Genomic DNA, 55,889 nt, shown 5'->3' with positions numbered 1-55,889 from the left:
CGCCTTGGGCAATGGCAGCGTCCGGGTCCTTCAAGCCGTGCCCCGTCAAGGTGCAGACCACCGTTGCCCCGGCCTCGATCTTGCCCGCCCGCGCGGCCGCCACCACGCCTGCAACAGAGGTTGCCGAGGCCGGCTCGCAGAAGACGCCCTCGTACTGCGCGAGCCAACGCTGCGCCTCGAGGATCTCCGCGTCGCTGTGCGCGGCAAACCAGCCACCGCTCTCCTTTTGTACTTGATGCGCCTGCTCCCAGGACATCGGGCGACCGATGCGGATGGCGGTGGCGATGGTTTCCGGCTCGCGCACGAAGTCGCCCGCGATAAAAGGTGCGCTGCCTGCCGCCTGAAAGCCCAGCATCTTGGGCCGTTTGCTGCTGCCCGTTTGCTGCCCATAGGGGCACTGTCCCGCGCAGAACTTGCACGCCCCGGTCAGCACATCCCCGACGTCACAACGTGAATCGGTGGACTCGCAATAGCCCATCCAGTGCGCCGTGATGTTGCCGGCATTGCCAACGGGCAGGGCATGGTAGTCGGGGGCCTCACCCAGCGCCTCGATGATCTCGAAGGCCGCCGTCTTCTGCCCTTGCAGACGATAGGGATTGACCGAGTTGACCAGGGTGATGGGGGCATTGGCCGCCACGTCCTGGACGATCTGCATACCGGCATCGAAGTTGCCGCGAATCTGCAGGACCAAGGCGCCGTGCATCATGGCCTGCGACAGCTTGCCCAGGGCGATCTTGCCTTCCGGAATGACGACGAAGGCGCGCATCCCCGCCCGCGCCGCATAGGCAGCGGCAGCGGCGGAGGTATTACCGGTCGAGGCGCAGATGATCATCTCGCTGCCTTCTTCCTTGGCCTTGGTCACCGCCATGGTCATACCGCGATCCTTGAAAGACCCGGTGGGATTCAGGCCCTCGAACTTCACGAAGAGCCGCAGGTCGATACCCAGCTGGCGCGGCAGATTGATGCATTCGATGAGCGGCGTGTTGCCTTCCCCCAAGGAAACCGCCTCGGTTTCCGGTTGCAGGGGCAAGAAGGCACGGTAACGATCGATAATTCCGGTGTAACGGGTCATGTCAAAGATCCTTGAGTGGAAATTAGCCTTCGTCCAGGGACTCGACGCGCAAGCGCAGCACCGCTGCAGTGACGACGGGAAGGGCCTCGATACGGGCAATGGCCTGCTCCAGATCGCCCTCGCGACAACGATGCAGAAGCAAGACGATGGGAACCGATGCGGCACCAGGACGCTCACGCTGCACCAGCGCCTCGATGGAGATCTGATATTCCGCCAGAATCGTCGCCAGCTGGGCGAGAACCCCAGCGCGGTTCTCCGCCTGAATGCGCAGGTAGTAAGCGCTTTCGACTTCGGCCATGGGCAACAAGGGCAAGGGGCTCAGGGCATCCGCCTGAAAGGCCAGATGCGGCACCCGATTGCTGGGATCGGCGGTCATGGTGCGTGCTACGTCGACCAGATCGGCCACCACCGCACTGGCGGTCGGATCGCCACCGGCGCCGCGGCCGTAATAGAGACTCTGCCCCGCGGCATCGCTATCGGCGAGCACGGCATTGAAGGGGCCTTCCACGTGGGCAAGCAGATGATCCTGAGGAATCAGGGTGGGATGCACGCGCAGCTCGACACCATCGTCACGTCGCCGCGCAATGCCCAGCAGCTTGATGCGGTAACCGAGCTCCGCCGCATAGTGCACATCCTCGCCCTGTAAGGAGCGAATGCCCTCCACATGGCAGTGGGCAAAGTCCACGGGAATACCAAAGGCGATGGAGGCCATCAGGGTAATCTTGTGCGCCGCATCGCCGCCGTCCACGTCGAGGGCCGGATCGGCCTCGGCATAGCCAAGCTCCTGCGCCTTGGCCAAGGCCTCGGCAAAGCTCCAGCCCTCGCGAAACATCTGCGTGAGAATGTAATTGCTGGTGCCGTTGATGATCCCTGCCAGCCAATGGATGCGGTTGCCTGCCAGGCCCTCGCGGATCGCCTTGATGATCGGGATAGCCCCGGCTACCGCCGCCTCGAAGGCCACCATGACACCGCGGCGCTGCGCCGCGGCGAAGATCTCGTTGCCATGCTCAGCGAGCAGCGCCTTGTTGGCGGTGACCACATGCTTGCCGCTGTCGATGGCGGCGAGGATCAGCTCGCGCGCAAGGCCAGTGCCCCCCATCACCTCCACCAGCACATCGACCTCGGAGTCGCGCACCACCGCCCACGGATCCACGCTGACCCGGCCAGGAAAATCGAGACCTTGCAGCCGTTGCGGACTGCGCACCGCCGCGTGGACCACACGCAGATCGCGCCCTACCCGGCGGGTGATCTCTTCGGCGTTGCGCAGCAGAACGCGCACGGTGCCCTGTCCCACGGTACCCATACCGAGGATGCCAACGCGCACTGGACGACTGTCGGTGCTCATCCCCATCCCTCGCGAAACATCTGCTTGATCCCTCGAATGGCCTGCCGGGTACGATGCTCGTTCTCCACCAGACCGAAACGCACATATTCATCGCCGAGTTCGCCAAAACCGATGCCCGGGCTGACGGCCACCTTGGCGCGCTCCAACACCATCTTGGAGAACTCCAGCGATCCCTTGCCGCGCAGTTCTTCCGGGATCCGCGCCCAGACGAACATCGTGGCCTTCGGGCTCGTCACCTCCCATCCCGCCGCATTCAATCCTTCGCAAAGGACATCACGGCGCTGTTCATACATCTTGCGGATGTCCTCGACGCAATCCTGCGGCCCTTCCAGGGCAGTGATGGAGGCCACCTGGATGGGGGTAAACGTGCCATAGTCCAGATAGCTCTTAATGCGTGCCAGGGCGCCGATCAGCTTGGGGTTACCCGCCGCGAAACCGACGCGCCAGCCAGGCATGTTGTAGCTCTTGGACAGGGTGAAGAACTCGACCCCGACATCCTTGGCCCCCGGCACCTGCAAAAAGCTCGGCGCCTGATAGCCATCGAAGACAATGTCGGCGTAGGCCAGATCATGGACCACCCAGATGCGATGTTCCTTGGCAAATTCCACGATGCGGGCAAAGAAGTCCAGATCGACCACTGCAGCGGTGGGGTTGTGCGGAAAGTTGATGACCAGCATCTTGGGTCTGGGCCACGCCGCCTTTATCGCCTTTTCCAGTTCGTCGAAGAAATCGAGACCCGGCAGCATGGGCACATGGCGCACATCGGCGCCGGCAATGACAAAACCATAGGGATGGATGGGGTAGGTCGGGCTCGGCACCAACACCGTATCACCGGGGCCCATGGTAGCAAGGGCCAGATGGGCCAGCCCCTCCTTCGAGCCAATGGTGACGATGGCCTCAGATTCCGGATCGATGGAAACGCCATAGCGGCGCTCGTACCAGCCGGAAATGGCCTTTCGCAGCCGTGGAATGCCACGCGAGACGCTGTAGCGGTGGGTATCGCCGCGCTGGGCGGTCTCACAGAGCTTGTCGACGATGAACTGCGGCGTCGGCTGATCGGGATTGCCCATGCCAAAGTCGATGATGTCTTCGCCACGCTTGCGGGCCTGCAGCTTCAGGTCCGTGACAATATTGAAGACATATGGCGGGAGGCGTCGAATCCGCTCGAAATCGCTGTTCATGGCTACCAGAGTCCTGCCCTTGAGGCATCTATCAAAATCGGAGAACAATAGAGAGGCAAATCGGCGCTGTCAATTGAGGAGACGGGCATGAAACTACACCGGCAGGTCGGCAACCTGCGCCACAACCTGCAATCCTACGATGAGCTGGGATTTGTCATCGATGGTCAGCATTACCACGGCGGCGTTCTGCTCGCGCAAGACCTCTTGCTGCACCCCTGGGGTCCGACCCACGCCGGCCTACTTGACCGCGAGGATTTCCAACCGCTACTGGCTGCCATTCCAGAAGTCGTGCTACTCGGCACCGGACGGAGGCAGCACCTCGACGTCACCCTACTGCGCACCCTGCGCGATAGCGGACTGACGGTGGAAGCAATGGACAGCGCCGCGGCCTGCCGCACCTACGGCATCCTTTTGGCAGAAGACCGGCAAGTGGCAGCGGCGCTGCTGCCCATCAGCGCCTGAGTTCAGGAAAACAGGGTGAAGGGATCTAGCTGCTCGGCCTCGATGCGCCGCCGCAGAAGGAGGAGGCTCTCCACCTGGATCTGGCGCACCCGTTCGCGCGTCAGACCGAGTCGACCGCCCACATCTTCCAGGGTGGCACCGTCGTTGCCGTCCAGACCAAAACGCCAGAACAGCACCAGGCGCTGCTTTTCCTCCAGCGCCGAAATCCAATCGTACATGCGCTGGTTGAGGTTGAGCTCCGCCAGACGCTCTTCGGGACCGGCCACCTCGGGGTCGTGCACAATCTCGGCCAGACCAAGATCCTCTTCCCGCCCACCGCCAGAGTCCAGACTGGTGACCCGGCCATCGAGGTCAAGGCACTGACGAATCTGCTCCACTGGACGGTCCAGTGCTGCGGCTACCTCATCCGGCGTGGGATCGCGCTGCAGCTTTTGCTCCAGGCAACGCGCCGCACGCAAAATGGAGGAAATTTCCTTCATGACATGAATCGGCAGACGGATGGTACGCGTCTGGTTCATCAGGGCACGCTCGATGTTTTGCCGAATCCACCAGGTGGCGTAGGTAGAAAAGCGAAAGCCCTTCTCCGGGTCGAATTTTTCCACCGCATGGATCAGGCCAAGATTGCCCTCTTCAATCAGATCAAGGAGGGGCAATCCGCGATTGATATAACGTCGCGCCAGCCGAACCACCAGACGCAGGTTGCATTCGATCATACGCTGGCGCGCGGCGCTGTCGCCCTGTTGCACCAAGCGCCCCAGAGTGATCTCTTCCTCTGCCGTCAGCAGCGGATTATGGCCAATCTCTTCGAGATAGCACTGGGTGGCATCCCAATCCGGACCATGCTCGGCGAAGGGAGAAGCTGCTGCGTCGTTGTCTTGGCTATTTTCTTCTTCCAGTTCCAGCTCCGACCGCAGTTCCAACGCTTCGCTGCTCATGTTCAGGCTCCTTGGTGATCCCTCTGATTGACCGTCCCGGGTAGTAGCGGGACAAAACGACAGTCGCCAAGGTCTTCCTCTTCGGCATCCTGTCCATTCCAGCGATAAAACTTGAGACGCTGCCCGTCGGCGGTGTCGGCCTGCGGCATGAGCAGACAGCCCCCCGCGACGAGTTGGTGAAACAAGGGGGGCAAGACACAAGGGACGGCAGCAGCAAACAGCACCGCGTCGAAGGGCGCAAACGCCTCCCAGCCCTGACTGCCATCTCCCAAGCGCAGACGCACGTTTGGAGCGCGCAACCGCTGCAGAAGTTCCTGCGCCGCCGTAAACAAGCCTTCGATCCGCTCGATGCTGTATACCTCATAGCCCAACGCGGCGAGCAACGCCGTCTGGTACCCCGAGCCCGTGCCAATTTCCAGAACCCGCCGCGGATTTCCACTGGCCCGCAGCACAGAAAGCATCCGCGCCACGATGAGCGGCTGAGAAATGGTCTGCCCCCAGCCGATCGGCAGGGAAACCGGCTCGTAGGCGCGACAGGCCAGCGCCTCGGCGACAAAGAGATGCCGGGGTACCTGGGCCATTACGGCCAGGACCTCTTCGTCGTCGATACCGGCCGCACGCAGCGCGGCCACCATGCGCTCCCGGGTGCGCGGCGAAATCATCCCGACTTCGGGGTTCACCGCGCGCAACAACGCAGCCATTGCGAGAGATCATCCATGAAGCGGTAGCGGGTCATGTCGAGATCGAGGGGGGTGATGGAGACACAGCCGCGCCGCACTGCATCGAAGTCCGTACCGGGACCACCATCCGCCTCGCGCCCCGAAGGACCAATCCAGTACACCGGCTCTCCCCGCGGATCGGCCGCCGGCATGAGCATCTCGCTCTTGTGCCGCCGCCCGAGGCGGGTGACCTCAAAACCCTGTAACTCGGCATAGGGCAGGTCCGGGACGTTGACATTGAGGATGGTGTCGCCGGGAAGGGGATTTTCCAGCAGGCCCCGTAACAAATCCGCCGCAACCCGTGCCGCGCTGTGGAAATGCTCCGGTTCCCGTCCAACGAGAGAGACGGCCATGGCCGGCATACCCAGGTGGCGACCTTCCATGGCGGCAGCGACGGTACCGGAGTAGAGGACATCGTCGCCCATATTGGCGCCGCGATTGATACCAGAAACCACCATTTCGGGCGGCTCGGGAAGAATTCCAGTGGCCGCGAGATGGACGCAATCGGTGGGCGTGCCACCTACCAGATAGTGGAAACCGTTGAGACCTGTGCGAACCCGTAGGGGCCGGTCCAGGGTGAGGGAATTGCTGGCGCCACTGCGATCCTGCTCCGGGGCCACCACGTCGATGCTGCCAAGTGGCCGCAACGCCTCGGCCAAGGCGGCCAGACCGGGAGCCAGATAACCATCATCATTACTGAGAAGGATTCGGGGCATTGCTCATCCATGGCTGGAGACTGGCACGGCGATCCAGCAAGCCTTGGACCGCTGGCCTATGGTACGTCAGGCGCGGTCCCGCGGTCTAGTTCCGCGGCTCGGGCGTGCTGGAGGATTGCTGCTGCAACTGATGCTGGAGCAGGGCTACCCGCAGCTCCGCCACGTGTACCGCCTCTTTCAGGCTATCGATGCGCTGCAGATAGCGGGCATAATTACGCTCATTGCCATAGCGAACTGCTTTCCCTTTCTCGTAGGCTTGAGTAGCTTGCAGAAGCTGCAAGCGCGCAGCCGCCAGTTGCATCTTGAGGGCCTGTTGTGCTTGGTTATCTGCATGATTCTGCGGCGCAGCGGGCTGCTCCGGCGACGACTGCGCTGGTCGATTGCCCAGCGGCCCACTTGCTGGCGCGGCATGGTCCGGGGCGCTAGGCATTGGTGCCCCGTCGAGGGTCTCTACCTGGCGCGCATTGGCGGGAGGATTTCCGCCGTAACTGACCACACCATCCGGAGAAACCCAGCGATAGATCGTGGCCTGTGCATCGAATGCCAGGCCGGTACTTAGCAAAGCGACTACAACTGCAAGCGTGCACGTGCGACGCCCAGATGATTGCATGATCAATCTCCTCTGCATTCCTCAGTCCGGAACAATTAGCGCAAGTCTGCCGGTTCAGCAAGTAAAAAGCCCCGCGAGGGCGGGGCTCCAGCAGCAGAAACCAGCTAGGCTCAGAGACTATAGTACATCTGGTATTCTACGGGATGGGTGGTGACGCGCAGGGCCTGGACTTCGGCCCACTTCACGTCCAGGTAGCCTTCCAGCCATTCCGGGGTAAAGACCCCACCTTTCATCAGGAACTCATGATCGGCCTCCAGGGCACGCAGGGCCTCTTCCAGCGAAGCCGCCACGCCGGGGATCTTCTCCTGCTCTTCGGCGGGCAGATCATAGAGGTTCTTGTCCATGGCATCGCCGGGATGGATCTTGTTCTGGATGCCATCCAGACCCGCCATCATCATCGCCGCAAAGGCCAGATAGGGATTGGCGGTGGAATCCGGGAAACGCACCTCGATGCGCCGCGCCTTGGGGTTACTGACATAGGGGATACGAATCGAGGCCGAACGGTTCTTGGCCGAGTAGGCGAGCAGCACCGGCGCCTCGAAGTGGGGCACCAGACGCTTGTAGCTGTTGGTGCTGGGGTTGGTCAGGGCGTTGATGGCCTTGGCGTGCTTGATGATGCCGCCGATGTAGTACAGCGCCAGTTCCGACAGACCACCATAGGCGTCGCCGGTGAAGAGGTTCTTGCCATCCTTGGCCAGGGACTGATGCACGTGCATGCCGCTGCCATTGTCGCCGACGATGGGCTTGGGCATGAAGGTAGCGGTCTGCCCATAGGCCGCCGCGACGTTGTGCACCACGTATTTGAGAATCTGCACCTCATCGGCCTTGCGCGTCAGGGTGCTGAAGCCCACGCCGATCTCATGCTGCCCGGCGGTGGCCACCTCGTGATGGTGCACTTCGACGGTCAAGCCCATCTCCTCCAGGGCCAGACACATGGCCGAACGCAGATCCTGTGCCGAATCCACCGGCGGTACCGGAAAGTAGCCGCCCTTGACGCCCGGACGATGGCCCATGTTGCCCGATTCGTATTCCTTGCCGGAATTCCAGGCCGCCTCTTCGGCATCGACCTTATAGCCGCAGCCACTCATGTCGATGTGCCAGGTGACGGAATCGAAGACGAAGAATTCGTTCTCCGGCCCAAAGTAGGCGGTATCGGCAATGCCGGTGCTCTTCAGATACGCCTCGGCGCGCTTGGCCAGGCTGCGCGGATCGCGCTCATAGCCCTGGCCGGTGGCAGGCTCGATCACGTCGCAACGAATGATCAGGGTGACCTCGTCGGTGAAGGGATCGAGTACCGCCGAACCCGCCTCGGGCATGAGGATCATGTCGGACTCGTTAATGCCCTTCCAGCCGGTAATGGAGGAACCATCAAACATCTTGCCTTCGATAAAGGTCTTCTCTTCGATGGTGTGGGACGGCACCGAGACGTGCTGTTCCTTGCCCTTGGTGTCGGTAAAACGAAAATCAATGAACTTGACATCTTTTTCGGAAATCAATTGCAGCACGTCTTTCGGGCTGTACCCCATGAGCTTTTCCTCCACGGCACTCGTCAATGAACCTGCCCCAGTTTGGGGCGCCAATGCGGCAAGTGTACGGCGGAATGCAGACGACGCCTAGGGCTAGCCCTCGCCAGTGTAGCAGCAAATTAGTAATGTCCGCTTTCGGCACGTTAGAAATGTCCGCCTGGAAGAGTAGAGAGGCAAGGACGAATGACGCAGGAGCGGATAGAGATGAGCGAGCGGGAGCTCAAGCGGTTTGCGGTGCTGCAGCAGGTGATCGATGGGAGCCGAAGTCAGGGGCAGGCAGCGCTGGCATTAGGCTTGTCGGAGCGGCAGATTCGGCGCTTGCAGCGCGGGGTTGAGCGGGAAGGGGCACGGGCATTGATCAGTCGACGCCGTGGCAGACCCTCCAACCGAAGGGTAGAGACGACGGTCCGGGAGGGCATCCTGGCGCAGGTGCGGGCACGCTATGCGGACTTTGGCCCCACCTTGGCAGCGGAATATCTGCGCGCAGATGGCTATACCGTATCGAAGGAGACGCTGCGTCGCTGGATGATCGCTGCGGGCCTGTGGCAAGCCCAGCGCAAGCGGCGCACGCGCCTGCACCCACCCAGGCCGCGCCGAGCGCGACTGGGGGAATTGATCCAGATCGATGGCAGTCCCCACGATTGGTTCGAAGGCCGTGGGCCGCGCTGCACCCTGATCGCCTTCATTGACGATGCCACCAGTCGGGTCTTGTATGCCCGTTTTGCGCCGGTAGAAAGCAGTCAGGCCTACCTGTCCGCCCTACAGACCTACGTCACGACTCATGGCTGCCCCGTGGCGCTCTACAGCGATCGGCACAGCATCTTCACCAAACACAACCCAGAAGACAACGAACCCACGCAGTTTCAGCGTGCCACCGAAGCCTTGGGAATTGCCACCATCCAGGCCTTGAGCCCACAGGCCAAAGGTCGGGTAGAACGCCTGTTCCAAACGCTTCAGGATCGCCTGGTCAAGGCCTTGCGCCTGAAGGGTATCAGCGATCAGGATACCGCCAACGCTTGGCTCCCCCAGTACCTGCAGCAACACAATGCGCGCTTTGCCGTGGCGGCATGCGACGACGAGGACGCCCACCAACCCTATGATGGAAGTCCAGAAACTCTCGCCCGGATCTGCGCCATCCACCACCGCCGTACCCTATCCAAAGACTTGGTGCTGTCTTTCCAGAGACAACGCTACATCATCCAGACCGGTGGTGCCCCACGTTATGCACTGCGCGGACGGAAAGTCGATGTCGTGGTCCATGCCAACGGGCAAGTAGAACTAGTAGCCGCCCAGGCAGTCTTGCCCTACAAGGTCTTCGATCCCGCCCAGGAAATCCCTCGTCCTGTCGATGACAAAGGCCTCAACGCACGTGTCGACACGATCCTGGCGTCCCGCCGCTGGTCCGAAAAATCCCGACCTGCTGCCGACCACCCTTGGCGTCGTTACCCCACCTCAGATTGTCCTTGAAAGAAACCAACACCCAGGAAACCGGACATCTCTATCTTGCCCAACACCGGACATTTCTAATGTGCCTTGACAGGGCTAGCCCTCGCCAGGGATGCTGCGACACCGCTCGCGCAGCCGACATCCGCCATTTCCACTATACTGGGATCGTTTTCACAGTTGGAGAAGCTCATGGACACACAAGAAATATTCGCCCGCGCAGCGCAGCGGGTCCAAGGCAAGAAGCACGCGGGAGACCTGACCCCGGAAGAGGCCCATGCCCTTCTACGCGAGCACCCCAAGGCCAAATTGATCGATGTGCGCTCGCATCCCGAGCTCGAATTTTCCGGCTTTGTCGAAGGGTGTTGCCATGTGCCTTGGAAGCTCTACCCGGGCATGACCCCCAACCCGGATTTCGACCGACAGGTGCAGGCCCTCACCCAAGCGGACGACGTGTTGCTGCTGCTTTGCCGTACCGGCGGACGTTCCACCGACGCCGCTGAGCATCTGGCCGACCTGGGATACACGCACGCCTACAACATTCTTGGCGGTTTTGATGGCAAGGGCGACGAACATGGACAGCGCGGCAAGATAGAGGGCTGGAAGGCCAGCGGTTTGCCCTGGCGCCACCCTTGAGCAGCACCCCGCCGAGCGCGGACTGATCCGCGCTCGGCGCCGCACCCGCAGCAGATCCTTTCAGATCTGACAGGCGGGGCAAAACAGTGCCGCTTTGCCCCCAACCGGCAGCGACTCCAACGCTCCCCCACAGGTCGGACAGTGCCCATCCTCCCGATGGCGGGTGAGGAAGGTCTTGGGCAACAAGGGAATCTTCGCCTGCGAGCGCAGCACCCGTTGCAAGACCTGCGGAATCTGTTCCAGAAAACGATCCCGTTCCTCTTCACTGAGGCTGGGAACCGTGCGGTCCGGGCGCAAACGCGCCTGAAAGAGAATCTCATCGGCCCACAGCGGCCCGATGCCGGTCACAAAGCTGTCATCCAGCAGCACATTGCGCAGGGCGCTACGACGCCGCGCCAACGATTCGCGCAGATGACTCAGCCCATCTGCCGGGACGAGCAACGGATCCGGCCCCAGCTTGGTGAGAAAATCCACATCGCTGGTCTCGTCCAGCAGGCGCAGACGACCGCCCAGTTGTGTCCCCTGCAAGCGCAGGCGCAACTGTGCGTTGATGGCCAGTTCCAGGCCCGCGCGGTTATCGTTGCCCTCTTCCGCTGGAGCACCGCGCTCCAGATCCATTACCAGATCTCCGCCCAACTGCAGGGCAAGGATCTCGCGTCGGTCCAACTCGCAAAAGACCTGGGTACCGTAGCGATGGATATCAGTGATTTCCTTCCCTTGCAGGGCATCTTCCGCCAGTCCGCCGGCCTCGGCGAGTTGCTCACCCTTGGCATTCTGCAGACGCAAGGCACCGAGCTTTTTACGCAACACGCTGCGTTGCAGTTTTTGTTTGAACAATTCGATTTCGGGCAATTCTGCCATAGTCTGTACTCACTTCATTGTCATCTCGGCCCTAGTCTACCGCGCTCCCTTGCCAGGCGGAAACTTCCAGTCGGAAACTTGGCAGCCCGAAAGCGGGGGAATAGACTGACAAGAACGCCAGCGAAGGAGCGATGATTTATGAGCGTCCCGACCGAGATCCAGATTCAGGTCGACACCCGCTATATCTCCGAGCAATCTAGCCCGGAACAGGAGCATTACGTCTTTGCCTACCAGATTCGCATCGAGAATCATGGTCCGAAGGCGGCGCAGCTGCGCAACCGCCACTGGATTATCACCGATGCGGACGGGCGGATACAGGAAGTGCGCGGCCCCGGCGTCGTCGGCGAGCAACCCACCCTCGCCCCGGGCGAGCGCTTCCAGTACACCAGCGGCACCGTGTTATCTACCCCGGTCGGCAGCATGCATGGCAGCTACGATTGGGTGAGTGAAGACGGCGATGAGTTCGAGACCCCTATCCCCGCCTTTCGCCTGGCCGTGGCCACCGTCTTCCATTGAGCTACTGGAGCCTGCAGCGCGCCTATGGCCTGTGGGCGCCCATCTACGACCGCGCAGTAGCGGGTTTTTCATCGGCCGCACGGGCCGCCAACATTACCAGTATCCCAGCAGAGGCGCAGAAAATTCTGATCGTCGGTGCCGGAACCGGCCTCGATTTTCCTTACCTGCCTCCACAGACCTTCAATGTTGCCGTGGATTTCAGCGCGGCCATGCTTGCGCGAGCGCGCCCGCGGGCAGCGCAGGTGCAACTCCTGCAGGCCGACGCTGAGCGCCTGCCTCTACGGGATGTCAGCTTTGATGTCGTCCTGCTGCATCTGATCCTGGCGGTGGTACCACACCCACCTACAGCCCTTGCGGAGGCGAGTCGCGTGCTGCGCCCCGGCGGGACGCTGCTGATCTTCGACAAATTTCTGCGCCTGCAGCAAAGAGCACCCCTGCGCCGACTCTTGGCACCGCTCTCGGCGAGTCTGGCAACGCGCACCGACGTCGTCTTCGAGGATTTGCTAGCGCAGCGCCCAGAATTACGTCTGCTGGACGATCAACCGGCCGCCCTGAGGGGCTGGTTTCGTCGCCTACGCCTGGAAAAGACAGAAAGCCCCGTCTAGAGCGGGGCCACGACGGCAGCTCAAGCGCCGCTGCGCGCTGCTTTCTTTCGATCGTTTTCCTTGAGAAAGCGCTTGCGGATGCGGATCGACTCTGGCGTCACTTCCACCAACTCGTCATCGGCAATGAACTCCACTGCCGCTTCGAGGCTCATGCGGATCGGCGGCGTGAGCAGGATGTTTTCGTCCGAACCCGAGGCACGCATGTTGGTGAGCTTTTTTTCCTTCAGGGGATTGACCACCAGATCGTTGTCGCGACTGTGAATGCCGATGACCATCCCCTCGTAGACCTTATCGCCTGGATTGACGAAGAGCCGCCCGCGATCCTGTAGATTGAAGAGGGCATAACCTACCGCCTCTCCCTCCTCGGCCGAGATCAGCACGCCATTGATGCGTGCCGGAATGGCACCCTTGACCGGGCCGTAGCCATCGAAGATGTGGCTGATGACCCCGGTACCCGAAGTGGCGGTCATGAATTCGGTATGAAAGCCAATGAGGCCACGGGCGGGGATACGGTACTCCAGGCGCACCCGACCACGGCCATCGGGCTGCATGTCCTGCAACTCGCCGCGCCGCGTGCCCAGACGCTCCATGATCGTGCCCTGATGGGTCTCTTCCACATCGATGGTCAAGGCTTCATAGGGCTCTTCCGAGACGCCATCGACGACCCGCTGAATGACCCGAGGGCGAGAAACCGCCAGCTCATAGCCCTCGCGGCGCATGTTCTCGATGAGGATGGTGAGATGCAGCTCCCCCCGACCGGATACCTGAAACACATCGGCGTTGTCGGTATCTTCCACGCGCAGGGCAACGTTGGTGAGGAGCTCTTTATAGAGCCGCTCGCGCAGTTGGCGGCTGGTGACGAATTTGCCTTCGCGCCCGGCGAAGGGGCTGGTATTGACCTGAAAGCTCATATTCAGGGTGGGCTCGTCGATGGGCTTCCAGGGCAGGGCCTCGGGGGCTTCGGGGGCGGCAATGGTGGCGCCGATGGAGGGTTCCTCCATGCCGGTCACGGCAATGATGTCGCCGACGCTGGCCTCTTCCCAGGGTACCCGCTTGAGGCCGTCAAAGCCCAACACTTGCAGGATGCGCGCCTTGACCGGCTTGGCTTCCTGCCCCTGCAGCATGACCACGTCCTGGCCCGGGCGAATCCGGCCCCGCCGCACCCGACCGATGGCAATCCGCCCTACGTAGCTGGAGTAATCCAGGTCGGCAATCTGCATCTGCAGTGGCGCCTCGGGGTCGCCTTCAGGGGCTGCCACCTTGTCCAGAATCAATTCAAAGAGGGGACGCATGTCCCCTTCGCGCACACTGGGATCTTCGCCCGCGTAGCCCTGCAGGCCCGAGGCGTAGATCACCGGAAAGTCCAGCTGCTCTTCCGTGGCGCCCAACTTGTCAAAAAGATCGAGGGTGGCGCTGATCACATAGTCGGGCCGCGCACCCGGACGGTCGATCTTGTTGATCACCACAATGGGATGCAAACCCAACTCCAGGGCCTTGCGAGTGACAAAACGAGTCTGGGGCATGGGGCCTTCCACCGCGTCGACCAAGAGCAGCACGCCATCCACCATGCCCAGCACCCGCTCCACCTCGGCCCCAAAGTCGGCGTGGCCGGGGGTATCGACGATGTTGATATGGGTCTCGCCCCACTGCACCGCCGTATTCTTGGCCATGATGGTGATGCCACGCTCCTTCTCCAGGGCGTTGCTGTCCATCACCCGCTCCTCCACCTGCTGGTGGGCCGCGAAGGCGCCGGACTGCTTGAGCAATTGATCCACCAGGGTGGTCTTACCGTGATCGACGTGGGCGATGATGGCGATGTTACGAAGTTGACGTGACACAAAATTCCCCAAAAAACCAGAAGAGAGCCGACTACCGAGGCAGCGGGCTCTCTTATAGCGACAAGACTCCCAAAAAGCAAACCGCCCCGCCACAAAGAAGCCGTGACGGGGCGAAAAGCGGGGCAAGCGCCCCGCGGCACACTAAGCGAACTTAGAAGCCAGCCTGGAACTGCAAAGCCAGGGTGTTGTAGATGTACGCATTTGCCGGAGCAAAGGACTTGCCGAAGCTCTGGTACTCGTAACGGTAGCCAGACCCACCCGTCGGAATCACATAGTTCAACTGTACCCGAGCTGCATAGGGGTTGTTGGGGTTGAACGCATAATTGACGCCAATGGTAGTGTTGTTCAGGTACTGACCATTGATCGATCCGGGGACCCCAGAACCAGCCGCACCGCGCCAGTCAAAGCGCTCAAAGCGCACCGCAGGCTCAATATCCAAGGAGGTCAGGGTCATGTCGCGCAGGTTAGCTGCCAGGGCCACATACCAGTCGCTTCCCCGCAAGCCTTCAATACCGCCGTAGCCATTTGCATGACTGTATTCCGCCATGTACTTCATGCCCATCATGCCGCCACGAACACCAACGTTCCAGGAATCGATCTGATTGGCTCCTACATAGCCATCAGCCAGAGGACCGGACTTGGCCGTGTCAGAGCGCGCGCCTGAGATTTCAACGTTCAACAAGGGATTAACCTTGTAGCCAACCATACCGGCGAACATATACTTACCGGACCCATTGGTCATGACGCCACCGACCGGATTTTGTCCTGCACCAGTGACCGCCGTTGCATTGTTGTAGAATGCATTGGAGCTGAAGGCGTTGTTCCCGTCCATGGAGCTGTTGTCGAAAATACCCAGATCGTAATACAGCCCGGTATTCATGACGTCAGCACTGTGGAACATGGCGCCGGCGCTTCGGTCAGCACCCAGGGTCTGGTTCATGGAACGCTGGATGAACCACAAGTTGTCACCGCTGTACTGAGTCCGCTCCATACCCACCGGCACCCGGAACTTACCCACTTTCAGCTGTACTTCGGGAACAAATCCGAAATTGATCCAGGCATCCTGGACGCCGGATTCACCCATGCCCGGACTGTAAGCGCCCGCAGAGGTCAGACCGGGGCCCATCGGACCACCGCTCATCCACGCACCATCCCACTTGTACTGAAAGTCGTAGGTCACGCCGGGGGTCGCTTCACCCTTGACGCCCAAACGGATCCGGTGGGCACCAAAAATCAGGCCCTCGGGGCCACCCGTGCCAAACTGGTTGCTACCCGTGATCTGCGCATATCCGTAGAGGATAGGCCCGTTGTCCTTGGCGGAGCTGTCCGCCGCAAAGGCAGCACCGGGAACCAGTACAGCAGCAGCAACTGCAAAAGCTACAAGATTCTTCTTCATGACAAGCTCCTCCTCATTGAGCCTTGTTGAGATACAACGGACGAAGTTATAACACCCCTTTTGCGTCGTTGCAACACCATGCCACGAACTTTTTGCAACGAGGCGCTACGAAAGGGAGTTTTGCGGGACCCTTACGGTTTCCCACTCGCCATGGCGGCGCTGCGCGCGCTCAGGTTGGCGCGCAAAAAGGTGATGGCGCGGCGGTACTGCCCGAGTTCGCGGTCCACTTCCAAGACCTGATCGAAGAGCTCCGCTGGCGAGGCACCCGGCAAACCGCGCAAAAGGCGGTGCCAGCGGTCGTCGATGCGCTCCTGGCCTGCAAGCAGGGCATCCAGCACGGAAAGGGAGTCCAGGCACTCGGCCGGACACTGGGAGTCACAGAGCTGATGAAGGAGATGAATGCTATCCATGGCGGTCTGCTTTGCGGTGACTGGGGTTATAACAGTACGACCGTGGGGAAAACGGAAAGTTGCGCGCCCACAAAAAAACCGGGGCAGTGCCCCGGTTTTTTGTCACCAACCCGATCAGTGGGCAGCGTAGACGCTCTTTTTCGTAAAGCGTCCGCGGAAAACCCAGATCTGGTACCAGTTATACATGATCATGATGGGTACGAAGCCGGTCATGAACAGGGTGAAGACCGCCAGCGAGTTGGCCGGATTGGCGGCGTCGTGAATGGTCCAGGTGCCGGGGACGATGTACGGGTACATGGTCGCCCACATGGCCGCCCAGAGCAGGGCGACGACCCCTTCTCCCCAAAGCAGGGCAACAAAGTTATGCCCGGACGAATGGTTGCTCATCGACTTGAAGGCGAAGAACAGTACGATCACGAACCAAGCCGCCCACACCCACCAGTTGGGGCCGGTCCACTTGGCGGCCGCCCAAGGGAAAATGGCATAGGACCAGACCAGGGTCACCACGATTGCCGCCAGCGCCAAAAAGGAGAACAGGCTGGTCCAGCCCTTGGCGCGCTCGTGGATTACATCACCCGGGACAAAGCGAGCGCAGAGGTACAGGCCACCGGCCAACCCCGCAGCAATGACCGCACCAAAACCGGTCCAAATACTGAAGGGTGTCAGCCAAGTCAGTGCGTTGCCGGAAAAGTGCATAATCGGGGTGCTATAGTCCCGCCCGGCAATGTGCGCCATGGCCAGGCCGCTCTGCATGGGGAAGCCCTGCAGGCTGGCACCCAGGGCGACACCGGCAAAAAACGGCGCCAGCAGGCTGCCAATGGCAAAGAACCAGCCCCAGACCTTGCGGCTGGAACGGGCATGCACATGGAACTCGAAGGCCACGGCACGCATGATGATAGCCCAGAGAGCGATCATCAGGGGAATCATCAGGTAGTTGAACGCTGAGCCATAGACCAGCGGGAAGGCGCCGAAAAGCACGCCGCCGGCCACGACCAGCCAGGTCTCGTTGCCATCCCAAAAACCGGCCATTGACGCCATGATGGCGCCGCGCTCGTCTTCATCCTTGGAAAACAGAGCAAAAATTCCGGCACCCAGATCGGCGCCATCCAAAGCGATATATAACAGAAACATCAGGCCCAGCAAAATCCACCACCAAGTGGAAAGAGCCGAGGTAATCCGCACGATGTCGTGGGTAAAATCCATGGTGACCTCCGTCAAAATCAGGTAATGAGGTGGCACAGGCCACCCCACGCGGCTTAGCGTTCAGCCTTCAGCATCGGCTTGGCGAAACTGGCCTGCGCGTGTCCACCGCCGGCGTGCGCATCGCCCTCTTCCCCGTGATGGAAGAGCTGATCCGATGGAGCAATACCGTCCACCCCCTTGGCAATGACGCGGGCGAAAAAGTACCAGGCACCCGCCCAAACCAGGAGTTCAAAGACGATATAGCCGGCAAACCAGATGACTTCCTGGGCGACACTCATGTGGCTGACGCCTTCGTAGGTGCGCATCATGCCGTAGACCACCCAGGGCTGGCGGCCGATTTCACGCACCCACCAACCAGTCCAGATGGCGAGGTAAGGCAGGAAGGCCGAGAAGACCACCGCCCGCAAGAACCAGGGATGCTTACGTAGCGATTCGGCATTGAGCTTGCCGCGCAGGCGCAGCCAGTTCCCCCAGAGTGCTACGAAGAAGAGGAAGAAGCCAATCGCCACCATCACGCGGAAGGAGTAGAAGGGTACCCAAACGTCAGGACGATCCTCGGGCGCGAACTGGTCCATGCCCTTCACCGCGCCGTCCCAGGTATGCGTTTCCAGCAGGCTCAAGACGTGCGGGATGGCAATCTGAAAGATGTTGCCATCATTGTTGGCATTGGGGATGGCGATCAGATTCCAGCTGGTGTTGGGTTTTCCGTCCGGAAGATAGGTATGGTAGTGCCCTTCCATGGCCGCCAGCGAGGTCGGCTGGGTATCGGCCACATCCTTACCCACACTATCACCAATAAAGATCTGGATCGGCGTCACGATGAGCAGGGCGAGCAGGGTGGGCTTGAGCATCTTGGTGAAGAGATCGGCGTTGCGATTCTTCAGGATGAACCAGGCGCTCACGCCGGCCATCACAAACAACGCCAGTTCAACGGTAGCGACCCACATGTGCGGGAAACCCCAGACAAAGTTGTCATTGAGGATGGCGTGCCACCAGTTCTCGACCTGGAAGAGGCCATCCTTGAGCACGACACCGTTGGGGGTCTGCATCCAGGAATTGGCGACCAGAATCCACATCGCCGAGAGACTGGAGGACAGGCCAACATTGAACGTGGCAAAGGCGTGCATGCCCTTGCTGACCTTGCCCCAACCAAAGACCATCAGACCAATGAAGCCGGCCTCATACATGAAGGCAGTAATGGTCTCGAAACCCAGGATATTGCCGAAGAAAGGGCCGACAGCCTGGGAGAAGGGACCATAGAGGATACCGAAGGCCATTTCCATGGTCACCCCGGTCGCCACACCGGCACCAAAGTTGATGATGAAGATTTTCTCGAAGAAGCGATTGAGCTTATACCAGCGCTCGTCACCGGTACGCAGCCAAGCAATCTCCAGGAAAAATAATAGCCAGGACATGCCGATGGTCAACGGCGTCCAGAGGATGTGCATGGTCGTGATCCACGCAAAGTCCAGCCGACTGAGCAGGACGGGTAAACTGTTTTCGATGATCATTGCTGATTCCTCGACTCGCTAAGGTTATAGATGAACTACTGAGTCTGCATCAGCAAAGCGCGTGCCACATTTCTGGCGGAGGGAATGGCAGAAAGAATAAGGATTTGGTGATATAGCCAGTCGCGGCCCGTTCAAAAGCACCAAAACGGTCGGTTTATTTGCACCACCATCGTCCAAATAACCCAATATAATTATATCTCTAGATATTTTATTTCATTTTTACCCTTGCAGCTGCCATGCCCTTCTCCTACTCTTTCTACAGTATCTCCCAATCAACTTGGCAAGCCCAGGAGAGTGAACATGTGCGCAGCAAGATTGCAGGATCTACCGGCCTGGCAACACGTGCAGAAGCAACGAGAGGATTGGGGTAATTCGAAGATCGCCGACCTCTTCGACGCGGATCCCGAGCGTGGCCGCCACATGACCGCCGAGGCCTGTGGCATCTACCTGGACTACTCGAAGAACTGGCTGCGGCAAGAAACTCTGGCGGCGCTGCTCGATCTGGCGCGGGAGCGCAGTCTGGAAGCGCGGCGCGCCGCCATGTTCGCTGGCGAGCATATCAATAGCACGGAAGATCGCGCCGTCCTGCATTGTGCCCTGCGCGCACCGATAGACGCCCAGATCTGCGATCAGGGCGTCAGCGTCGTGCCGGAGGTACACGCCGTTCTGCAGCGCATGATGGCCTTTTGCGACAAGGTCCACCAGGGCGAATGGCTGGGAGCGACGGGCAAACCCCTGCGCCAGATCGTCAATATCGGCATCGGCGGCTCTTACCTGGGGCCGGAGATGGCCTATCGGGCCTTGCGCCAGCAGCGGATCGCGGGCGTGCGGGAATATTTCGTTGCCAACGTCGATGGCGCTGCTCTGGCGGCGGTGCTCGCGGAACTCGACCCCGAGCAAAGCCTGTTCATCATTGCCTCGAAGACTTTTACTACCCTGGAAACCATGACCAATGCGCACGCCGCCCGACGCTGGCTGGTGGCGGCCCTGGGCGAGGCGGCGGTGGAGCAACACTTCGTTGCTGTCTCCACCAATGACCAGGCGGTCGCCGCCTTTGGTATGAATCCAGAGCATAGTTTTGGCTTTTGGGACTGGGTAGGTGGGCGCTATTCGATGGATTCTGCCATCGGTCTGGCCACCATGCTGGCAATCGGCTCGGCGGCCTTTACCGAGATGTTGCGCGGCTTCCATGCCATGGATGAGCACTTTCGGCATGCCGAACTGGAGCAGAACCTTCCGGTCCTGCTCGGCCTGATCTCGGTCTGGTACAACAACTTCTGGGGCGCGCAGAGCCAGGCGGTCCTGCCCTACGCCCACGACCTCGCCCGCTTTCCCGCCTATCTGCAGCAACTGCAGATGGAGAGTAACGGCAAGCGGGTAGATCTGGCGGGGACCCCTCTCGCAGCGGATACCGGCCCGATCATCTGGGGGGAGCCAGGCACCGACGGCCAACATTCCTTTTATCAACTGCTGCACCAGGGAACCCGTTTGGTGCCCTGCGATTTGCTTGGTTTTATCGCCCCCTTAAGCGAATACAGCGATCAACACGACCTGCTCATGGCCAATCTCTTTGCACAAAGTGAGGCCCTGGCCTTCGGCCGCTCGGCGGACGAACTGCGTGCCCTGGGGGTAGCCGAGACACAGATTCCCCATCGGGTCTCGCCCGGCAATCGGCCCAGCAACCTGCTTCTTGTCGATGCCCTCACGCCGTTCTCTCTGGGCGCCCTGGTCGCCCTCTACGAACACAGCGTCTTCACCCAGGGGGTGATCTGGGGCATCGATTCCTTTGACCAATGGGGAGTGGAACTCGGCAAGGTCCTGGCTACGCGCGTCGAATCGGATCTACAGGGCAAGACACATCATTCCCATGACAGCTCTACCCAGGCGCTGATCGAGCGCTACCGCGCCAGCCGCAGCTAAGCGGCGGGAACTTTTCCCGGCGGCAGTTTTTCCAAAGGAAAATCTTTCCTGAAGAGTTCTGCCGCCCCCATGAAGAAAACCGCCGCGTTTTTTGCTGTTTTGCTGGTCTCCAGCACTGCCTATGCCATCGTACCCACACCCACCCTGCCCGCAGCACCACCTATGCCGACGCCGCAGATTTCTGGCGTCAAGGCGGCAGTACTGATCGACGTGAATACCGATCAGGTCCTGCTCGACCAGAACGGGCAAGCGAGCTATGACCCCTCGGGCTTGGTAAAGCTGATGACGGCCTATCTGCTCTATCAGGCAGAAGCGCAGAAGATGTTACAACCCGACCAGCACGTCTCGGTAAGCGTCGATGCCTGGCATGCCGCGGGCTCGCGCATGTTCATCCAACCCGGGCTGCCGGTAACCGTCGACCAGCTGACCCATGGCCTGCTGATCGACGGCGGTAATGACGCCGCCATTGCCATTGCCCAGTCGGTAGCAGGCAGTGTTGGCGGTTTTGTCGACCTGATGAACCGCGAAGCCGCCAGCATGGGCCTGACCCAGACCCATTTCGTCAATCCCGATGGCATGCCGACACCCGGACAGCGCAGTACGGCGCTGGACATCGCCCGCCTGGCCCGCGCCCTGCTGGTGAAATTCCCGCAGGTGGAGAAGGTCGCAGGGCAGGCAAGTTACCGCTACAACAAGATCACTCAGTACAACTACAACCCGCTGGCAGGCCAGCAAGGTATCACCGGTCTGGGAGTGGGCTTGGCCTCCGCCAACAACTGGGATCTGGCCGTCAGCGCCAGCCAGGATGGCCGAGGCCTGGTGGCGGTCATCCTAGGCGCCAGCTCACGCGCCGTTGCCGGTACCGATGCCTCGGCCATGTTGCATTACGGTTTCCATGGCTGGCAGCAACAGCAGGTCTATCCCGCCGGCGCGGTAGTGGCGCAGTTGAAGCGGATCGACTGGAGTCCGGAAACGCTCTCGGTCATCACCCCCAAAGCCATCGCCGTGGCCGTTCCCCGGCCCAGTCAGGGCAAGGTGCAAAGCCGCTTCGTCGCCGCCAGCAACCTGCAGGCCCCGATCAAGGCCAATAGCAGCGTGGGGACCCTCGACCTCCTCTGGCAAGGCAAGGTCCTGAAGTCGGAGCCGGTCCTGGCGAAAAATGCCGTGGCCAAGGCTGGCTGGTTCAGCCGTCTCTGGCATCGCGCACAGGGTGCGCTGTGAGCGGCGCGCCAGCGCGCTCCCGCGAGTTCTGAACGATGACTGCAACTACCTTCTTCCGCCATCGCAGCTGGCGGTTCTGGCTGGTCTTTGTCGTTCTCTTCGTGTTTCTCGATGCTGCCGTAGCCATCGGATTCTGGACCTATCGTATCTGGGAAGAACTGCCACCGGTGCATGCGTTAGAGCATTGGCATCCGGCCGAACCACTGCGCATCTATGCTGACAACGGTAAGCTCCTGCAGGTCATCGGCCCGCAATTGCGCTATGCGCTACCCCTGAGCCAGGTTCCAAGGCATCTGCAGGACGCCTTCATTGCTGCGGAAAACTCCAAGTTCTACAGCCACAACCCGTTGTATTATCCGGTCAGTTTTCCTGGAATCATTCGCGCTGCCTGGGTGGATCTCATCCATTGGGGACCGGTGCAGGGGGCCAGCACGATTACCGAGCAGGTTGCCCGTAATTTTTACCTGACCCCGAAAAAGACCATTACCCGCAAGGTGGCAGAGATCCTGCTTGCCTATAAATTGGCGCAACATCTCGACCGTGCGCAGATCCTCGATCTCTACGTCAACAAGATCTATCTGGGCGAGGGGGCCTACGGAGTGCAGGCCGCCGCTGAGACCTATTACGGCAAGACGGTCTCGCAACTGAGCCTGGGCGAGATGGCGACCCTGGCGGGTTTACCGGCTGCCCCGTCGGTGTTCAACCCCATCGCTTCGCCAGCCTCGGCCAAGACCCGGCGCGATTATGTATTGCGGCGGATGGCGAAACAGGGCTTCATCAGCGAGGCAGCCGCGCAACGCGCCATGGCCGAGCCGATTCGCGCCCACTACCACGCCCCAGCAAGCAATCTGGCCCCTTACGCCACCGACTGGATTCGCAGCTGGCTGGAAAAGCATTTTGGGCCGGACTTCACTTACCGCAGTGGCTTACGGGTCTACACCAGCATCGATCCGCGCGATCAGCAGGCAGCCAGCCAGGATGTGGCGATTGGCCTGGAAAACTATGGCATGGGCCTCGACAGTATGGATCCGAAGGCTTGGCGTGGCCCAATTGCACAGCTGCGGGGCGAGATGTTGCAGGCGGCTGTGCACGGGCAGCGCCCCCCCATGTTACCGGACTTCAACCCGGCCAACCTGCGCTGGGCGGTGGTGGAAAAAGTCGATGCACAGAGAGCGCGAATTGACATCGAAGGACAACGCCAGGCCGACCTGGGGCTCAAAGACGTCGCTTGGGCCCGGCTACGCCCCAACGGCCAGCGCCCGACGAGCGTGAATCAGGTGCTGGCAGCAGGCGATCTCATCTGGGTGCGGCACTATGTCGCCGCAGCGACGGAAGGGACGGGCAATCCTGTCTGGGGCACCAAGGTCTGGCATGAGGTTCCGCACGCTGGCTGGCAGTTGGCGCAGATCCCGCACGTCCAGGGCGCCCTGGTTTCGCTGAATAGCCACAGCGGCGCCATCCTGGCCCTGGTTGGGGGCTTCAGCTACGAACTCAGTCATTTTGATCGCGCCCTGTATTCCTACCGGCAACCGGGGTCCGGCTTCAAGCCCTTCGTCTATTCCTCGGCCATCGACGCGCCAACGCTGTTGGCCAGTGGTCACAAGGGCTACTACACCCCGGTTTCGTTGATTGCTGACACCCCCCTGATCATCCATCTGGCGGACGGGCAGATCTACGCGCCGACCAACTACAGCCGCACCTTTTCCAATACCCCGTTCCCGATTTGGGAGGATCTCGCCGATTCCCACAACGTGCCGAGCGTACGCCTGCTCATGGATGTAGGCATTCCCTATGCGAAGACCTATGTGCAGCGCTTCGGCTTTCCCGCCAAACAGGTGCCGGCAACCCCATCGATGGTACTGGGTGCCGGCGATTTCAGCCCCCTGCAGATGGCGCGCGCCTATGCCGCCTTCTCCAGTGGCGGCTTTCTGCCTCACCCCTATCTCATTCGCAAGGTAGTCACCGCCAACGGCACCGACGTGGCGCTTCTGCACTGCCCCCTCGCCTATCAGCCACCGGCCCGGCAGACGGTCATCTCGCCGGGGGTGGCCTACCTGATGACGCGGATGATGGAAAGGGTGATCCGGGTTGGCACCGGAGTTGCCGCGCAGATTCTGCATCGCCATGACCTCGCCGGAAAGACCGGCACCACCAATGCCGAAGAAAACGCCTGGTTCAATGGCTTCAATCCAGAAATCACGACCTCGGTATGGGTGGGTTATGACGATAACCATACCATGGGGACCTGGGCGGCGGGCGCCCGCGAGGCCTTGCCGATCTGGATCCGCTACATGGGAACGGCACTGAAGGGCAAACCGGACACCGGCTTTTTCCGGCCGCCCGACGTCGTCACCGCGCGTTACGATCCGCAGACCGGCACCTTGGCCGATCCTGGGAAAGATAGTGGCCCTAGTAAGCTGGGATACTTTTTGGCAGGCTATCTGCCTCCGGCAGCCAAGGCGCCACGACAGCAGCAAGAGCAGAGTTTTGTGCGTGCCTTGATGAAAATTTTTTAGGAGCAGGGATGACGGAAGAAAGGAATAGCGGATCGAGCTACGCGTGGATCTGGGCGACGCTGATCATTATTTTGGCAGTCGTCGCCTATTTTTGGATGCATGACTGGCTGGTAAATAATGTGGACCGGCCCGACCCGCATCCGTTGACCGTCATCGCAGGAAATGTCGCAACTCCTGCCCCGCGACTGCCCGAACACAAAACCCTCGACGGTCAGGCCGCCCCGTACTCCTGAACTCAGTCCATGAACAGGGAGCTGACGGAATCTTCCTCGGCAATCCGACGGATGGTTTCGGCAAAGAGTTCGGCAACGGAAAGCACGCGGATCTTGTCACAGGCACGTGCCTCGCTGCTCAGGGGGATGGTATCGGTCACCACCAGTTCGTCGAGATCGGAGCCGCTGATGCGCTCGATCGCCTTACCCGATAGCACCGGGTGGGTGCAGTAGGCGCTCACACGCAGGGCCCCGCGCGTCTTCAGGGCATGGGCTGCCTCGCAAAGGGTATTGGCGGTATCGACCATGTCATCCACCAACACACAGCTGCGTCCATCCACTTCACCGATGATGTTCATGACCACCGATTCGTTGGGACGCGGGCGGCGTTTGTCGATGATGGCGAGATCGACTTCCAGACGTTTGGCGATGGCACGGGCGCGCACCACGCCACCAACGTCGGGGGATACCACCATGAGGTTTTCCGGATTCTGCCGCCAGATATCGCCGAGCAGAATGGGGGAGGCATAGATGTTGTCTACCGGAACGTCGAAAAAGCCCTGGATCTGGTCCGCATGCAGGTCCATGGTCAGGACGCGGTGCGCGCCGGCGGTGGTTACCAGATCGGCGACGAGTTTGGCGGTGATCGCGGTGCGGGCACGGGATTTGCGATCCTGCCGCGCATAGCCAAAGTACGGCATGACGGCAGTAATGCGATTGGCCGAAGCGCGCTTGAGGGCGTCGATCATGGCCAGCAGTTCCATGAGATGATCGTTGGTCGGGGCACAGGTGGGTTGCAAAACGAAAACGTCATGACCGCGGACATTTTCCAGAATCTCGACGAAGACCTCACCGTCACTGAAGCGGCTGACTTCCGCCCGCCCCAGGGGAATCTGGAGAAATTTGACGATCTGTGCTGCCAGGGCGGGATTGGCGTTCCCGCTGAATACCATCAGGCTACCGTGAGACATGAAAGGATGGATACCTCTGCACTGTCCGCAAAAATAAAATGGCTGGGGCGCCAGGATTCGAACCTGGGAATGCCGGAATCAAAATCCGGTGCCTTACCGCTTGGCTACGCCCCAGCAGGGATTTCCGGGAGAAGTTCGAGAAGCGGGTGGCGGTTACATCCTCTCACCAACCACCCACGCCACGACGCTGGCAGACGGTCGAGAAGGACGTCATTCGCCGTCTCTTCCGGAACTTCGGCAAAACAGCAGGCACCGCTGCCCGTCAATCTTGCATTCCGCAGGCCCTGGGCACGCAGCCAATCGATGCACTCGGCAATGACGGGATAGCGACTCCGGACCAGGGGCTCCAGGGTATTCTCCTGCTCTCCCCCCAAAAACGCCGATATTGTGCTGGGCGGGTGTTGGCGTGTCAATTCGGGGGCGCGGAAAATTTCCGCGGTGGCGACGGATACGCCGGGATGTACCAGCAGATACGGGAGCTCCGGGATCGGCGGCATGGGCTGCAGGATCTCGCCGATGCCTTCCGCCCAGGCGCTGCGGCCAAAGAGGAAAATGGGGACATCGGCACCGAGGGTAGTACCCAGAGAGATCAATTCCGCCCGCGACAGGGCGCAGTTCCAGAGATGGTTGAGCACCAGCAGGGTAGTGGCGGCATCAGACGAACCTCCGCCCACGCCGCCGCCCTCGGGCAAGCGCTTGCGCAGGGTGATCTCCACGCCTTCGCACACGCCACAGCGCTCGGCGAGGAGGCGCGCCGCGCGCAGGGTCAGTTCCTTTTCCGGCGCTAAGCCGACCGGCCCGCCAAAGGAGCGAAACACGCCGGACGGCGCCGAGGCAAAGCGCAGATCGTCGTGCAAATCCAGAAACTGAAAGACGCTTTGCAAAAGGTGATAGCCATCGTCGCGCTGACCAATGACCCGCAACATCAGATTCAGTTTGGCCGGCGCCGGATACCAGTGCTCGTGCATCATTGCCCCAGTTGCCAGTTGCTGACTGCGATACGCAACTGCAGGTCATCTGGCCCGGAGGCCTGCAGAAGGGCCGGCATCTGCAGGCCACCCACAGCGTCAAAGCGCAGATATTGCAATTGCCAGCGGCCCCAGCGCGCACGCTGCGGCAGCCCGGCGGCATCGTAGGCATCCACCTGCCCGGCTGGCGGAATGCCGAGCAGCCACTGGGGAAGTTCCGCAACGGGCAAGGTCACCCCCAGTACCCGTTCGAGCAAGACGCTCATGGTACTCGCCGTCAGGCGCTTGCCACTGGCTTCCAGCAACTCGGCCTGCGTACCGTCATCGCGTAATTCGGCAACCGTGTTGCCCAGGGGCCCCAGAATCCGGAGCTGCTCACTGTTTGCCTGCTGCCGCCAGACAAAGCCAAAACTCTGGCTCCCACGCGAGCTGCGCAGGGAGGCCTGGCCGGTGGCCGTCCAGCGCGGTACCGAGGCGAGAACCTGCGCCCGCTGCTGCGCCGGCAGGACGAGCTGCGCCTGCCCCGTCGGCGCGGGTAGCTGGGCGCAGGCGCCGAGCAACAGCAGCGCGGGAATGGCCAAGACCCGCCAGTTCTTCCGCATCAGACCTTTCATGGGTGCAACAGGGCCTCCTGTAACTCCTTACTCTCGGGATGCTTTTCGAGACCACGCTGCCACAGGGCACGCGCCTCCTGCTGACGCCCCAGCTGCCAGAGGACGCGACCCAGATGATCGAGCACTTCCGGCTCGTCGCCCAGTTGGGCATGGGCTTTTTGCAGGTAGTCCAGAGCCTTCTTTTGATCGCCCTGCAGATGGTAATACCAGCCTATGCTATCCTGGATGTTGGCGTCTTCGGGAGCCAGCTGGATGGCCTTTTCGAGATACGCCCCGGCCTGCGCCAGTTGCTGGCGTCGTTCGAGCAGGCTGTAACCGATGAAGTTATAGGCTTGCGCATCATCTGGGCGCAGCTCGATGACGATGCGCATGGCCTTTTCCATGCCGGCATAGTCCTTTTGCAGTTCGGCGATGGCGCCACGGGCATACCACAGGGCGGCATCGCGGGGGTGGCGCTCCAGGGCCTGATCGAGCAGCTGCGCGGCAGCGGCATAATTGCCTTCTTCCTGCAGTAATTGCGCACGCAGGAGAGGAATCTGCGCATCGTTCGGGTGTCGTGTCTGCAGTTTCTGCAACTCCGTCAGCGTCTTGCTCTTTTGCCCCTGCGCATAATAGGTCTGGGCGATGCGCAACTGCGCCTCATCTGCCAGAGGCGTACCAGCCAGCTTGGCGTACGCCTCCCGCGCCTTCGACCATTCGTTTTGACCTTCCGCGATACGCCCCTGGTAATAGGGAACCAGTGGCGAGTGCGGAGCCAGCTCGCGGAAATGCTCCAACGCCTGCTGGGCCCCCGGCCAGTCCGTTTCGGCAATGGCCAGGGGTAGTAACTGATCCCAGACCTTGGGTTGATCCGGTTGCAACAAGCTGATCTGCTGCAACACCCGATAGGCTTGTGTTTGTCCACCGAGACTGAGGTAAAGCGAGGCCAGATAGCTACGCGCCTGCACGGCGCTCGGATGTGCGGCACAGAAGCCCTGCAGCATCTGCAACGCCGCCAGGGAGTTCCCCTGTTGGCGGAGACTTTCGGCCTGCAATACCGCCGCTTCTTCCCAGTCCGGGCGCAGTCGTAGTGCCGCAGCGAAGGCCTCGGCTGCGCGTTTCGGCTGCTTCTGCAGCAAGGCAAGGCGACCCAAGGCGAGCTGCGCGGCAGCAGAATGGGGATGATTCTGCATGACCGTGTGGAGCAGTCGTTCTGCATCGCCAAAACGGCCATGCTGTGCCAGCAATTCGGCCAGTTGGCTACTCACCCGCTCCTCATCGGGAAAACGCGCCAGCGTCGCCTGCAGCAGTTCCAGGGCCGCCGGCTCCTGACCATCGGCAAGAAGCAGGCCGGCTTCAAAGCGCGCCGACTCGCTGTCCTCGGGTGCCAGTTCATGCCACTTCTTGGCCCAAAGCAGCGCCTTGGGCAGATCTCCAAGCTGCGCTGCGGCCCTGGCTGCCGCCGCCAAGATTGGCGCCGTGGGGAGTTGGTCAACGCTGTGCTGCCAGGCCGGGATGGCGACTGCGGGATCCTGTTGTTGGGTGGCAAACTCTGCACTGAGGAGGTAGTACAGACTCTCCCCCGTCAACTGGAGGCTCGCCCCGGCCCAGGGAGACACCCCAAGTACTATCAAGGCCAGCCAACGCCACTGCATCTTCCTGCCCATACCATTCCCTGCCCACCACGATGCGCCGACAATAGCGCCAGCCCCTGCGGCTTGCAATCCAGACACGCCTTGCGGACAATGCGCGGGTATTATCAGGTCCCCAATGTTACGGATGGTACCGCCATTTTTTGCTACGGTTTGAGTCATCACAGCGCACCCATCGAGGTTCGCGAAAAAGTCGCATTTGCGCCGGAGCAACTGGCAGCGGCCCACCGGGATCTACTGGCCCAAAATCTGGCCAGGGAAGCCCTGATCATTTCCACCTGTAACCGCACCGAAATCTACACCTACGGCGGGTCGGGCCCCAGAGAAAGTCATCTGCAGCATTGGCTGGCCGACTTTCACGGTATCGATGCGGATCTCCTGACCGGCAACAGCTTCAGCTTCCACGATGCGGCAGCGGTACAGCACCTGTTTCGCGTGGTTTGTGGCCTCGATTCCATGATCATCGGCGAACCGCAGATTTTGGGTCAGGTGAAAGATGCCTATCAGGTCGCAGCCGACAGCGACAGTACCGGGCCCGTCCTCAACCGTCTGCTGCACTGGGCCTTTCGTGTCGCCAAACAGGTGCGCACGGAAACCGCCATTGGCGCAGCGCCGGTGAGCGTGGCCTACGCGGCAGTGACCCTGGCGCGGCAGTTGCTGGGTTCCCTACAGGGCAAGCGGGTGCTGCTCATCGGTGCGGGCGAGACCATCGAACTGGTCGCCACACATCTGCGCGAGCATGACCTGGATGGATTTCACGTCGCCAACCGCAGTCCCGAGCGCGCTCGCCTGCTTGCCAAACGCCTGGATGGTCAGGCGTATCCCCTGGAAGATGCGGCGTCCCTGCTTCCCAAAGTCGATCTGGTCCTGAGCTGTACCGCGAGCCCCCAGGCGATCCTGCGCTCCGCTGACGTTCAGCCCGGGTTGCCGCGCGAGCGTGGCAGTCTGCTCTTTCTTGATCTGGCCGTACCACGTGACCTCGACCCGGCCATTGACGAGCTGGACGGCTGCTATCTGTATACCATCGACGACCTCAACGACATCGCCCAGGCCGGCATGCAGGCGCGGCGTGAAGCGGCAGCAGAGGCGGAGCAGATCATTGCGCAGGAGTCCGATGGATTTCAGCAATGGCGCGACAGCCTGGAAGTGGTGCCCGCCATTCGCCGCTTGCGGGAGCACGTCGAGCAGGCGCGGCAGGTAGAGTTACAGCGTTTTCGGCATTATCTGCAGCAGGGGCAGGATCCCGAAACGGTATTAGAGGCCTTTTCCAGGGCGCTCATGAACAAAGTCCTGCACGACCCCATCTCCACCCTGCGCCAGCCCTGCCAAGACGCCACCAGCGAGGCCCTGGTCGCCTCTCTCGACATTCTCTTTCATCTCAGCGACGCAGAAGGATGAGTCTCAGCCCCCGTTTGGCGGGCCAGCTCGAGCAGTTGAGCCTGCGTGCCGAAGAACTCGAACATCGTCTGGCGAGCCCGGAGATCTTACAGGATCCGCAGCAATATCAAGCCTTGTCCCGCGAGCTAGGCGAAATTCAGCCCCTGCGGGACCTGCTCGCGCAGCAAGAACGCCGGCAGGCAGAACGCGAAGATGCCCTGCGCATCCTGCGCGAAGAAAGCGATATCGAACTGCGCGACCTGGCGAGTGAAGAGCTGGCCGCGGCGGAGAGCGAACTTACCGAACTCGAGGCGGAGTTGCGTCTGCGTCTGCTCCCCAAGGATCCGCAGGACGAGCGCAATGTCTTTCTGGAGATCCGTGCCGGCACCGGTGGCGAGGAGGCAGCGCTGTTTGCCGGTGATTTAGCGCGTATGTATACCCGCTATGCCCAAACCAAGGGTTTCGGCGTCATCATCCTTTCCGCCTCGGAGTCCGAGCGCGGCGGCTACCGCGAGGTGGTACTGGAAATCTCCGGGCGGGGCGCCTATTCCCGCTTCAAGTTCGAATCCGGTGGGCACCGTGTACAGCGGGTGCCGGATACCGAGGCGCAGGGGCGCATTCATACCTCGGCCTGCACCGTGGCCGTCCTGCCGGAGGTGGACGAGATTGAAGGAATAGAGATCCAGAGCAGTGATCTGCGCATCGACACCTTTCGAGCCAGTGGTGCCGGCGGCCAACATGTCAACAAGACCGATTCGGCAGTGCGCATCACCCATCTGCCCACGGGGCTCGTGGTCGCCTGCCAGGAAGACCGTTCGCAACACAAAAATCGCGCCAAGGCCATGGCCCTGTTGCAGGCCCGTCTAATGGAAATGGCGCAGGAAAAGCAGCAAAGCGCCACCGCAGCGACGCGGCGCTCCCTGGTCGGCTCGGGCGACCGCTCGGAACGCATCCGCACCTACAATTTTCCCCAGGGCCGCGTAACGGACCATCGCATCAATCTCACCCTGTATCGCCTGGAGGCGATCATCGCCGGGGATCTGGATCCGCTCTACGAGGCGCTCCTGCGCGAACATCAGGCCGATCTTCTGCAAAATCTGGGTGATGATGCCTGAGGTACCCGCCGCCGAAGATTCTCTGCGGCACTGGCTTGCCTGGCTCGGCATCCAACTTGCAGCGCATTGCGATGCGCCGGAGCAAGAGGCCCGCTGGCTTCTGGAGGAGATCCTGGACAGCGGCACCGAACTCTGGAGCCATCCCCAGGCGCCTCTAGGAGAAACGCGCCGTAGCCACTTGCTGGCGCTGCTTGCCCGCCGCATGAGTGGCGAGCCTCTACCCTATTGCCTTGGCCACTGGTCGTTCATGGACCTCGACCTGCGCGTCGATCCACACGTCCTCATTCCCCGCCCGGATACCGAAACCCTGGTGCGTTGGGCCCTGGCGCATCTACCCGAGAAGGGGTCGGTGCTCGATCTCGGTACCGGTAGCGGCGCCATTATCCTCGCCCTGGCGCAGGCGCGACCGGATCTGGACTACTGGGCCGTGGACCGGTGCGAGGACGCCCTGGCCGTCGCCCGCCACAATGGGGCCGTCCTGGGGCTATCGGTGCATTGGTGTGCCGGAGATTGGTGTCAGGCGTTACCGGCAGGACAGCGCTTTTCACTCGTGTTGAGCAACCCGCCCTATCTGGCGACTGATGACCCCCATCTGGCCGAGCTCGACGCAGAGCCCATCAGCGCCCTGGTGGCCGGAGAGACCGGACTGGAGTCCTACCAAGCCATTCTCGCCGGACTCCCCGCCCACCTGGAGCCGCAGACCCGGATCGCTTTCGAACACGGCCACGAGCAAGGGCCGGCGCTACGCCAACTCTTGCGCGCGCATGGCTGGGAGGGGGTGGAGACACATCGGGATTTGGCCGGCCGCGAGCGGGTGAGCAGCGCCGTCTGGAGCACTCTCTATGCCTGAACTGCCCGAGGTGGAGGTCACGCGGCGCGGCATCGAGCCGCATCTCGTGGGTCGGCGCATCGCAGCGGTCGCTGTGCGTGAAACACGTCTGCGGCGCCCCGTCAATGACGATCTCGCCGCCCGCTTACAGGGACAAAGGATCGCCCGCCTGCACCGTCGCGGGAAGTACCTGCTGGCCGATCTCGATCGGGGCCAGCTCCTGCTGCACCTGGGCATGTCCGGTCATTTGCGCGTCGTGCCACAAGATACCCTCGTGCAGCGACATGACCATGTCGATCTGCTTCTGGAGGACGGCAACTGCCTGCGTTTTCATGACCCGCGACGCTTCGGTCTGCTCCTCTGGGGCGAGGACTGGACCAGCGATCCCCTGTTACAGGGCCTCGGACCGGAACCCTTGGGCAGCGAATTTGATGCAGATTACCTCTTCGCTCGCAGTCGCCGGCATCAGCAGCCCATCAAGAGCTTCCTCATGGATGCCCACGTCGTGGTCGGCGTAGGCAACATCTACGCCAACGAGTCGTTGTTCCGTGCCGGCATCGATCCCCGCCGGGCGGCCGGGCGCATCGCTCTGCCCCGCTTTCGCCGCTTGCATCAGGCAATCGTGGAGATCCTGCAGGAGGCCATCATCGCCGGCGGCACTACCCTGCGCGACTTTACCCGCCCCGATGGCAGAAAGGGCTATTTTCGACTATCTCTGGCCGTGTACGGACGCGAGAAGGAACCCTGTATTCGCTGCGGCAAAGCTCTGCGCGCCGCGCGCATCGGGGGCCGCTCGTCATTTTACTGTGGACAGTGCCAGCGCTAGAGGCAGCGAACGGGAGCGATATGCCGAATTCATTGAATGATTCGCCGATTCTGCAAGGCTTGCGATCCTTTCGGCTGTGGCGGGAGGAGGTAGCACAATCGCTGCATCAACTCGCCGAGCTCACCGGCGATCTCGGGTTACTTCCCGGAGGGAATATTCTGCAGCTTGAGAACCTCGCCTTCGAGGTCGAACAAGACAGTCTACGCCTGGCGGTGGTGGGTGAGTTTTCCCGTGGCAAGACTGAACTGATCAACGCCCTGTTGTTTGCCGATCTCGGCCAGCGTTTCCTACCTTCCAGCACCGGCCAGACGACCATGTGCCCAGTAGAAATTCGCGGTGCTCCACAAGGCCGCGCGGGACTGCAGCTCTTGCCCATCGCCAGCCGCAGCATGGATGTCAGCATCGAAAAGCTCAAACGGGCGGGCAGCGCGTGGGTACGTCTCAGTTGTGAGGAAGGCGGCAACCAAGGCCAGCGTTTGAAGGTCTTGACCGAGACCATCTGTGTCGCAATCGAAGAAGCCAGGCGCCTGGGACTCTGTCCACCCCTCAATCGCGTGGCCAAAGGTCAGGAAAGTAGCGTCTGTCCCTCCTGCGGCCTGGGCAAGGTCCTGATTCCGCGCTGGCGGCACTCCATGCTCTTTCTGCCCCATCCGATCCTCGACGCCGGCCTGACCGTGCTCGATACGCCCGGTTTGAACGCCATCGGCGCGGAACCCGAACTTACCTTCAGCATGCTTGCCGATGCCGACGCCCTGCTCTTCATTCTCGGGATCGACACCGGGGTCACGCAAAGCGATCTGACCATTTGGGAGCAATACCTCAAACGCAATCGGAATCAACACCAACTCGTCCTCTTGAACAAGGTCGACACCCTCTGGGATGAGCTGCGTGACCCCTTCGAAATCGAGGAAGAAATCGAGGCCCAGGCGCAGCGCACAGCGGAGCGTTTGGGAATTACCCGTGCGCAGGTGATCCCGATCAGCGGCCAGAAGGCGCTTCTGGCTCGCATCCGCGGCAATGAGGAATTATTGCAGCGCAGCGGCATTCTGGAGCTGGAAAAGGCCATCGCCGAACTGATCATCCCGGGCCACCGCGCAGCCCTGGAACAGAAGAGCAGGACTCTGACAAAGCGCATTCTGACCGAGCAAAAAGCACTGCTGGCCGAGCAGGATCGGCACCTGGCCATGCAAACCCAGAACCTGCAAGAACTCAAGGACCGTACCGGCGAAAAGGTACCGAAACTGGTCCGCCAGCATCAACAGCGTCTAGCGCATTTCGAGCACGATCGAAGCGCCTTCGAGGGACGGAAGCTGGCTTTTCAGGAATCGGTCCAGGAACATTTGCTCGCTCCGCTCTCTACCGCCACCTTTGACTTGATCATCAGCAATGCCAAGGGCGAGATGCTCTCCGCCTGGACCACGGCCGGCATCGTCGATCGCTTTCGCAACTTTTTCGCCGAGGCCGCCCGGCAGTTCGACTTGGCGCTGGCTGGTGCAGAAAGGGTCAATGGGGAAATCACCAAGGAGTACGCCGCGTTGCAGCAACGCTATTCCTTACCGGCCTTGGCCACCATCCCCTATGCCATTCTTCCCCGTCGCGCCGAGCTATTGGCCATGGCAGAGAGTTACGAACGTTTCGGCATGATGCTGGAAATCGCGGTGAACACGCAAAGCTCCGTCGTCCGCAAGGCGTTTCTCACGGTGGCCGGCAAGGTGCGTGACTATATCGTCGACACGCGCCGCGACGCGCAGAACTGGGTAGACGAGGTCATGGCCGTCATGAATCAGTATCTGGAGAGCTACCATCGCAAAGCGGCCGAAGAACTCGAGGCATTGGAACGCATCTCACTGGCCATGGATAGCATCGACGGTCGGGTGGAACACCTGCAGACACAGCGCAGCAGCACGCAGCAGCAAGTTCAGGAACTGGAAAGAGTCAGCAATTTGGTACAGAACAGCCTGGACGCGAAGGCCCTCTGATTCGGGCAGCGTCGCTGCCGCAAAGATCAGATCTGGCCGGTCAGGAGCAGGAATTTTTCCTGCAAGGCCTCCGCAGATTCCGGGTTGGCAGGATCGAGCTCGATACAGTCTACCGGACAAACCTCCTGGCACTGCGGGGTATCGTAGTGCCCCACACACTGGGTACAAAGCCCCGCCTCGATGACGTAGATCTGCTGCCCCATGTGAATGGCACCGTTGGGACATTCGGGCTCGCAAACGTCACAATTGATGCAGTTGTCAAGAATGTGCAACGACATGGAAAAGTACCCCAAGAAGAAACTGGACTGATTCTACGCTCTCCTAGCCTTGCGGGGCAAAGCGCCGACGCAAAGCATCGGCAACGACGGGCTGCACAAAGGCGCTCACGTCGCCGCCCAGGCGGCTGATTTCGCGTACCAGACTCGACGACAGGAAGGTGTGGGCGTCCGAAGTCATGAGAAATAAGGTCTCCACGCGCAGATCCATGCGTCGCTGAATCGATGCTAGCTGAAACTCATGCTCAAAATCGGAAACCGCGCGCAGTCCACGGAGAATGACCCGTACCCCCTCAGCCTGCAGCAAATGCAGGAGGAGCCCCTGAAATGGTCGCACCCGCACCCCCGGGATTTCCGCCAGGCAGGCCTCGGCCAAGGCTACCCGCTCGTCCAGAGGAAAAATGGTCCGTTTGGGGGTCTCGGCGGCGACGGCAACAACTACCTCATCAAAAAGGCCGGTAGCGCGACGCACCAAGTCCTCATGGCCGAGAGTGATCGGATCGAAGGTGCCAGGATAAACGATGCGGCGCGGACTCTCGTTCTGACTCATGCTTCCCCCTCCTGCAAGTGCAGCAGCACATAGTGGCTGTCGCCGCAACGACCGCTGCGATACCACTCCCAGCCGGCGGGGAGCTCGCTTTCCCGCCAGAGCTCCGCAGCATTGGCCTCCAGATATAGCCATCCTCCCGCATGTACCGGACTGTTTTCGCCCAGCAGGAGCGGCCGCAGGCGCTCCGGCCAGCCCGCCGCAAAGGGCGGATCGGCAAGTACCAGATCGTACTGCCGCGCCAGGCGGGGCAGCACGCTGAGCGCATCGTGGCCGAGCAGGCGGAGCTTTGCGTCGGGACCACAACTGGCAAGGTTTTTCTCCAGAATACGCCGGTGCGCGGCCGCACTCTCGACAAAGTCCACTCGTTCTGCACCCCGTGACCAGGCCTCCAGACCCAAAGCACCGGTCCCGGCAAAGAGGTCGAGCACCCGGGCACCCGCGCTTTCCGTCGCCAGCCAGTTGAACAGCCGCTCGCGCACCACGCCGGGTGTGGGCCGGATACTGGCACCGCTGGCCGTCTGTAATTTCTTGCCGCGCAACTTCCCGGCAATGATGGCAACCGACATCGCGTCTCCAAGAGATTGTTCGAGTTCGTCCTTCGCGAGATAATGCGGGCCGACAGCGACAATGAGGTTGGCCCACAGATCATGGTTTTTTCTTGGTTCAAGCGTAACAAAAGCACCCCCGCAGAGGAAACGCCATCGGTTCCCGAGCCTGCGGAGCCAAGCCAAGAGCCGCTACCTTCCGCACCCGACACTCCGTCCAACCCGGTTCCTGCCGCCGAGCCACCAGAAGAAAGCCAGCCGACGCCGGAAAAGCCCCCTGCAGAGCCCGGGACTGCGCTGAACAAAACCGAGCCAGCTTCTGCCACCACCGCAGGCGATGAGATCGAAAGGCCTGCTCCCGCGGCTTCGCCGACGGTAGGGGACAGCGACACGCAACCGCCTGCAGAGGCATCCAAGAAAAGCCTATTTGCCCGTCTGAAATCGGGGCTCAGCCGCTCCCGCGAACAACTCAGCGAGGGTGTTGCACGCCTCGTACTCGGCAAAAAGGAAATCGATGACGAGCTTCTGGAGGATCTGGAGACCATCCTCCTGCAGTCTGATGTCGGCGTGCCTGCCACCCGCAGCATCATGCAAGCCGTCACCGAAAAGGTCCGTCGCAAGGAGCTGAGCGACCCGGCGGCGCTGCAGCAAGCCATCCGTCAGTCTCTCCTCGATCTCTTGCAGCCCCGTTGCGAGCCTTGGTCCCCAAAACCAGGACAAACCCAGGTGCTGATGATGGTGGGCATCAACGGTGCCGGCAAGACCACCACCATCGGCAAGTTGGCTGCGCGCTGGAAACGGGAGGGCTTTGGGGTTCTGCTGGCGGCTGGAGACACCTTCCGCGCCGCGGCGGTGGAACAGTTGCAGGGATGGGGGACGCGGGTGCAAGTACCGGTGATCGCCCAAGGCAGTGGCGCCGATAGCGCCTCGGTGATCTTTGATGCCTTTGCCGCAGCCCGCTCGCGCGGTGCCGACCTCCTCATTGCCGATACGGCCGGGCGCCTGCATACCCAGGGCCATCTGATGGAAGAACTGAAAAAGGTGAAGCGCGTCCTGGGCAAGCAGGATCCCTGCGCCCCGCAGCAGATCTGGCTGGTGCTGGATGCCGGTACCGGCCAGAATGCCTTGCAGCAGGCCCAACAGTTTCACGCGGCGGTAGGCCTCACCGGCATTTGCATCACCAAGCTGGATGGCACCGCCAAGGGCGGCGTGGTGGCGGCCATCGCCCAGGCGCTGCCCATTCCCATCCGTTTCATCGGCGTCGGCGAGGGGGTGGAAGACCTCCGCCCCTTCGATGCCGAGGCCTTTGTCGATGCCTTGTTTGCGCGGGAGTCTGCATGATCGAGTTCATCAATGTCACCAAGCACTATCCAGGACGTCGTCACGTCCTGCGCGAGCTCAATCTGCAGTTGGGCAAGGGCGAAATGGCCTTGCTTACGGGTCCATCCGGCGCGGGTAAGAGTACTCTTCTCAAGCTACTCACTCGACTGGAGGCAGTCAGTCACGGCACCCTGCGTGTTGCCGGGGTAGACTTGGCCACCCTGCGTCGCCGCCACATCCCGGCGTACCGACGGCGCGTCGGGGTCGTCTTTCAGGATCACAAGCTGCTCATGGATCGCACCGTCTACGCCAATGTCGCACTGACCTTGCAGGTGGCGGGCATGTCAGCGCGGCAACTCGACCATCGCGTGCGTGCTGCCCTCGACAAGGTGGGGCTGGGAGACCACTGGCGGGAGTTTCCGGAGACCCTCTCGGGCGGTGAACAGCAGCGGGTAGGCATTGCCCGAGCCATCGTCCACACCCCGGAGATCCTGCTGGCTGATGAACCGACCGGCAATCTCGATCCCGAACTCAGCAGCGAAATCCTGGACATGTTCCGCGATTTTTATCGGCACGGCACCACGGTACTAGTGGCAACCCACGATCAGGGTCAGGTGGACCGCATGGGCGTACGCACCCTGCACCTGGCCCACGGACAGTTGCAGGAGAAAGCATGAGCCTTCACATACGCCTGCAGGCCCTTGGCAATGCGCGGGATACGCTGCTGCGCCAACCCATCGCCACGGCACTCACCATCATCGCCCTCGCAGTCGTATTCGCCCTGCCCGTCGGCTTGTTTACCGCCCTGAGCAACCTGCAGCAGCTCCTCGCCAGCTGGCACAACCAGGCGCAGATTTCGCTCTATCTGCACGACGATGCCAGTCCCCAGGCCGTCGCCCAACTTCGTCGCCAGCTCCAGCAGAGCCCTGGCGTCGTGGCCGTGCGCTTTGTCGACAAGAATCACGCCCTGGCGGATTTTCAGCACTATGCGGGCATGACCGCAGCCATTCAGACACTGGGCGAGAACCCCTTGCCGGCCTCTCTGATCGTCGAACTGAACCCGCTGGCGCAAAGCTCTAGCAGTCTGGAGGCCCAGGTCCAGCAGTGGAGCCACGAGCCGATCGTGCGCAGCGCCCAGTCGGATCTGAAATGGGTGGCCCGCCTGCAGGCCATCGTCGCCCTCGGTACACGGGCGGTCTACATCCTCGCCATCCTGCTGGCCCTGGGCGCGGTGCTGGTGATGGGCAACACCATCCGCCTGCATATCGAGCAGCGTCGCGACGAGATCGAGATCAGTTCCCTGGTCGGGGCAACCAAGAGTTTCATTCGCCGTCCCTTCCTGTATCAGGGCCTGATCCAGGGCATCCTCGCCGGATTTCTGGCTTGGTTGATCGTGGCCATCGCCTTTGCAGTGTTGCAGGGTCCGGTCGATCACCTCGCAAATCTGTATGGCACGAGCTTCCCGCTGCATGCTCTGACCGTCGGCGAGGGATTTCTCCTGGTGCTCATCAGTGCCGCATTGGGCTGGCTGGGTTCCTTGGTGGCGGTGGGCCGGCATCTCGACAACACCGTCTCTTGAAATCCCGGATGCACGTCCCCATGTAGAAAGATGTTGTTCGGAGTAAACCTTTGTCCCTAGCACGGGTCTATACTCAGAGCGGAAACAGGAGACAGGCAATGAATGAACTGGCGGTCGCGAACAGAGATTTGGCGAGTGTAGACGGCATGGCGGCATACCTGCGCTTTGTCAATGCGCAGCCGCTGCTGAGCGCCGAGGAAGAGCACGACTACGCGCAGCGCTTACGCGATCAGGACGATATGGAGGCAGCCAAGGCCCTCGTGCTGAGCCACCTGCGTTTTGTCGTGCGCGTCGCCCGCGCCTATCGTGGCTATGGCCTGCAAGAGGCCGACCTGATCCAGGAAGGCAACATCGGCTTGATGAAAGCGGTCAAACGTTTTGATCCCGACCACGGGGTGCGCTTGGTGTCCTTCGCAGTACACTGGATCAAGGCCGAGATGCACGAATTCATCCTGCGCAACTGGCGGATCGTCAAGGTGGCCACTACCAAGGCGCAGCGCAAGCTCTTCTTCAATCTGCGTTCCAGTCGTAGCGATACCGGCTGGATGAACCTGAGTGAGAGCGAGGCCATTGCCGAGGAACTCGGGGTAAGCCAGCGCGAAGTGCTGGAGATGGAAGGTCGCATGGCGGGGTATGACTACTCCCTCGACCACAGCAGCGAGGACGAGGAAGGGCACGCTCGTACCTTCGAGTTGGCGGATCAGGGCGTGTCTTCGGTCGAGCAGATCATCGAAAGCGATTGGGACCGCGCACGCGAGCGTGGGCTGCGCAGCGCCTTGGCCGCGTTGCCGCCTCGCGATCGCTACATCATCGAGAATCGCTGGCTGAGCGAGGAACCCAAGACCCTGCAATCCTTGGGCGACGAACTTGGAGTTTCGGCGGAGCGCGTGCGGCAACTCGAAAAGAGCAGCATGAACAAGCTGCGCCAACAGCTGCTCGGGAACGCCGCGGCTTGAAACCTGCCGCTGCACTGGTCTTTCATATCGATGAGCCGGGCAAATGGCCATTGCTCCTCGGTAATCTGCGTAATGCGCTGCGCTCTGATGCCGGGGCACGATTGCGGGTCGTCGCGAATGGCCCTGCGCCCATTCCCCTGTGGGCAGAAGGGCTCTGGCGGAGGGAACTCGCTGCCTTGAGCGCCCAAGGGGTAGAATTTTTCTTTTGTCAGAATAGTCTGACGGCCTACGAGCTCGATGCCGCAGGCCGCCCAGAAGGGAGCCAAGTGGCACCTGCCGGCGTCCTCGCCCTTGGCGAGGCGCAGGTGCAGGGTTTCGCCTACATCAAGCCCTAGTTTCTGCTCCCTTCCCCATTTTCTCTACGATCTACGGGAGGGTTTCCTTGCTGATTCAGCATCTGTGGACGAGTGCCATCATTTTCGTCGCTGCGGGACTACTGTGGTGGCTACAGCGCAGCTATTTTCGCCATTATCCCCACAAGGGTTCCCTGCCTTTCTACCTGCTGCGAGTGATTGCGCAGCTCAGCATCCTCTGCGCTGGAGTCGTTGCCCTGGCCCTGAACTGGGGCATGCCCAAAGAAGGTCTGCGCTATATCGGACACTATTTTCTGGATGGTTTTACCGTCAGTGGCGTCAGAATCGTCCCCGCACATATCGTCGTTGCCATCATCATTCTGGCGCTATTACTGCGTCTGGTGGAATTCAGTACCCGACGACTCGACAGTTTTCTCGGCATGTTTTCTCTGGATAGTGGAGCGCGCTACTCCCTGGTTATCCTGAGCAAATATGTCTCCATCACCCTGAGCCTGTTAATTGGCATTGGGCTTGCCGGGGTGCCGCTGGAAAAGCTAACCCTGATTGCCAGCGCCTTATCGGTCGGTATTGGCTTTGGCCTGCAGACCATGGTCAACAATTTTGTTTCGGGCATTATTTTGATCTTCGAACGACCGATCAAGGTAGGAGACTGGATCAAGGTTGGCAGCGCCGAGGGGTATGTCCAGCGCATCAGCATCCGCTACACCCTCATCCTCACCTTTGACCGCACCGAAGTCTTTGTGCCCAATTCCGAGATCATCTCCGGGCAGGTCACCAACTGGATGCATTCCAATAGCGTGGTACGCCTGATGTTACCCTTTACGGTGGAACATAATGCCAATCTCGATCGGGTCAAAGAACTCCTGGTAGCAGTTGCGCAAAGGCACCCGGACGTCATGCAGGATGACCCGAGCATCATCCCGCCCTCGGCCCTGATTCTCGACGTGAATACGAACGGGATCGTGGTCTATCTGCGGGTGTATCTGCGCGACTGCAACCTGATGTTCAATGTGCAGACGGATCTACGCGCCGGCGTCATGGAATCCTTGCTGGCGGAAGGTATCCCGGTGGCCCGTCAGCAGCAGGACATACGGATTCTCAACAGCCAGCTCGAACCTCTACGACTGACCGACGCCGAGGCGGGGAACAAGGCCTAGAGGATGTAGCGGGACAGGTCCTCGTCGGCAGCCAGGTCATTCAGGCGGCCATCGACATAGTCGGCGTCAATGCGCAGCGGCTGGCCGTCGTGATCCGGCGCCTGAAAGGCAATCTCTTCCAGCAGGCGTTCCATTACCGTATGCAGGCGGCGGGCACCGATGTTTTCGACCCGCTCATTCACCTGCTGGGCAATCTCGGCAATGCGGCGGATGCCGGAGTCCACGAACTGCAAGGTGACGCCGTCCGCCGCCAGCAAGGCGCTATACTGGCGGATCAAGGCGTTTTCCGGCTCGCGCAGAATGCGCTCCAGATCGTCTGCCTGCAGCGCCTGCAGTTCGACACGAATGGGCAGACGCCCCTGCAGCTCCGGGATCAAGTCGGCGGGCTTGCTGAGATGAAAGGCTCCCGAGGCAATGAACAGGATATGGTCGGTCTTGACCACGCCATAACGGGTGCTGACGCTCGCTCCTTCGATCAGCGGCAGGAGATCGCGTTGCACTCCCTCGCGGGAGACCTCTGCTGCGCTTTGCCCACTGCCCCGCGAGGTGACCTTGTCGATTTCGTCGATGAAGACGATGCCATCCTCCTGTACCCGCTCCAGGGCCAGGCTGCGCACTTCGTCCTCATTGACCAGCTTGGCCGCCTCCTCCTCACAGAGCAGTTTGCGCGCCTCGGCAATGGGCATCTTGCGCTTGGCCGTCTTTTGCGGCGCCATGTTGCTGAAGAGATCGCGTAGCTGGGCACTCATTTCCTCCATGCCGGGCGGGGTCATGATCTCGACACTGGCCTTGGGCGCCGCCAGTTCGATCTCGATCTCCTGCTGGTCCAGACGTCCTTCGCGCAGCATCTTGCGGAACTTCTGCCGCGTGCCTTCGTCCTGCCGCGGGACACTACTGTCGCGCGGTCCAGGAACGAGGATATCGAGCAGGCGATCCTCCGCCAGCTCCTCGGCGCGCTGGCCATTGGCGGCCTGACGCTCGCTGCGCAGCAGGTTCACGGAAATCTCCGCCAGGTCGCGAATGATCGATTCGACATCCTTGCCCACATAGCCCACCTCGGTGAACTTGGTGGCCTCCACCTTCAGAAAAGGGGCACTCGCAAGCTGCGCCAGTCGCCGCGCGATCTCCGTCTTGCCCACCCCGGTGGGGCCAATCATGAGGATGTTCTTGGGGGTGATTTCCTTCCGCAGCGGACCATCCACCTGGGCACGACGCCAGCGATTGCGCAGGGCAACGGCAACGGCGCGCTTCGCCTCCGCCTGGCCGATGATGTATTTGTCGAGCTCCTGCACGATCTCGCGCGGGGTCATTTCACTCATTTTCATGACAATTCTTCCACGGTACGTTGTTGATTGGTGTAGATGCAGATGTCCCCGGCAATCGCCAAGGCCTGTTCGGCAACCGCGCGGGCGGGCAGATCGCTGTTTTCCAGAAGGGCGCGGGCGGCGGCGAGGGCGTAGGGCCCGCCCGAGCCAATGGCAATGATGCCATGCTCCGGTTCCAGGACGTCGCCTTGCCCGGTAATGATCAGGCTCTGACTGCGATCCGCCACCGCCAGCATCGCCTCCAAACGGCGCAATACCCGGTCAGTACGCCACTCCTTGGCAAGCTCCACCGCAGCCTTGGCGAGCTGTCCCGGATGCGCCTTGAGCTTGGCCTCGAAACGCTCCAAGAGCGTAAACGCGTCAGCGGTGGCGCCGGCAAAGCCGGTCAGTACCCCCGGCTCGATGCGTCGCACCTTGCGCGCATTGCCCTTCATGACGGTATTGCCAAAAGTGACCTGACCATCCCCGGCCATCACCACATTCTCCCCGCGGCGTACCGAGAGGATGGTGGTGCCGTGCAGGGTTGTTGCTTCACTCATGCGACTGCTCCTTGTGCTTGGCGTGCGGGTGCGCCTGATCGTAGACCTGGGCCAGATGCTGATAATCCAGATGGGTATAAATCGCGGTGGTATCAATCTGTGCATGGCCGAGAAATTCCTGGACGGCACGCAGATCGCCGGAGGACTGCAGCAGATGGCTGGCGGCACTGTGGCGCAGACTGTGGGGATGCAAACGCTGCCCTAGACGCTCTCGTCCGGCCTTGTCGACCAGGTACTGCACGCCCCGCACGCCCAGAGGACGACCAAGGCGATTGAGAAAAAGGGCTGTCTCTGTGCTTTCTGGTCGCCGCGCCAGATAGCGTTGCAGGGCCTCCCGCGCCATGCGGCCCACGGGCACGATGCGCTGCTTTTGGCCTTTGCCGAGAACGCGCAGCCGGCCCGCCTCCAGATGAAGATCGTGGCGCTGCAGCTGCACCAGCTCCGAGACCCGCAAGGCACTCGAATAGAGCAGTTCGAGGATGGCTTGATCACGCAGTTGCAGCCAGTCATCGCCGGCGTCTGGCTGGGTGTCGAGGAGCTTCTGCGCCACATCGATCCCCAGCCAGTCGGGAAAATGTTGTTCGCCCTTGGGCATAGGCAGGCCACGACTCGGGTCGGTAATTTGTGGATCCTGCTGGCGCAGCCAGCGGAACCAGGCGCGCAGGGCAGCAAAGCGGCGTCGCAGACTGCGCACCGACACTCCTCGCTGGCGTTCACGGAGCAGGAAATGACGAAGCTGGGGGGCCTGGATATCGGTGAGGGAAGAAATCTTTTCCGCCGTGAAAAACGCCTGCCACAACTGCAAATCCTCGCGGTAGGCGACAACGGAGCGGGCGGCCAGGCGCGTCGTGGCGCTCTGTAAAAACGCCTCAATCTGCAAGTCGATTTCGCTAGGCATCACGATCGCTGCCAGCGCAGCGTTGCAGGGCCGCGGAGAACAGCCGGGAGATTTGCTCGAGCAGGTCGGTTGCCATGTCGGCGCCATAGCGTTCGGGGTCTGCACTGGCCAACAAAATCAGCGCGCTACAGTCGGCGCCGCGGACGCGGATACTGGCCAGCGACGCCGGCAGGGATGCCGCTGCCGGAAAATAGCGGCGCAGTTCGCCTTCCTCCAGTTGCACGCCGGCTTGGGCTTCTCGATCATCGGCCAGGCGTTGCCAGTCACTTTCCTCCAAGGTGATGGTATCGGGCAGACAGGATTGCGGCCCCGTCAGCATCACAAAGGACTCCACGGCGAAATCTTCTTCCAGACTCCGGCGCAAGGCCGTCACGCAAGCGTCCGGACTCTGCGCCAGTAACAGCTCGACGGCGAGGCGGCCGAGATGCCGTCCCAACTCCGTTTGCCGCTGCGCCTGACGGAGCAGCGTATCGACATAGTGCTGCAACTGATCGCGTTCGTCGCGCAGGCGCTGCACCTGGCGTTCGAGCAGAGAGCTGGCAGAGCCCACGCCCAGATGGGGCAGGGTCAGTTCTTGCAGCAGATCCGGCGCCTGCAGCAAAAATTCGGGGTGCGCCTGCAGATAGGCGCGGCACTGTGCGGCAGCCTCGTCCTGCATCCCTCAGTCGTCCTCCCAATGGGTGTCGGTATACTGCTCGGACCGTGCATGGATCTCGAGCTGGGCGATGAGTTGCGCGAGCAGTTCCAGCTCGTTCTCTTCCAGCTTGTGCAGAAAGGCAATCTGCCCGGCAGGCGCCTGCAGGTTGCGGGCAATGGCATCCAGAAGCTGCTGACTCATGTCTTTTCTCCTTCGGGGATCCAGGTACCATCAAAAACCACTTCCGCGGGCCCTACCATATACAGTGGCGTACCGGGACCCGCCCAGCGAATTTCCAGTGTACCCCCGGGAAGGGTGACTTGCACCGTATCGGCTAGCCGCTCCCAGAGCTGGCCCGCCACCACCGCCGCACAGGCGTTACTGCCACAGGCGAGGGTCTCCCCCGCCCCGCGCTCCCAGGTGCGCAGACGCAGGTGTGCAGGGTCCTGAATTTCGAGAAAGCCGACATTGCAGCGCTCGGGAAAGGCGGGGTGCTGCTCCAGCTCCGCGCCCCAGTCGGCAACCGGGGCGCTGTCGCATTGCTCCACCGTCAGCAGCAGGTGCGGATTGCCCATGCTCACCGCTGCAATCGGCAACGCCTGGCCGCGGAAAGGCAACGCATACTCCCTGGCAGGAGCTTCAGCGCGAAAAGGGATGGCCGCAGGGTCGAGAATCGGCACTCCCATATTTACCTCTACCAGACCATCCGGCCGGATGTGGAGCGACATCTGCCCAGCACGGGTCTCCACGCGGAGGGGATTCTTGTCGCTCAGGCCACTGCGCCGCACGAACACGGCAAAGCAGCGCGCACCGTTACCACACTGATTCACCTCACTGCCATCAGCGTTGAAGATGCGATAGCGAAAATCGCAATCGGGGTCGGTGGCCGGTTCCACTAGCAAAATCTGATCACAACCAATGCCAAAGTGACGATCGGCAATCCGTCGGCAATCTTCCGGCCGCAAGGAAAAGGACTGCCGCACACCATCGAGCACGACAAAGTCGTTACCCAAGCCATGCATCTTGGTAAAGGTCCAGGGTTGGGAAAGGGCGGAGTGCTGTTCCATGATTTTGCTCATATAGGGAGTGTAACAGGTTGTGGCAGACTGCATAGTGTCTGCTAGGCGCAGGTGCTTGCGGGCGGCCATGGATTTCTTGACCGCAGGCTGCTCAGGGCCTAGCTTTAAACCAACTGGTATGAATGTTTAGGAGGTGGTATGAAAATCGGCTTTTTAGGACTCGGGCGGATGGGTAGCGGGATGGCGCAACGCCTTCTGGATTCGCAGACGGATCTGATCGTCTACAATCGTAACCCCGCGGCGTCGAAGCCGCTGGTGGCCAAGGGTGCCAGGGCCGTCGCTCGGCCCGGGGCAATGGCGGATCGTGAGCTGGTCTTTACCATGCTGGCGGACGATCAGGCGCTGCGTGATGTCGTGCTGGCGCCAGAGGCCCTGCTGGAAAGCCTGCCAGAAGGCGCGGTTCATGTGTCGTGCAGCACCATCAGCGTGGCTCTGGCAGGCGAACTTGCCGAGCGTCACGCGGCAGCTGGGCAGCACTTCGTTTCCCTGCCGGTGTTCGGGCGCCCGGATGCCGCTGCGGCTGGCAAACTGTTTCTGGTAGCCGGTGGCGCGGAAGAAATCGTAGAAAGATTGCGGCCAGTTTTCCTGCGGGTGGGGCAGGACCTCTGGTGGGTTTCGCCGCGGCCAGAACTCGCCAATCTGGTCAAGCTCAGTGGCAATTTCCTGATTGCTTCCACCATCGAATCCATGGGCGAAGCCATGGCCTTGGTCGAGAAAGGCGGCGTCGACCGCCATGCCTATCTCGATTTCCTCACCCGATCCCTCTTCACCGCCCCGGTACATCGCAATTACGGCAAGCTCATAGCTGATCGCGCCATACGCCCCGCCGGCTTTGCCGCGCCGCTGGGGCAAAAGGACCTTCGCCTGGTAGGCGAAGCCGCAGAGAAGCTGGCCGTGCCCATGCCTTTCTTTGGTTCCCTGCGCGAGCGCTTTCTGGCCCTTGCCGCCCGCGGCGAGAGTGATGTCGATTGGGCGGCGCTGGGCGTCGAAGCGGCGCGCAGCGCTGGTCTACAATCTACGGATAGGGATAACTGAAGGGCGGATACCCGGTGGCGGCAGAAAAATCACAGATAGCTGATGACAGTCCCGGCCTTTGGGCGAGTTGGCAGGGGCAGGGGCAAGCGCAAAGCCTGGTCGAGGAGTCCCCGGTTTCCTTCGTGCTCAACGGCGAGGTTTATGCTGTCATGCTCGCAACCCCCCACGATCTTGCGGATTTTGCGCGGGGCTTTCTCTGGACCGAGGATATCGTGCGAACGCCCGACGAGATTCTGGCACTGGAAATCGAAAGCACAGCGGGCGGCAGCGCCATCTATTTGCAGTTGCATGCGACTGCCATGGATCGCGCCGCCAGCCACCGCCGGGCACTCCCCGGCGCCAGCGCCTGCGGGCTTTGCGGTTGTCCCGACTTTCGCGGCCTGCAGCCCTTCGCGCCGTTACCCGCCGCCCGGAATTTGCCGAATCTGGAGCAAATTCATGCAACCATGGCGGAACTCGCAGCGCAGCAGTGTCTCCACCAGCAAAGTGGCAACTGCCACGCTGCCGCCCTTTGCTTTGTCGACGGGGAGATCCTGGTGCGCGAGGACATCGGTCGCCACAACGCCGTCGACAAGGTCATCGGCGCCGCTTTGGCCCGCGGAGCCGTTCCCGGCTCGGCAGATATTCTAGCGGTCTCCTCACGACTGCCCTTCGAGATCGTGCGCAAGGCGCTCGCCTGGCGAATTCCGTTGGTAGCAGCCATCTCTGGCGTCAGCAGCATGGCGGTGGACATTGCCAGGAAAAATCACGTGCAACTGGTAGGTTTTGTTCGCGACGGGCGCGCCACCCTGTATTGCGATGGCGGGGCGGCTCCGCAGTCCTAATTGCAGACCCAAATGAGAAAACACAGCAGCCCTGCCAGTGTCTCACGGACAACAAAAAGCCCCTATCAGGCTCGCTAGAGGCTTAATTTATTTGGCTGGGGGACGTGGATTCGAACCACGGTTAGCGGAGTCAGAGTCCGCTGTCCTACCGCTAGACGATCCCCCAATTGAGCGCGAGAGCATACCGGTTAGTCCGGCTTTCTGTCAAATCCAAATTCTGCGAAATTAGCCAATTTATGCTTTTGGGGACCACTACCAAGCTTGTGCCACCAAGAAGCACAGCGGAAAAGCTATCAGTTACAACGCTATATCCAGCCGACCAATCTGCATACAGCTTGGCGGCATAAAACACATGGCTACGACTGCGCAAGCTGAACATTAACCCGCCTGGCCGAATAGTTGACGGCCACCACTCCCCATATTCAGAGAGTCAGCGACATTTTCATTAACGCCCTGTCGCGCACTCCCGGCAGAAAACGACAGCGGGATCGGCGTTCAATCGTTCCGGCTCAATATCGTCGTGACAGGCGCAGCACAGCCCATAGGTGCCTGCGTCGATGCGGGCCATTGCTGCTTCGATCTTGCGCTTGCGAACACTCAGCCGCTCCAAGAATCCTTGGGCGAGGGCTTGTTGTTGGATGGCGTCGATACGCGACACCCTGCCGACACTTGATTGATCCAGCTCGACCGGTGCGGCGGACTGTTGGGCCTGCTGGATTGCCGCAACGGTTTCTCTTTGCTCGGCCAGCAGACGAGCGCGGAACTGTTCTATTTCCATTTACGCGAACCCTTCACTATCGCAGCAGAAACGTGGGGATGGCCGATGAGCGCAACAGGTCGGCGGTTTTGCTGCCGAATGGCAGTGATAGTTAAGCCTATTGGTTTTGCGGCGGTGCAGCAACAACCCCATTTCCTTTTGTAGCATCATTTTCGTCTGATGTTTGCACCCGGTGGCTGTCTATGGCGCTGCCGCATCGGTATACTTTTGATCTAGCAACGCAAAGCCCAGGGGAATTTCGATGAAGCGGGATCTCGCATGAACCGCTCGGCAATCATGCAAACCTTACAAGTCCACGTGCCCAAGCTGCTGGCGATCTACGCCTTTGGTAGCCGCATCAGCGGCACGGCAAGGCCGGACAGCGACCTGGATCTGGCCGTTTTGCGCTGTGTGGCGCAAGGCGGCTGGATCGAAGCGGCGCTGGCTGACAGCCTCAAGCGCATGGTGGGCTTTCGCCATTCCCAATGAATGTCACGGTTCAGCAGCAGGCAGATTCCCCCGCTGCAGAATCTGGCAATCTGTGTCGTTTCGACTATTTAGGCGTTCATGACATGGAAGGGGACCATGAGCGTGGCAGACATCGGAATGGCGGAGGCAGCGAGGACGTGATCGCGGGGCAAGAGCGCATGCGCGGCAGAGCCATGGGTTTCACTCTGGTGGAACTCATGATCCTCATCGCCATCATGGCCATCGTCGCCGCCGTTGCCATTCCTCAGTTCAACATCTGGATGGTGCGGGCGCGCATCCAGGGGGCCTCCGGACATCTGCAGCAGGATCTCGCCTGGGCCCAGGGCTATGCCATCCGCTCGGGCTATCCCGTGCAGGTGACCGTGGCCAGCGGGGGAGCTACTGGATGCTCCTGGACCATCACGCCAGCGGCTCCCAACGTCTCGCAGTCAGTACCTCAGATGCCGGCTAGCGCTTTTGCCAGCCGTTACCCCAATACCGTCTGCAATGTTGTGCTGACCGGCAGCACCTTCAGCATCACCCCCACCGGCATGGTATACGGCTCGGCTGGCACCGTCACCAGCGCCAATGTGACCTTTGGAACGGTGGGCAACGATGCGGCTAGCTACGGCTACTGGCTGGTGCAGCTCAGTGGCGCCGGCAACCTGCGCAACTGCGCCACCGCGTCCTCCACCAGCAGCGTGTGCACCCTCCAATGAACGCCAAGACGCCCAGCCAAGCGCAGCAGATGACCCTAGCCCAGCGTCAACAGGGCCTGACCCTGATCGAGGCAATGGTCGCCCTCGCCATCTTTGCCATCGGCTCCCTGGGAATCATTGGCCTCTTTCTGAACAGTTTCAGTATGTCGGCCCAGAACCAGAACCTCACCTCCGGCTTCGAGATCGCTCAAAGTGCTGTAGGCGTGTTACGAGCCAATGGGGCGAACGCCCTGACTCTAAATGGCGCCACCGCGAACGCCAGCTCGGCCAGTAACTCCTTGCTGGCACCGGTGTCTTCGGTAATGAGTGCCTATGGGATGCCACCGCAGGCGACAGTTTCGATCACTGCAAGCGGCATGAGTGGCGCCAGCCAGTGCCCCTGCAATTCTTCGGTGATAGTGAGCTGGGGTAATGGCGCCAGCTATCAAACCCAAACCATCGTGGGATACTGACATGAGAGCGACCAAGGAATTCCTTGCAACCACAATAGCAGATCGCCAGCTCGGTCTCTCACTGGTCGAGCTGCTGGTAGCGCTGGTGGTGGTCGGGCTACTCTCCACGGCAGTCTTCAGCTTCTTTTTGCACACCAGCCAGGGCGTCAGCCAGCAATCCGCCAATGGCGAAATGTGGCAACGGGGCCGTAATGCCATGGCCATCATGCGCCAGGCCATCGAGTCAGCGGGCTACGGGCTGCCGAGCTTCGGGCAGTGCCCCAATGGGGTGGTGGGGATCAGCAGTTTGTCCAGCAATTCCAGCCAAGCACTGACCGCCATCACCGCGTCCCCAATAACCGTGGCAGGTGTCGGTACCTGGCAAATCAATACCGTCATTGGTGGTGGCAGCTTTGGTGGAGCACCGGCTACCACAGTGCAAAGCCAACAAGGAAGTAACCTAACGGTTGCAGATACTAGCCGGCTCAACCCCGGGGACATCGCGATGATCACCTTACCCGGGCTAGGTGTCTGTGTAGTTGGACAAATGACCAATGTGGCAGGAAAGGGCACGCTGAATTCAAATTGCACGGTTACGGGAGGCGGTACGAGCAACGGCAGTGGAACGGTCGTATTCAACTCCGGAAAAGGGAATTCTACCTGCTTTCAGGCAAACCCCAATCAACTGTTCAATCTGGTCAACACTACCAGCCCCGGGGGCATCTCTAGCAGTGCATTTCAGGGCGCCAATTTGTATGACCTCGGCTCGCAGAATTTTCTTTTTGAGCAATTCCAGATCATGGAAAACCCCGCCGGCAGCACGCCAACGCTCTACATGACCCAATATACGGGATTGCAGACAGCAGCGCCGGCGCCGCAAGCTCTGGCGAGTGGTGTCGTCGATATTCAGATGCAGTATGGGCTGGGGACCAATGGCAGCGTGCAGAACTGGGTAGCACCAGAGAATTATACGCCAAGCGCTACGCAATCCATTGTCGCTGTGCAGTTGGCCATGCTGATCCGTAGTACCCAGTACCTGCCCAATAGTTTGAGCCCCGCCAGCTTCAACATCCTCGGGCAAAGCTATACCGTGCCCACCAGCGGTGGTCCCGGCTGTCTGCAGGGTAATTGCCGTCACTACGAGTATCATCTCTTTCAAAGCATCATTCCCGTGCGCAATGGGATCTGGGGGAGCGAGTGAAGCCGCAGAATAAAGCAATCAGAGAACGGCTCCCCAACGGCGACACCGCACAGCGAGAACAGGGCGCCATCCTGCTCATTGTGCTGGTACTGATCTTTGCCGTCACTCTCGCAGTCATGGCCTATCTCTACCTCAACAAAAACAATACGCTGATAGCCAGCAATCTGGCCGTGCAGAACGCCGCGCAAGAGGCAACGGATGCAGGGTTGCAGAATGCGGCCGCCTGGTTGAATGGCCTAACCACATGGCCGGAAATTCTTGCATCAGGGAGCAGTGATTCTACAAAGCCATATTTTTTCCTGACTCCTCCGTCTGGCTACTATTCCGCTTCAACCACAAGTAGTTCTTCCATACTGGCGCCAACGAATCCCTCCTTTTGGCAGCAGTGTGTAGCCAATAGCACTTGTTATTCCATTGGCACCGTGAGCTACGGGGCGTTTAGCTATCAGGTAGAGTATGTAGTTTTCCCTACTGGAGGAATTTCGACACAGTTGGAAGGCTATGAGCAATCACAGACCGGAAACTCCACAGGTGGGGCACAATCCCGCTATTATGTGGTGTTTGTGCATACAATGAGGACCAATGGTGGTGGCCTTGGTGTGACAGTGCAAGCAGTATTGCGAAAGGTGATGGCATCATGAAACAGCGCGCGATGAAAAAAGTAGCCCGCAAGGGGCTGGCGATTGCTTTATCTCTGGGTATCAATCTGTTGCCGTTGCAGGGCCTGATCCCCGTAGCACACGCCACCGGTGGATTAAACATTCCAACTGCAGACCAGCCGCAAGTACTCATTATTCTGGATAATTCGCAAGGTATGGCGGGGGTATTGCAAGCTACACAGGGATATGCAACGAGCTCTACCAGCAGCTCACCAGTGTGGTCGACAAATTTGTCTGGCGCGATTATGACCGGTTCTGGTACCGTGTCGCAAAACGTTAGCTCGAGTTCCCCAGCCTATTACACGACTAATGGTTTCACGCCACCAGCGCTCGGCTCCGCAGGTTCAGCGAATCCTTTTACGGTCTCCTGTAGCAGCAGTGGGTTGACCGCCGCTGCGGTATCAGCTTGTGCAACGATTGGCAATAACGGGTACGTCGATAATTCACCATCCATGCTCAATGGGGTAGAGGTACCACTTGCCAATATTCTAGCAACTCCTTTATATGCAAATAATATTCAGTTCGGCCTTGAAGACTATCTCGGCGCTTACACTAAATCACAGACGAAGCAAGGAACATACCTATATAATACATATGTTTACTATATGAGCAGCCAGCCAAATCCTTATAACGTAATTCAAACACGGCAGGGCACATATCAACAAAACCAGTACACAAATGACTTTTCTTTTGGAACAAATGCAACATCAATTCCAAATGATTACTCGGCCGCACTGTCAAACCCATGTTACAAATCTACAAGCAGCGCTTGCAGAAACATCAAGAATTATTTTGGTAACAAAGCAACCGCTGACCAGTATCTTTACGTTTATGACACGTCAGACAACCCGGTAATTAACGATGTGCTGTATACTCAAGGATCTAGTGGGAGCAACTTCATAAGCGGATCTTTCAATGGTTTTAGCAATAATTACAGCCAGGGATTGAGCGCTTACGAAGGTCAAATAGTAAACAACAGTCCCATCTATTCTTACTACCAAGGAATCACGCTATCCCCAACTAGTGCGGGATATATTACCTCTTCGTATGATACGTGGTTCTCTCAGCGCGGTCTGGCATTCAATAACAACCAGCTGCTCCCTGATCAAGGTAATATGGTGGTAGCGATACAACCCGGAAGTTCCGGTCAGCTTGCAGCGCTACAGTTAGCTCTATCGCCTGAAGTCTTTTCGAATTCAAGCATAGATTATGCCCCCTCAAAGTATCCGATTAGCGCGAGCGCAGGATATTCGCCCGTGGCCGGGGCCTTTCAGACGGCAATTGATTATTATAACGGGTCTTCTAAGCAGATTTCGAAAACAAGCATGCCTGCTCCGCCGCCTACTTGCGGCAAACAGTACGTAATCTTCATCACTGATGGGCAGCCAACGATGGGGAAAAATGGCAATATTTATCCCCCGCTCGGCAGCGCCTCTGCTCAGTCCTTTGGGATGACTCAAAGCCCCGCGGTCGCGGAGGCGATCAGTCACATTCAAACCCTAGCAAATAATGGTATAAAAACTTATGTTCTGGGTGTCGGATCCGCTGTAGACCCTGACGTCGCGAATACCACGTCAGCGCAGCAAGCGGTTGCGCTGCAGGGTCAGGCTGTCCTAAATGCCATGGCGCAGGCGGGGGGTACATCCAGTTATTATTCTGCCAATTCTCAGGCTGGGGTACAGGCTGCTTTGAATAGTATCGTCGCCAATATTCTCGGCAAGAGCGTCGTGTCTTCCTATGCAGCACCGCCCACCGTCGGCCCAGGTTCTCTGGAATTCCTTCTCAAGAACGTCAACCCAGTGACCGGTCAGGGAGATCTGTACGCCTATCAGGTAGCCAGCACTGGAGCCGCTAGTAGCTCAGCTAGTTGGACCGCAAATGGGAACATGACAGCGGCGACACGATCTAGCAGCCTGTTTACAACTCCGCTGGGAGTTGGAAACAACAATAGCGGTCCACCGCAAACATTCTCGTCCGTCGCATCCACCAACTCTGCGGCTTTCGCAATCACTACGACAAATCTGACGGCGTCGAACATTGCCAACTACACCACCGATCCCTCCTACTCTAACGGACAGTACTTGGCGGGTAGGCAATCGGGCTGGTACGTTGGTCTGCCTGCCAATCTCGTCCCCGCGCAGGTACTAGTGCCTCCCTATAGTGCCAGCCTGCTGAGCAACGCAGGGTATCTAGCGTTCGCAAGCAGTCATGCCAGCCGCCAAAATGCCGTGCTCTTTGCCGATAATGACGGCTTCCTGTATGCCTTGGGCTACAACAATACTGGCAGCCCAACGCTGCTTTGGGGCTGGATGCCGGGTGGGCTATTATCCTCCCTGCAGAATTATCAGACCTTCTGGCAGGGCAACAACATGGGTGCCTTTTCCACGATTGATGCCTATAGCAGTTCCGCCTGGCATACCTATGTGGTAGGCGTAGCCAATAACGGGGGAATTATCTACGATCTGCAGCTAAGCGGCACGACAAGCCCTGGCTTGAAATCAGTCGTAAGTCAGTATGTATTGTCAGGCTATTCACAGCCTCAACCAAGCGCGCCAGTGTACTATCAAGTGCAAACATCTGGAGCCAGTAATTTTGGCACCACCTGGGCCCTTTTCGCTTTGAATACAAGTTCGGCCAGTTATCTGGGTGTGCTGAATGTTGGCTCTGGGGCGTGGAGTAGTTATCAATTGCCCTTCAGCAACACGGCAACTCCATACATTGACGCTAATGGAAATCTCTTCTTAGGAGACGCGAGCGGAAACGTATATGAAATGTCAAATAGTAATTTATTGAGCATTCTTGCACCAAGTAATAGCTCGGGTAATAGTGCCAGCAAAATATCCAATGATTTTACTGCAGTTGGCAACTTCGCCAGTGAGTTTGCCGGGTTGCAAACCAACGTCCAGTTCATTGGCGGCACCTATTATCAGGGCGCAAACTACCTACGTGTGCAGGGTCCAAGCGGAATCACTCTTTTCAAACAGATGAACAGCGTCTGGTCGCCGGTGTGGACTGCCTACGCTGGAGGTGCTGGAAGCTGGAGTGGAGGAGCGTACACTGCGCAAAGCGGTTCGGTAACGAGCAATTCTATCTCTCCTTTGCCCCCAGGTTCGACCATCAGCGATCAGGCGTTGATCAGTGGGGGTAACGTCATCGTGCCCGTTACCATTCCTGCGCCGGCAAAGTCTTGCGGTTACAGTACTGCAGCCTATTACATCTATGGCTTGAGTAATGGCGTTTTCCCATCCGGCGCGTTCATCAGTTCTTCCGGGACGGCGATCACTCAGGGATTCATAATTGGTCGAGGTACTGCTTTCACTCCTTCAGTGAGTACATTCAATGGACGCACCCTACTGCAGGGAGCTGCCAATCAGAATACCACGGGAGGCACCGCGGGCTTTGTATCGGCCTTGGGTGCTGGGCTGCCCCTTGGCGGCCCAGTCGCTTGGCGCCTGGT

At 60.3% G+C, this 55,889-nt stretch carries 56 protein-coding genes and 2 tRNA genes (2 of these 58 cut by a window edge); 28 read left to right on the top strand and 30 right to left on the bottom strand.

Annotated elements, in window-relative coordinates:
- The 3 genes in view from thrC to alaC are tightly spaced (at most 22 nt apart) and all read right to left on the bottom strand, a layout consistent with a single transcriptional unit that may run on beyond the window.
- Positions 1-1,072 carry the 5' portion of a threonine synthase gene (thrC, locus tag ACQAYK_RS00810; protein ID WP_215872608.1) on the bottom strand. It extends 62 nt beyond the left edge of the window, so only the first 1,072 of its 1,134 coding nucleotides appear in the window; it begins with the start codon at positions 1,070-1,072; the stop codon falls past the left edge of the window.
- Between the two features lie 22 nt (positions 1,073-1,094).
- Positions 1,095-2,417, bottom strand: coding sequence for a homoserine dehydrogenase (locus ACQAYK_RS00805; RefSeq protein WP_215872607.1), 1,323 nt, complete (start codon positions 2,415-2,417; stop codon positions 1,095-1,097).
- Positions 2,414-3,598: an alanine transaminase gene (gene alaC, locus ACQAYK_RS00800; RefSeq protein ID WP_215872606.1), complete on the bottom strand. Its 1,185-nt coding sequence runs from the start codon at positions 3,596-3,598 to the stop codon at positions 2,414-2,416. Before alaC ends, ACQAYK_RS00805 begins: the two co-directional genes overlap by 4 nt.
- An 87-nt stretch (positions 3,599-3,685) precedes the next feature.
- On the opposite strand from alaC, the gene ACQAYK_RS00795 reads away from it, so the two are divergent.
- Complete coding sequence (locus ACQAYK_RS00795) at positions 3,686-4,060, top strand: Mth938-like domain-containing protein (protein WP_215872605.1); 375 nt, start codon at positions 3,686-3,688, stop codon at positions 4,058-4,060.
- A gap of 2 nt (positions 4,061-4,062) precedes the next feature.
- Here the strand turns inward: ACQAYK_RS00795 and rpoS are convergent, their stop codons facing one another.
- From rpoS to glnA, 5 genes are all read right to left on the bottom strand, one after another.
- A complete protein-coding gene (gene rpoS, locus ACQAYK_RS00790) occupies positions 4,063-4,995 on the bottom strand; it encodes an RNA polymerase sigma factor RpoS (protein WP_215872604.1) in 933 nt (310 codons plus the stop codon).
- A 2-nt stretch (positions 4,996-4,997) separates the two neighbouring features.
- On the bottom strand, positions 4,998-5,696 hold the full coding sequence (locus ACQAYK_RS00785) for a protein-L-isoaspartate(D-aspartate) O-methyltransferase (protein WP_215872603.1): 699 nt from the start codon (positions 5,694-5,696) through the stop codon (positions 4,998-5,000).
- The gene (gene surE, locus ACQAYK_RS00780; protein WP_215872602.1) at positions 5,672-6,430 is read right to left on the bottom strand and encodes a 5'/3'-nucleotidase SurE; all 759 of its coding nucleotides are present in this window, start codon (positions 6,428-6,430) and stop codon (positions 5,672-5,674) included. Before surE ends, ACQAYK_RS00785 begins: the two co-directional genes overlap by 25 nt.
- 85 nt (positions 6,431-6,515) lie before the next feature.
- On the bottom strand, positions 6,516-7,040 hold the full coding sequence (locus ACQAYK_RS00775; protein WP_226827327.1) for a DUF4124 domain-containing protein: 525 nt from the start codon (positions 7,038-7,040) through the stop codon (positions 6,516-6,518).
- Positions 7,041-7,150: 110 nt separating this feature from the next.
- Complete coding sequence (gene glnA / locus ACQAYK_RS00770; protein ID WP_480082215.1) at positions 7,151-8,593, bottom strand: glutamate--ammonia ligase; 1,443 nt, start codon at positions 8,591-8,593, stop codon at positions 7,151-7,153.
- 177 nt (positions 8,594-8,770) lie between these two features.
- Here glnA and ACQAYK_RS00765 point away from each other — a divergent pair, with 177 nt between their 5' ends.
- Both ACQAYK_RS00765 and ACQAYK_RS00760 read left to right on the top strand, forming a co-directional pair.
- Entirely contained in the window at positions 8,771-10,033 is a 1,263-nt protein-coding gene (locus ACQAYK_RS00765) for an ISNCY family transposase (RefSeq protein WP_483167386.1), read from the top strand.
- Positions 10,034-10,201: 168 nt separating this feature from the next.
- Positions 10,202-10,645, top strand: coding sequence for a rhodanese-like domain-containing protein (locus ACQAYK_RS00760; RefSeq protein WP_483167739.1), 444 nt, complete (start codon positions 10,202-10,204; stop codon positions 10,643-10,645).
- A 60-nt stretch (positions 10,646-10,705) separates the two neighbouring features.
- Here ACQAYK_RS00760 and ACQAYK_RS00755 read toward each other — a convergent pair whose 3' ends face one another.
- Complete coding sequence (locus ACQAYK_RS00755; RefSeq protein ID WP_483167738.1) at positions 10,706-11,506, bottom strand: DNA-formamidopyrimidine glycosylase family protein; 801 nt, start codon at positions 11,504-11,506, stop codon at positions 10,706-10,708.
- Between the two features lie 138 nt (positions 11,507-11,644).
- On the opposite strand from ACQAYK_RS00755, the gene apaG reads away from it, so the two are divergent.
- Entirely contained in the window at positions 11,645-12,022 is a 378-nt protein-coding gene (gene apaG / locus ACQAYK_RS00750; protein ID WP_483167737.1) for a Co2+/Mg2+ efflux protein ApaG, read from the top strand.
- Entirely contained in the window at positions 12,019-12,627 is a 609-nt protein-coding gene (locus ACQAYK_RS00745) for a class I SAM-dependent methyltransferase (RefSeq protein ID WP_483167736.1), read from the top strand. Before apaG ends, ACQAYK_RS00745 begins: the two co-directional genes overlap by 4 nt.
- Before the next feature lie 20 nt (positions 12,628-12,647).
- Here the strand turns inward: ACQAYK_RS00745 and typA are convergent, their stop codons facing one another.
- The 5 genes from typA to ACQAYK_RS00720 form a co-directional block, all read right to left on the bottom strand.
- Positions 12,648-14,465 carry a translational GTPase TypA gene (gene typA / locus ACQAYK_RS00740; RefSeq protein WP_483167735.1) on the bottom strand — a complete coding sequence of 606 codons (1,818 nt, stop codon included), beginning with the start codon at positions 14,463-14,465 and terminating at the stop codon, positions 12,648-12,650.
- A 151-nt stretch (positions 14,466-14,616) separates the two neighbouring features.
- The gene (locus ACQAYK_RS00735) at positions 14,617-15,861 is read right to left on the bottom strand and encodes a porin (RefSeq protein ID WP_483167734.1); all 1,245 of its coding nucleotides are present in this window, start codon (positions 15,859-15,861) and stop codon (positions 14,617-14,619) included.
- 131 nt (positions 15,862-15,992) lie between these two features.
- Positions 15,993-16,271 (bottom strand): hypothetical protein, encoded by a 279-nt coding sequence (locus tag ACQAYK_RS00730; protein ID WP_483167733.1) that lies wholly within the window; start codon positions 16,269-16,271, stop codon positions 15,993-15,995.
- Positions 16,272-16,385: 114 nt separating this feature from the next.
- Positions 16,386-17,474: a cytochrome d ubiquinol oxidase subunit II gene (gene cydB, locus ACQAYK_RS00725; RefSeq protein ID WP_483167732.1), complete on the bottom strand. Its 1,089-nt coding sequence runs from the start codon at positions 17,472-17,474 to the stop codon at positions 16,386-16,388.
- A 53-nt stretch (positions 17,475-17,527) separates the two neighbouring features.
- Positions 17,528-18,985 (bottom strand): cytochrome ubiquinol oxidase subunit I, encoded by a 1,458-nt coding sequence (locus ACQAYK_RS00720; protein WP_483167731.1) that lies wholly within the window; start codon positions 18,983-18,985, stop codon positions 17,528-17,530.
- A gap of 300 nt (positions 18,986-19,285) precedes the next feature.
- Here ACQAYK_RS00720 and pgi point away from each other — a divergent pair, with 300 nt between their 5' ends.
- The 4 genes from pgi to ACQAYK_RS00700 all read left to right on the top strand — a co-directional run bounded on the left by pgi (position 19,286) and on the right by ACQAYK_RS00700 (position 24,875).
- Positions 19,286-20,905 carry a glucose-6-phosphate isomerase gene (pgi, locus tag ACQAYK_RS00715; protein WP_483167730.1) on the top strand — a complete coding sequence of 540 codons (1,620 nt, stop codon included), beginning with the start codon at positions 19,286-19,288 and terminating at the stop codon, positions 20,903-20,905.
- A gap of 69 nt (positions 20,906-20,974) precedes the next feature.
- Positions 20,975-22,126: a D-alanyl-D-alanine carboxypeptidase family protein gene (locus ACQAYK_RS00710; RefSeq protein ID WP_483167729.1), complete on the top strand. Its 1,152-nt coding sequence runs from the start codon at positions 20,975-20,977 to the stop codon at positions 22,124-22,126.
- 35 nt (positions 22,127-22,161) lie between these two features.
- Positions 22,162-24,642 (top strand): penicillin-binding protein 1A, encoded by a 2,481-nt coding sequence (locus ACQAYK_RS00705; protein ID WP_483167728.1) that lies wholly within the window; start codon positions 22,162-22,164, stop codon positions 24,640-24,642.
- 8 nt (positions 24,643-24,650) lie between these two features.
- Positions 24,651-24,875, top strand: coding sequence for a hypothetical protein (locus ACQAYK_RS00700; RefSeq protein WP_483167727.1), 225 nt, complete (start codon positions 24,651-24,653; stop codon positions 24,873-24,875).
- Between the two features lie 2 nt (positions 24,876-24,877).
- Here ACQAYK_RS00700 and ACQAYK_RS00695 read toward each other — a convergent pair whose 3' ends face one another.
- The 5 genes from ACQAYK_RS00695 to ACQAYK_RS00675 form a co-directional block, all read right to left on the bottom strand.
- Positions 24,878-25,825, bottom strand: coding sequence for a ribose-phosphate pyrophosphokinase (locus ACQAYK_RS00695; RefSeq protein ID WP_215871351.1), 948 nt, complete (start codon positions 25,823-25,825; stop codon positions 24,878-24,880).
- Between the two features lie 39 nt (positions 25,826-25,864).
- Positions 25,865-25,939: transfer RNA gene (locus tag ACQAYK_RS00690), tRNA-Gln, on the bottom strand.
- Positions 25,930-26,796, bottom strand: a complete 867-nt coding sequence (ispE, locus tag ACQAYK_RS00685; RefSeq protein WP_226826826.1) for a 4-(cytidine 5'-diphospho)-2-C-methyl-D-erythritol kinase — start codon at positions 26,794-26,796, stop codon at positions 25,930-25,932. The genes ACQAYK_RS00690 and ispE overlap by 10 nt, the downstream gene beginning before the upstream one ends.
- On the bottom strand, positions 26,793-27,407 hold the full coding sequence (lolB, locus tag ACQAYK_RS00680; RefSeq protein ID WP_215871352.1) for a lipoprotein insertase outer membrane protein LolB: 615 nt from the start codon (positions 27,405-27,407) through the stop codon (positions 26,793-26,795). Before lolB ends, ispE begins: the two co-directional genes overlap by 4 nt.
- Positions 27,404-29,200 carry a tetratricopeptide repeat protein gene (locus ACQAYK_RS00675; RefSeq protein ID WP_226859006.1) on the bottom strand — a complete coding sequence of 599 codons (1,797 nt, stop codon included), beginning with the start codon at positions 29,198-29,200 and terminating at the stop codon, positions 27,404-27,406. Before ACQAYK_RS00675 ends, lolB begins: the two co-directional genes overlap by 4 nt.
- On the opposite strand from ACQAYK_RS00675, the gene hemA reads away from it, so the two are divergent.
- Genes hemA through ACQAYK_RS00650 form a run of 5 tightly spaced genes read left to right on the top strand, consistent with a single transcriptional unit; the run spans position 29,192 to position 35,164 of the window.
- Entirely contained in the window at positions 29,192-30,436 is a 1,245-nt protein-coding gene (gene hemA / locus ACQAYK_RS00670) for a glutamyl-tRNA reductase (protein WP_264317838.1), read from the top strand. The genes ACQAYK_RS00675 and hemA overlap by 9 nt on opposite strands.
- On the top strand, positions 30,433-31,530 hold the full coding sequence (prfA, locus tag ACQAYK_RS00665) for a peptide chain release factor 1 (RefSeq protein ID WP_215871353.1): 1,098 nt from the start codon (positions 30,433-30,435) through the stop codon (positions 31,528-31,530). The genes hemA and prfA overlap by 4 nt, the downstream gene beginning before the upstream one ends.
- A complete protein-coding gene (gene prmC, locus ACQAYK_RS00660; RefSeq protein WP_226826834.1) occupies positions 31,520-32,380 on the top strand; it encodes a peptide chain release factor N(5)-glutamine methyltransferase in 861 nt (286 codons plus the stop codon). The genes prfA and prmC overlap by 11 nt, the downstream gene beginning before the upstream one ends.
- The gene (gene mutM / locus ACQAYK_RS00655; protein ID WP_215871354.1) at positions 32,373-33,185 is read left to right on the top strand and encodes a bifunctional DNA-formamidopyrimidine glycosylase/DNA-(apurinic or apyrimidinic site) lyase; all 813 of its coding nucleotides are present in this window, start codon (positions 32,373-32,375) and stop codon (positions 33,183-33,185) included. The genes prmC and mutM overlap by 8 nt, the downstream gene beginning before the upstream one ends.
- Before the next feature lie 20 nt (positions 33,186-33,205).
- Positions 33,206-35,164: a dynamin family protein gene (locus ACQAYK_RS00650; protein ID WP_483167726.1), complete on the top strand. Its 1,959-nt coding sequence runs from the start codon at positions 33,206-33,208 to the stop codon at positions 35,162-35,164.
- A gap of 26 nt (positions 35,165-35,190) precedes the next feature.
- Here ACQAYK_RS00650 and ACQAYK_RS00645 read toward each other — a convergent pair whose 3' ends face one another.
- The 3 genes from ACQAYK_RS00645 to rsmD are packed head-to-tail and all read right to left on the bottom strand — an operon-like array spanning position 35,191 to position 36,555.
- Positions 35,191-35,442, bottom strand: a complete 252-nt coding sequence (locus ACQAYK_RS00645) for a YfhL family 4Fe-4S dicluster ferredoxin (protein ID WP_215871356.1) — start codon at positions 35,440-35,442, stop codon at positions 35,191-35,193.
- 43 nt (positions 35,443-35,485) lie between these two features.
- The gene (coaD, locus tag ACQAYK_RS00640) at positions 35,486-35,989 is read right to left on the bottom strand and encodes a pantetheine-phosphate adenylyltransferase (protein WP_215871357.1); all 504 of its coding nucleotides are present in this window, start codon (positions 35,987-35,989) and stop codon (positions 35,486-35,488) included.
- Positions 35,986-36,555, bottom strand: a complete 570-nt coding sequence (gene rsmD / locus ACQAYK_RS00635) for a 16S rRNA (guanine(966)-N(2))-methyltransferase RsmD (protein WP_483167725.1) — start codon at positions 36,553-36,555, stop codon at positions 35,986-35,988. The genes coaD and rsmD overlap by 4 nt, the downstream gene beginning before the upstream one ends.
- An 81-nt stretch (positions 36,556-36,636) precedes the next feature.
- Here rsmD and ftsY point away from each other — a divergent pair, with 81 nt between their 5' ends.
- The 6 genes from ftsY to ACQAYK_RS00605 all read left to right on the top strand — a co-directional run bounded on the left by ftsY (position 36,637) and on the right by ACQAYK_RS00605 (position 41,860).
- Positions 36,637-37,875, top strand: coding sequence for a signal recognition particle-docking protein FtsY (gene ftsY / locus ACQAYK_RS00630; protein ID WP_483167724.1), 1,239 nt, complete (start codon positions 36,637-36,639; stop codon positions 37,873-37,875).
- Positions 37,872-38,531 (top strand): cell division ATP-binding protein FtsE, encoded by a 660-nt coding sequence (gene ftsE, locus ACQAYK_RS00625; RefSeq protein WP_215871359.1) that lies wholly within the window; start codon positions 37,872-37,874, stop codon positions 38,529-38,531. The genes ftsY and ftsE overlap by 4 nt, the downstream gene beginning before the upstream one ends.
- Positions 38,528-39,433, top strand: coding sequence for a permease-like cell division protein FtsX (gene ftsX, locus ACQAYK_RS00620; protein WP_215871360.1), 906 nt, complete (start codon positions 38,528-38,530; stop codon positions 39,431-39,433). Before ftsE ends, ftsX begins: the two co-directional genes overlap by 4 nt.
- Before the next feature lie 98 nt (positions 39,434-39,531).
- A complete protein-coding gene (gene rpoH / locus ACQAYK_RS00615) occupies positions 39,532-40,389 on the top strand; it encodes an RNA polymerase sigma factor RpoH (RefSeq protein WP_215871361.1) in 858 nt (285 codons plus the stop codon).
- Positions 40,386-40,724 carry a DsrE family protein gene (locus ACQAYK_RS00610; RefSeq protein WP_215871362.1) on the top strand — a complete coding sequence of 113 codons (339 nt, stop codon included), beginning with the start codon at positions 40,386-40,388 and terminating at the stop codon, positions 40,722-40,724. The genes rpoH and ACQAYK_RS00610 overlap by 4 nt, the downstream gene beginning before the upstream one ends.
- Positions 40,725-40,771: 47 nt before the next feature.
- Positions 40,772-41,860: a mechanosensitive ion channel family protein gene (locus ACQAYK_RS00605; RefSeq protein ID WP_226826832.1), complete on the top strand. Its 1,089-nt coding sequence runs from the start codon at positions 40,772-40,774 to the stop codon at positions 41,858-41,860.
- Here the strand turns inward: ACQAYK_RS00605 and hslU are convergent.
- The 6 genes from hslU to dapF are packed head-to-tail and all read right to left on the bottom strand — an operon-like array spanning position 41,857 to position 46,326.
- Entirely contained in the window at positions 41,857-43,185 is a 1,329-nt protein-coding gene (gene hslU / locus ACQAYK_RS00600; RefSeq protein WP_303652386.1) for an ATP-dependent protease ATPase subunit HslU, read from the bottom strand. The two genes, ACQAYK_RS00605 and hslU, sit on opposite strands and share 4 nt — an antisense overlap.
- The gene (gene hslV / locus ACQAYK_RS00595; RefSeq protein ID WP_215871363.1) at positions 43,182-43,724 is read right to left on the bottom strand and encodes an ATP-dependent protease subunit HslV; all 543 of its coding nucleotides are present in this window, start codon (positions 43,722-43,724) and stop codon (positions 43,182-43,184) included. Before hslV ends, hslU begins: the two co-directional genes overlap by 4 nt.
- Positions 43,717-44,622, bottom strand: a complete 906-nt coding sequence (locus tag ACQAYK_RS00590) for a tyrosine recombinase XerC (protein ID WP_215871364.1) — start codon at positions 44,620-44,622, stop codon at positions 43,717-43,719. The genes hslV and ACQAYK_RS00590 overlap by 8 nt, the downstream gene beginning before the upstream one ends.
- On the bottom strand, positions 44,615-45,280 hold the full coding sequence (locus tag ACQAYK_RS00585) for a DUF484 family protein (protein ID WP_215871365.1): 666 nt from the start codon (positions 45,278-45,280) through the stop codon (positions 44,615-44,617). Before ACQAYK_RS00585 ends, ACQAYK_RS00590 begins: the two co-directional genes overlap by 8 nt.
- Before the next feature lie 3 nt (positions 45,281-45,283).
- Positions 45,284-45,460 (bottom strand): hypothetical protein, encoded by a 177-nt coding sequence (locus ACQAYK_RS00580; RefSeq protein WP_215871366.1) that lies wholly within the window; start codon positions 45,458-45,460, stop codon positions 45,284-45,286.
- Positions 45,457-46,326, bottom strand: a complete 870-nt coding sequence (gene dapF / locus ACQAYK_RS00575) for a diaminopimelate epimerase (RefSeq protein ID WP_215871405.1) — start codon at positions 46,324-46,326, stop codon at positions 45,457-45,459. The genes ACQAYK_RS00580 and dapF overlap by 4 nt, the downstream gene beginning before the upstream one ends.
- A gap of 150 nt (positions 46,327-46,476) precedes the next feature.
- On the opposite strand from dapF, the gene ACQAYK_RS00570 reads away from it, so the two are divergent.
- On the top strand, positions 46,477-47,373 hold the full coding sequence (locus ACQAYK_RS00570; protein ID WP_215871367.1) for an NAD(P)-dependent oxidoreductase: 897 nt from the start codon (positions 46,477-46,479) through the stop codon (positions 47,371-47,373).
- A 14-nt stretch (positions 47,374-47,387) separates the two neighbouring features.
- Positions 47,388-48,197, top strand: coding sequence for a formate dehydrogenase accessory sulfurtransferase FdhD (gene fdhD, locus ACQAYK_RS00565; RefSeq protein ID WP_215871368.1), 810 nt, complete (start codon positions 47,388-47,390; stop codon positions 48,195-48,197).
- Positions 48,198-48,289: 92 nt separating this feature from the next.
- Here the strand turns inward: fdhD and ACQAYK_RS00560 are convergent.
- A tRNA-Gln gene (locus ACQAYK_RS00560) sits at positions 48,290-48,363 on the bottom strand.
- Between the two features lie 279 nt (positions 48,364-48,642).
- Positions 48,643-48,975: a TraR/DksA family transcriptional regulator gene (locus tag ACQAYK_RS00555; protein ID WP_483167723.1), complete on the bottom strand. Its 333-nt coding sequence runs from the start codon at positions 48,973-48,975 to the stop codon at positions 48,643-48,645.
- Between the two features lie 258 nt (positions 48,976-49,233).
- On the opposite strand from ACQAYK_RS00555, the gene ACQAYK_RS00550 reads away from it, so the two are divergent.
- From ACQAYK_RS00550 to ACQAYK_RS00525, 6 genes are all read left to right on the top strand, one after another.
- Positions 49,234-49,443 carry a nucleotidyltransferase family protein gene (locus ACQAYK_RS00550; RefSeq protein ID WP_483167722.1) on the top strand — a complete coding sequence of 70 codons (210 nt, stop codon included), beginning with the start codon at positions 49,234-49,236 and terminating at the stop codon, positions 49,441-49,443.
- A gap of 83 nt (positions 49,444-49,526) precedes the next feature.
- Positions 49,527-50,141 carry a pilus assembly FimT family protein gene (locus ACQAYK_RS00545; protein ID WP_483167721.1) on the top strand — a complete coding sequence of 205 codons (615 nt, stop codon included), beginning with the start codon at positions 49,527-49,529 and terminating at the stop codon, positions 50,139-50,141.
- Complete coding sequence (locus ACQAYK_RS00540) at positions 50,138-50,593, top strand: type IV pilus modification PilV family protein (RefSeq protein WP_483167720.1); 456 nt, start codon at positions 50,138-50,140, stop codon at positions 50,591-50,593. The genes ACQAYK_RS00545 and ACQAYK_RS00540 overlap by 4 nt, the downstream gene beginning before the upstream one ends.
- 1 nt (position 50,594) lies before the next feature.
- Positions 50,595-51,773 carry a PilW family protein gene (locus ACQAYK_RS00535; protein WP_483167719.1) on the top strand — a complete coding sequence of 393 codons (1,179 nt, stop codon included), beginning with the start codon at positions 50,595-50,597 and terminating at the stop codon, positions 51,771-51,773.
- A complete protein-coding gene (locus ACQAYK_RS00530) occupies positions 51,770-52,414 on the top strand; it encodes a pilus assembly PilX family protein (protein ID WP_483167718.1) in 645 nt (214 codons plus the stop codon). The genes ACQAYK_RS00535 and ACQAYK_RS00530 overlap by 4 nt, the downstream gene beginning before the upstream one ends.
- Positions 52,411-55,889, top strand: partial view of a pilus assembly protein gene (locus ACQAYK_RS00525; RefSeq protein WP_483167717.1) — the 5' portion only. The gene runs 13 nt beyond the window's last position; the window shows 3,479 of its 3,492 coding nt (coding positions 1-3,479); its start codon is at positions 52,411-52,413; its stop codon lies off the right edge, out of view. Before ACQAYK_RS00530 ends, ACQAYK_RS00525 begins: the two co-directional genes overlap by 4 nt.

Source organism: Acidithiobacillus sp. AC3, from assembly GCF_050261095.1.
Lineage (GTDB): Bacteria > Pseudomonadota > Gammaproteobacteria > Acidithiobacillales > Acidithiobacillaceae > Igneacidithiobacillus > Igneacidithiobacillus copahuensis.
This window is presented reverse-complemented; position numbering and strand designations above follow the sequence as displayed.

Coding starts and splice junctions, on each gene's coding strand:
- ACQAYK_RS00805 (WP_215872607.1), bottom strand. CDS start 2,417: ATGAGCACCGACAGTCGTCCAGTGCGCGTTGGCATCCTCGGTATGGGT.
- alaC (WP_215872606.1), bottom strand. CDS start 3,598: ATGAACAGCGATTTCGAGCGGATTCGACGCCTCCCGCCATATGTCTTC.
- ACQAYK_RS00795 (WP_215872605.1), top strand. CDS start 3,686: ATGAAACTACACCGGCAGGTCGGCAACCTGCGCCACAACCTGCAATCC.
- rpoS (WP_215872604.1), bottom strand. CDS start 4,995: ATGAGCAGCGAAGCGTTGGAACTGCGGTCGGAGCTGGAACTGGAAGAA.
- ACQAYK_RS00785 (WP_215872603.1), bottom strand. CDS start 5,696: ATGGCTGCGTTGTTGCGCGCGGTGAACCCCGAAGTCGGGATGATTTCG.
- surE (WP_215872602.1), bottom strand. CDS start 6,430: ATGCCCCGAATCCTTCTCAGTAATGATGATGGTTATCTGGCTCCCGGT.
- ACQAYK_RS00775 (WP_226827327.1), bottom strand. CDS start 7,040: ATGCAATCATCTGGGCGTCGCACGTGCACGCTTGCAGTTGTAGTCGCT.
- ACQAYK_RS00765 (WP_483167386.1), top strand. CDS start 8,771: ATGAGCGAGCGGGAGCTCAAGCGGTTTGCGGTGCTGCAGCAGGTGATC.
- ACQAYK_RS00760 (WP_483167739.1), top strand. CDS start 10,202: ATGGACACACAAGAAATATTCGCCCGCGCAGCGCAGCGGGTCCAAGGC.
- ACQAYK_RS00755 (WP_483167738.1), bottom strand. CDS start 11,506: ATGGCAGAATTGCCCGAAATCGAATTGTTCAAACAAAAACTGCAACGC.
- apaG (WP_483167737.1), top strand. CDS start 11,645: ATGAGCGTCCCGACCGAGATCCAGATTCAGGTCGACACCCGCTATATC.
- ACQAYK_RS00735 (WP_483167734.1), bottom strand. CDS start 15,861: ATGAAGAAGAATCTTGTAGCTTTTGCAGTTGCTGCTGCTGTACTGGTT.
- ACQAYK_RS00730 (WP_483167733.1), bottom strand. CDS start 16,271: ATGGATAGCATTCATCTCCTTCATCAGCTCTGTGACTCCCAGTGTCCG.
- cydB (WP_483167732.1), bottom strand. CDS start 17,474: ATGGATTTTACCCACGACATCGTGCGGATTACCTCGGCTCTTTCCACT.
- ACQAYK_RS00720 (WP_483167731.1), bottom strand. CDS start 18,985: ATGATCATCGAAAACAGTTTACCCGTCCTGCTCAGTCGGCTGGACTTT.
- pgi (WP_483167730.1), top strand. CDS start 19,286: ATGTGCGCAGCAAGATTGCAGGATCTACCGGCCTGGCAACACGTGCAG.
- ACQAYK_RS00710 (WP_483167729.1), top strand. CDS start 20,975: ATGAAGAAAACCGCCGCGTTTTTTGCTGTTTTGCTGGTCTCCAGCACT.
- ACQAYK_RS00705 (WP_483167728.1), top strand. CDS start 22,162: ATGACTGCAACTACCTTCTTCCGCCATCGCAGCTGGCGGTTCTGGCTG.
- ACQAYK_RS00700 (WP_483167727.1), top strand. CDS start 24,651: ATGACGGAAGAAAGGAATAGCGGATCGAGCTACGCGTGGATCTGGGCG.
- ACQAYK_RS00695 (WP_215871351.1), bottom strand. CDS start 25,825: ATGTCTCACGGTAGCCTGATGGTATTCAGCGGGAACGCCAATCCCGCC.
- ispE (WP_226826826.1), bottom strand. CDS start 26,796: ATGATGCACGAGCACTGGTATCCGGCGCCGGCCAAACTGAATCTGATG.
- lolB (WP_215871352.1), bottom strand. CDS start 27,407: ATGAAAGGTCTGATGCGGAAGAACTGGCGGGTCTTGGCCATTCCCGCG.
- ACQAYK_RS00675 (WP_226859006.1), bottom strand. CDS start 29,200: ATGACTCAAACCGTAGCAAAAAATGGCGGTACCATCCGTAACATTGGG.
- prfA (WP_215871353.1), top strand. CDS start 30,433: ATGAGTCTCAGCCCCCGTTTGGCGGGCCAGCTCGAGCAGTTGAGCCTG.
- prmC (WP_226826834.1), top strand. CDS start 31,520: ATGATGCCTGAGGTACCCGCCGCCGAAGATTCTCTGCGGCACTGGCTT.
- mutM (WP_215871354.1), top strand. CDS start 32,373: ATGCCTGAACTGCCCGAGGTGGAGGTCACGCGGCGCGGCATCGAGCCG.
- ACQAYK_RS00650 (WP_483167726.1), top strand. CDS start 33,206: ATGCCGAATTCATTGAATGATTCGCCGATTCTGCAAGGCTTGCGATCC.
- ACQAYK_RS00645 (WP_215871356.1), bottom strand. CDS start 35,442: ATGTCGTTGCACATTCTTGACAACTGCATCAATTGTGACGTTTGCGAG.
- coaD (WP_215871357.1), bottom strand. CDS start 35,989: ATGAGTCAGAACGAGAGTCCGCGCCGCATCGTTTATCCTGGCACCTTC.
- rsmD (WP_483167725.1), bottom strand. CDS start 36,555: ATGTCGGTTGCCATCATTGCCGGGAAGTTGCGCGGCAAGAAATTACAG.
- ftsY (WP_483167724.1), top strand. CDS start 36,637: ATGGTTTTTTCTTGGTTCAAGCGTAACAAAAGCACCCCCGCAGAGGAA.
- ftsE (WP_215871359.1), top strand. CDS start 37,872: ATGATCGAGTTCATCAATGTCACCAAGCACTATCCAGGACGTCGTCAC.
- ftsX (WP_215871360.1), top strand. CDS start 38,528: ATGAGCCTTCACATACGCCTGCAGGCCCTTGGCAATGCGCGGGATACG.
- rpoH (WP_215871361.1), top strand. CDS start 39,532: ATGAATGAACTGGCGGTCGCGAACAGAGATTTGGCGAGTGTAGACGGC.
- hslU (WP_303652386.1), bottom strand. CDS start 43,185: ATGAAAATGAGTGAAATGACCCCGCGCGAGATCGTGCAGGAGCTCGAC.
- hslV (WP_215871363.1), bottom strand. CDS start 43,724: ATGAGTGAAGCAACAACCCTGCACGGCACCACCATCCTCTCGGTACGC.
- ACQAYK_RS00590 (WP_215871364.1), bottom strand. CDS start 44,622: ATGCCTAGCGAAATCGACTTGCAGATTGAGGCGTTTTTACAGAGCGCC.
- ACQAYK_RS00585 (WP_215871365.1), bottom strand. CDS start 45,280: ATGCAGGACGAGGCTGCCGCACAGTGCCGCGCCTATCTGCAGGCGCAC.
- ACQAYK_RS00580 (WP_215871366.1), bottom strand. CDS start 45,460: ATGAGTCAGCAGCTTCTGGATGCCATTGCCCGCAACCTGCAGGCGCCT.
- dapF (WP_215871405.1), bottom strand. CDS start 46,326: ATGGAACAGCACTCCGCCCTTTCCCAACCCTGGACCTTTACCAAGATG.
- ACQAYK_RS00570 (WP_215871367.1), top strand. CDS start 46,477: ATGAAAATCGGCTTTTTAGGACTCGGGCGGATGGGTAGCGGGATGGCG.
- ACQAYK_RS00555 (WP_483167723.1), bottom strand. CDS start 48,975: ATGGAAATAGAACAGTTCCGCGCTCGTCTGCTGGCCGAGCAAAGAGAA.
- ACQAYK_RS00550 (WP_483167722.1), top strand. CDS start 49,234: ATGAACCGCTCGGCAATCATGCAAACCTTACAAGTCCACGTGCCCAAG.
- ACQAYK_RS00545 (WP_483167721.1), top strand. CDS start 49,527: ATGGAAGGGGACCATGAGCGTGGCAGACATCGGAATGGCGGAGGCAGC.
- ACQAYK_RS00540 (WP_483167720.1), top strand. CDS start 50,138: ATGAACGCCAAGACGCCCAGCCAAGCGCAGCAGATGACCCTAGCCCAG.
- ACQAYK_RS00535 (WP_483167719.1), top strand. CDS start 50,595: ATGAGAGCGACCAAGGAATTCCTTGCAACCACAATAGCAGATCGCCAG.